Source organism: Micromonospora sp. DSM 45708 (assembly GCF_039566955.1).
GTDB lineage: Bacteria > Actinomycetota > Actinomycetes > Mycobacteriales > Micromonosporaceae > Micromonospora.
In genome coordinates this window covers 6272185-6328674 of the sequence record NZ_CP154796.1, presented here as the reverse complement: position 1 = coordinate 6328674, position 56490 = coordinate 6272185, and the positions used below count along the sequence as shown (strand labels likewise).

Below are 56490 nucleotides of genomic sequence, written 5' to 3'. Positions count from 1 at the left end.
CTGACCGACGGGGGATCGGCCCGGTCCGGGATCGTCTCCGGGCCGGGCCGGGCCGTCGACTGCCACGCCCGGAGGCACTCCTGCTCGATCCGCCGTTCCCGGCAAGCAGAGAGGGGGCCCGGGGCGCTGTCGGTTTGCGGTCACCACGACAGCCTGGCGCGGTCCGAAGCGGATTCGTACCCTGGTCCGGGACGTCTCGGTCGACGGTGGGGAGGGGTTCGCGCTGCTGTCGAACCGGAGCCTCGCCGACGTGCCGTCCGACCGCGTCGTCGCCCTGCCCGACGCGGACACCGACGCGCTGGCCATGCTGATCGCCCACGACCATCCGGACCTGGCCGCCGTGGTCCACCGTCCGGCCGTCCGACCCGCGATGCCGGCGGACGTCGTGCACGCCGCGCTGGACCGGCTCGAACAGGTCGCCGTCGAGCTGCTGCCGGCCTGGCTGCCCGAGATCGCGGACGGACTCCGCCCCGACACGTCCGGGCTGGCGGCGGTACGGGTCGCGGCCACCGCGCGGGCCCGCCGCGAGCGGTTTCCCGGCTCGTTCCTGCCCGACCTGGCCGTCTACGCGGTGACCGGTCGACGGGCCGCCACCATGCCGCTTCCGGTGCGTATCCGGGCAGCGGCGCTGGCCCGCCTCGTCGCCGGCGCGTTCGGTCGGCGGCGGGTGGTGCTGCTCGTCGAACCGGCCGGCGGCGACGGCGCGGTGGTCGCGGCCGGGGCCGCCTGGCTCGTGCAGCACGGCGGTCCGGCCGTCTGGCTGGTGGGGGCCGGCGCGGCCGGGCCGGACGAGCTGCCGGAGTTCCGGATCGCGCTGCCGCGCGCCCCACTTTCCGGTGGCCCGGCGGTGGGAAAGCCGCATCCGGGCAGCGACGTCGAGAAGCGGCTGGAGGCGGCGCTCGCCGCCGAGAGCTGGGCCGCCGGCCGCCGGTGGAACCAGAACTACCGGTCCCACGGTTTGGCCACGCCGGTGCGACTCGATCTACTGTGGCCGGACGAACGGTGCGTGGTGGAGATCGACGGGCCGGAGCACTGCCGTCCGGTCCACTTCGAGGCCGACCGGCAGCGCGACGTCCAGCTCCAACTGGACGGCTACGCGGTCCTGCGCTTCACGAACGCCCGGGTGATCCACGACGTCGGCGCCGTGGTCCAGCAGATCGGTACGTATCTGCGGGCCCGTCGCCGGGACATGGCGGAAGGACGGCATCATGGCCGGCGATGAGCTGACCGCATCCGAGAGCGCGATCCTCGTCGTGCTCATGGCCGAGGCGCGGGAGGTGTTGAACACCGAACTCCGCGACCGCTACCAGCTCGACGTACGCAAGCCGCAGCGGGACAAGCTCACCCGCCTGCACTACATCGCCAGCCGCCGGAGCGGATCGACGTACGCCCTCCAGCTCGACGACAAGGGCTGGGTACGCATGCAGACCGACCTCGACTTCACGCTGCGCGGCGCGTCCGCGCTCGGTGCCGCGCTGGCCGCCCTCCAGACCAACCTGCGCGAACGCGTCCTGGCGCGTAGTGGCTGCGCCACGCTGGCCGAGCTGTTCGCCCTGACCGACGTACGCGCTCCGGCGGCCGGGCCGGCCGGGTCGATGGAGGCGCGCGTCGTCAGCGCCTACCGGGCGCTCGCCGACGAGCCGGGGGCCTGGGTGAGCCTGCGCCGGCTGCGCCCGTTCTTCGCCGACGTGCCCCGGGAACACCTGGACGAGTCGCTGCGCCGGCTCAGCCGGAGCGACGGCGTGACCATCGCGCCGGAGTCGAACCAGAAGACGCTCACCGAGGCGGACATCGCGGCGGCGCTGCGACTCGGCGGGCAGGAGAACCACCTGCTGGCGATCGGCGTGTGATGGACGAGGCGGAACGGACCGCACTGGCCGCCCTGCGGTTCGACTGGGCGCCGGTGCCCGACGACGTGTGGCGACCGCTGCCCTTCCACGTGGACGGCCTGCACCTCCCGGTCGTCCGGGAGGTCCTCGCCGGCGTGGACGAGGCCGCGTCGAACCCGCACGGCAGCCCGCTCGGTCTGGTCGTCCGCGGTCAGCGGGGGTCCGGCAAGACCCACCTGCTGGGCGTGATCCGCGAGCAGGTGCAGCAGCGGGGTGGCTACTTCTTCCTGGTCGGCCTGCTCGACGCCGAGAGTTTCTGGGACGGGGTGCTCGCCGCGATGCTGGACGGCCTGGCCCGGCCGGTGCCCGGCAGTCCGGAAACGCAGCTCAAGCTGCTGCTGCGGCGGCTGTCGGCGCTCGTGGGCGCACCCCGGACGGCTCGACGGGCGGTGATGGGCGACACCGAACTCACCCGCGCCGCACTCGACGCGTTCCTGGAAGGGTTGGGCGACTTCGACCGGCACGCGGCCCGTACCTGCCAGGAGACGGCGCGGGCGCTCGCGCTGAGCGCCTCCGAGGACATCTCCCACCGCGACGTCGCGGAGAACTACTTCCTCTCCGGCGAGGAGATGGCGCCCGGTGAACGCGCGGCCTGGGGGATGCGCCGGGTGCCGCGCCCGGCCCAGCAGATCGTGCAGGACCTGTCCTGGCTGCTGGCGCTCACCGGCCCGTCCGTGGTGGCGATCGACCAGATCGACACGCTGATCGCCCAGTTGGCGATCCAGAGCGACCCGGCGGTGGTGGGCGCCGCGATGAGCCCGGAGCAGGCGCTGATGCTGGCCCGGATGGCGGACGGCCTGATGTCGCTGCGCCAGACGACGCGGCGCACGCTGACCGTGCTCGCCTGCATCCCGAACTCGTGGACCATCATCCGGTCCACCGCCGCCGACACCGTGGCCGACCGGTTCCGGGAGACGCCGATGCTGCGCCGCATCGACGACGCCGACCTGGGCCGGGCGATCATCGAGAAGCGGTTCACGCTGCGCTACCAGGGGGTCGGGTTCTCCCCGCCGTACCCCTCATGGCCGGTGTCCCCGCACGCCTTCGCCGGTGCCGGGTCGTTCACCCCGCGGCAGTTGCTGATCGAGATCGACGGGCACATCCGGGCCTGCCTCGCGGACGACGAGGTCCGGGAGATGACCGGCCTCGGCGAGCCGCCCGCCGCGCACCCCCGGGTGCCCCGGCCCACTCCGGCGACCGCCACCACCGAGGAGACGGAGCGCTACGACGCCCGCTTCGCCGAGCTGCGGGCGGCTGCCGATCTCGTCGCGCCGCGCGAGCGGACGTCGGAGGACCGGACGATGCCGGCACTGCTGACCGCCGGGCTCACCGCCTGGATCCTGGAACGGGGTGACGCCGGGGCGGCGTTCAGCGTCGATCCGCCGCCGAGTACGGACCCGCCGCTGCACGCCCGGCTGCGGCTGACGCTGAACGAGCACACCGAGGACCAGGTGCACTGGTGTTTCCGGGCGATCAGCGACAACCACCACGGCAACGCGGCGCTGGCTCGGCTGCGCAAGGCGTGCGTGGCGTCGGCTCTCGACACCGGGCTGGCGAAACGCAAACTGTTCCTGCTGCGTAACCGCGACTGGTCGACCAGCGCGGCCACCCGGAAGACGCTCGACGCGTGCCACGCCGCGGGCGGCCGGACGATCGGCCTGGACGACGAGGACCTGCGGACCCTCTCGGCGTTGCGGGTGATGCTCGCCGAAACCACCATGGACCTGCGGGGCTGGCTGGCGGAACGGCGACCGACCCGGGAGCTGACGTTCCTGCGGCAGGCGCTGGCGGACGTCGACGGCTGGACGGCGGCTGCCGGGCCGACCCCGGAACCCGCGTCGGCCGGGCAGGCGACCGGTCCGGCCCCGGTGACCGAGCCGGCACCACCCGAGCCGCCGGCGTCGGCGATCACCCCGTCCGAGGTCGGAACCGAGCCCTCGGCCGCGACCGAGCCGGCCTTCGTCGTCGGCCACGGGTACGACGACGGCACGCCGGTCCCGCTGGCCCTCGAAGCGCTCCGGAAGCACGCCACGATCTTCGCCGGCTCGGGGTCGGGGAAGACCGTGCTCATCCGTCGCATCGTGGAGGAGTGCGCCCTCGCCGGCGTCTCCGCCATCGTGCTCGACCCCAACAACGACCTCGCCCGGCTCGGTGAGTCATGGCCCGAGCCGCCCCCGGGGTGGCGGCCGGGCGACGCGGCCCGGGCGGCGGACTATCTGGCCCACACCGACGTGCTGGTCTGGACGCCGCGCCGCAGCTCGGGCCGCCCGCTGAGCTTTCAGCCGCTGCCCGACTTCACCAGCGTGCGCGACGATCCGGACGAGTTCGGCGAGGCCGTCGAGGCGGCCGTCGCGGCGCTCGCGCCACGCGCCCTGGTCACCGGCCGGGCCACCCGGGCGCACCTGGGGCTGGCGGTGCTGCGCAAGGCCGTCGAGCACTACGGCCGGCGCGGCGGGTCCCGGCTGAAGGGCCTCGTCGACACGTTGGCCGACCTGCCGGACGGGATCATCGACCTGGAGGACGCCGACAAGATCGGTCTCAGTCTCGCCCAGACGCTGACCGCCGCCATGGTGAACGACCCGCTCTTCGGCGGCGAGGGCACGCCGATGGACCCCGGTGTGCTGCTCACCCCCGCCGCCGGCAAGCGGGCCCGAGTCTCGGTCGTCAGCCTGGTGGGCCTGCCGTCCGACGACGTCCGCCAGAGCTTCGTCAACCAGCTCCAGATGGCGCTCTTCGCCTGGATCAAGAAGCACCCGGCCGGTGACCGGCCGCTGCTGGGGCTGCTCGTCATGGACGAGGCGCAGACGTTCGCCCCGTCCGGGGCGATGACCGCCTGCACCCAGAGCACGCTGGCGCTGGCCGCCCAGGCCCGGAAGTACGGGCTCGGGTTGATCTTCGCGACGCAGGCGCCGAAGGGGCTGCACAACCGCATCCCCGGCAACGCGGCGACCCAGTTGTACGGCCTGATGAACAGCCCGATCCAGATCGAGGCGGCGCGCGAGATGGCCCGGGCCAAGGGCGGGGACGTGCCGGACATCTCCCGTCTGACGGTGGGCGAGTTCTATCTCGCCGCCGAGGGCGCCGCGCCGCGGAAGATCCGGACGCCGCTGTCGTTGAGCCACCACCCGCGCAGCCCGCTCACCGTCGATGAGGTGCTGGATCGAGCTCGCGATCCACGGTGACCAAATTATCGCTGAGAGTCATGTGGCGGTGGTTGACTCCGCCGCTCGCGGAGGGTCCTTACCGCGTGACTTTATGCTCTATGGGCAGGTCAAGGTGCTGATCATTGATCTCCCCGAACATTGTGGACGCTGAGCTGTCTACATTCGCGCCCCGCCACGGATAGTAATTGGCGAACCGAAGGGGCCAAGGGGGAACGATGAACGAAGCGCTGGCGGAACCGCTCACCGGCTACCAGGTGATGGCCGTGACCGTAGCCGTCGCCGGAGTGGTGGGAGGCTTGGTGCGGGCCTGGGTGGCATACCGGGCGCGGTTACACGAGGAACGCGAGGCGACAACACGTACGACAGCCCGGGTGACCTGGCTGATCCGGCTCGCGGAGGCCGACCACGACCTGGTGCGGATCGTGGAGCGTGATCGCGACGGGCATCGCGAGGTGGAACTGGGCGGTCGCGACCTGCCGAAGTCCGACCCCACCCGGGAGGCGGCGTGAGCGACATCGAGGGGACCGCCGCCCGAACGCCGGATGCGGCCGGCAGTGCGGACGCGCGCAAGGCGGAGGGCGCTCGTCTGAAGGCCGAGCACGACCAGGAGTTCGCCGCCTTCGTCGAGGACTCCTACCACAGCGTGGAGCGGATTCTGCGATCGGTGTGGTGGGACCGCGAGCTGGTGGCGGATGCGCTGCACGACGCGTACCTGCGCGCGCGGGACAAGTGGCCCAACCTGCGGGAGCATGTCCGGCCGATCGGCTGGATCGTGTGCACGGCCCGGTTCCACATCTTGAAGGACCGTGAACGGCGTCAGCGGGAAGCCGCGGTGGCGCCGGAGGACCTGCCGCCGGCGCCGCACTCCGACATCGCGGACGAGTGGGAGGCGCAGGAGACGTTGCGGAGCTGGCTGCTCCAGCTTCCGGCCCGGCACGCCGAGGTGTTCCAGATGCACCGGGAGGGCTTCTCCAACCGGGAGATCTCCCGCATCCTCGGGCTGACCGAGAACAGCGTCCGCTGCTACAAGGCCGCTGCCAAGAGAGGTCTTGGTGAGCTGGCCGAGAAGGCCGGCTTCACCCGTTCGGACGGCCGCCGGCGTCAGGGGGAAAGCCGTGGATCTCGATGACATCCTGGCGTTGGCCCAGACCAGGCCCAGCCCGTTGGAACTGGCCCGCGCCCGCCGCGTCGCGCGCACCGTGCAGAGCCGCTACGACCTCTCGCTCACCGAGGGCTACGAGATCATGGTCGACACCGATCTCGTCGACCCGATGACCGGGGAGGTCGACGAGGCGGCCAGCGTGGCGCGCGTCGCCGAGCTGTCGAAGCTGGGCACGATCACCTGGACGGCCGCCCGACCCGGTCGCCCGGGACGGCTCTTCTGGTCGGACGACATGGCGATGATCTTCGGGCACGCGCCGGGAACATGGCGACTCACGCCCGAGACGCTCTTCGCATTCGTCCATCCGAGTGACGTCCGACGGGTCCGCGGGGCGGTCCGGGCGGTGTGGGAGCGGAGCGGCCCCGGCGAGGTCGGTTTCCGGGTGGTCCAGCCGGGGGGCCGCATCCGCCACGTGCACTGCCACCTCGAAATCCTCACCGCCGAGGACGGTCCGTCGGGGATCATCGCGACCGGGGAGGATGTCACCGCGCTGGAACTCGCCCGGCAGGAGCGTCGGCGGCTCGCGGTCCGCAGCCGGATGCTCAGCGCCGACCTGGCGGTGCCGGACGTCCTCACCGGACTGCCGACCCGCGATTTCGTGATCGACGAGGTCGACCGGGCGCGTCGCAAGACCGGCGGAGCGCTCGTCGTCGTGGCGACCGAGCCCGCCAACCGGCTGCCCGACCCGCTCACCGACGAGGACCGCGACCAGGTGACGGCGGAGGTCGCCCGCGTTCTCCGCACGGTCGTCGGGGAGAGGATGACCGGTGGACTGGTGGGCTCCGGCTCGTGGGGCGTGCTCCTCGCCCCGGCCGACGAGTATCCGGAGACCGCGGAGAGCCTGGCGGGCAGGATCGTCGACACGTTCCGGAACCACCTGTTCAGCGTGCGGCAGAAGCCGTTGCGGCTCAGCGTCTCGGCCGGGGTGGTGCACTTCGGCAGCGACGTGCCCGCCACCGGGTTCGACCTGCTCATCGACGGCGAGAACGCGGCCCGTGACGCGCGCCGGAACGGCACCGCCGTCGCCGTCCTCGACCAGCCGGTCGAGGAGAGGGAGCGGATGGAACGATGCCGCGACCGGATCCGTCGCGTGGTCTCGGCCGACAGGTTCGCCCTCTATGCGCAGCCCATCGTCGATCTCCAGCTCAACCAGGTCACCCGCCACGAGATTCTGCTGCGGGTGCGGAGCGACACCGGTGAGCCGGTCGCACCCTGGGCCTTTCTCGACATGGCCGAGCGGGTCGGGGAGATCCTCACGGTGGACAAGTGGGTCGTCGACCACGCCCTGGAGTTGATCGGCCGGGGCGCCCAGACCTCCCACTACCAGGTCAACATCTCCGGCAGGTCGCTCGCCGACCCGGGGCTGCTCGCCTTCGTGACCGGGGCGATCGACAGGCACGGCGTCAAGCCGGAGTGCCTGACGTTCGAGATCACCGAGACCGCCCTCATCGAGAACCGGAACGAGGCGCTGGCCTTCGCGACAGGGATCAGAGCAGCCGGCTGCCACCTGGCACTGGACGACTTCGGCACCGGCTACAGCACGCTCACCCATTTGAAACAACTCCCGGTGGACCTGGTCAAGATCGACGGGACGTTCATCGTCGACCTCTGCCGGTCGCCGGCCAGTCAGGCCCTGGTGTCCATGCTGGTCAAGCTCTGTGAAGCGCTCGGCATCCGGGTCGCCGCCGAGTACGTCCAGGACGAGCAGACCATCGAGCTGCTGCGGGACCTCGGGGTCGACTTCGCGCAGGGCTACCGGACCGGACGACCCGAGCCGATAACCGTCAGCCGGCAGGAGGCGCAGACGGTCGAACTGGAACTGCGGTTCCCGCCGCAGTGCACCGCGCTCGGCTGATCGTCGTCGGGCGCGGTGCGAGCCGCGGCCCGGGCCGGAGCGCCCCCGACGACCGAGCCACCGTCCCGGATCAGGGCGGACGCCTGCTCCTGGAGGTCGGCGGCGTCGGCCTCCGCGTCCCAGCCCGGCTCGGCGGTCGCGGTGACGTCGGTGCCGAGGCTCCGCACGGACTCCCCGCCACGACGGCGGTGCCGACTCGGGGACTGGAAGTTTCGGCGGTTGTGTCGGGCGGGGTGGTGGGGTCATTGACGTTGACCGATCAACATGTCGCGAGTATGTTGCGGTGGAGTTACCGGTAGCTTTCCGGAAGTTTCGGGGCCGGTGACCCGGACCGCGCACCACCGTCCCGGTGGTGTCCCCGCCAGGTGCGCGGTCCGTGCACACAGCCTTGCGCATCCTCGTCCGATATGCAGAGGAGTGTCATGAAACGTCTACTGAGGCGTGGCCCCTACCGCCTGCTGCTGGCCGCCACCGCCGGCTCGCTGGCCCTGGCCGGGGCCGCACTGTTCGTGCCCGGTCCGGCCCAGGCCGCCAGCACGCTGGGCGCCGCCGCCGCGCAGTCGGGCCGCTACTTCGGCACCGCCATCGCCGCGGGCCGGTTGAACGACTCGACGTACAGCACGATCGCGGCGCGTGAGTTCAACATGATCACGGCCGAGAACGAGATGAAGCCGGACGCGACGGAGCCGAACCAGAACCAGTTCAACTTCTCCGCCGGTGACCAGATCTACAACTGGGCCACCCAGCGTGGCCTGAAGGTGCGCGGTCACACGCTGGCCTGGCACGCCCAGCAGCCCGGCTGGATGCAGAACATGCAGGGCAGCACGCTGCGCAACGCGATGATCAACCACATCAACGGTGTGATGGCCCACTACAAGGGCAAGCTCGCCGCGTGGGACGTGGTGAACGAGGCGTTCAACGAGGACGGCAGCCGCCGCAACTCCAACCTCCAGGGCACCGGCAACGACTGGATCGAGGTGGCGTTCCGCACCGCGCGGGCGGCCGACCCGTCGGTCAAGCTCTGCTACAACGACTACAACATCGAGAACTGGTCGTACGGCAAGACGCAGGGCGTCTACCGGATGATCCAGGACTTCAAGTCCCGGGGAGTGCCGATCGACTGCGTCGGTCTCCAGACCCACTTCACCGGCGGCAGCTCGCTGCCGAGCAACTTCCAGACCACGCTGTCCAGCTTCGCCGCCCTCGGCGTCGACGTGGCGCTGACCGAGGTCGACGTCACCAACTCGTCGACCTCGCAGTACCAGGGTCTGACCCAGGCGTGCCTGAACGTGCCGCGGTGCATCGGCATCACCGTGTGGGGCGTGCGCGACAGCGACTCGTGGCGCTCCAACGAGAGCCCGCTGCTGTTCGACGGCGGCGGCAACAAGAAGGCCGCGTACACCTCGGTCCTGAACGCGCTCAACGCGGCCGGCCCCGGGCCGACCACCTCGCCGACCGCGACGCCGACCTCCGGGCCGACCACGCCGCCGCCGTCCGGCGGCGCCAGCCGGATCGTCGGCAGCCAGTCCGGCCGGTGCGTCGACGTGCCCAGCTCGTCGCAGACCAACGGCACCCGGGTCCAGCTCTACGACTGCCACGGCCAGACCAACCAGCAGTGGACGTACACCGGCAGCAAGCAACTGACCATCTACGGCGGCAGCCGCTGCCTCGACGCGGCCGGCTCCGGTAACGGCGCGGCGGTCCAGATCTACGCCTGCAACGGGCAGGCCAACCAGCAGTGGAACGTCAACTCCAACGGCTCCATCAGCGGCGTGCAGTCCGGCCGCTGCCTCGACGTCTGGGGCACCGCCAACGGCCAGCAGATCCAGCTCTACGACTGCAACGGCCAGGCCAACCAGCAGTTCCGGCTCGTCGCCAACTGACCGACAGGCGGTGGCTCACCGTTGCGACGGTGGGCCACCGCAGTCGTCGGCCAGGTCGTCGTCCTCGCAGGTGCGGCCGTGCGCCATCAGATCGCGGAAGTCCGCCATCTTGTGCCGCATCACCCGCAGGCCTTCGTCCAGCTCGGCGCGGCGGCGCCGTTCCGCGACGCTGGGCGCTGGAGTTCACTCCAGCGCGAGCTCCCGCCCAGCGGAGGTGCCGACTCGGGCCGCTACGCGAGGCGGTGGTCGAGGGCGGTGTGGCGGCGCCCGGCGCCGACGGTGCGGACGGCGGCGGCGAGGGCGCGGCGGGAGCCGACGAGGACGACGAGTTGCTTGGCGCGGGTGACGGCGGTGTAGAGCAGATTGCGTTGCAGCATCATCCAGGCGCTGGTGGTCAGCGGAATCACCACGGCCGGATACTCCGAGCCCTGGGAACGGTGGATCGTCATGGCGTACGCATGGCTGAGTTCGTCCAGCTCGTCGTAGTCGTACGCGATGCTCTCGTCCTCGTCGGTGCGGACGGTGAGGGTCTGGTCCTCGGGGGAGAGGGCGGTGACGATGCCGAGCGTGCCGTTGAAGACACCGGCCCGGCCCTTGTCGTAGTTGTTGCGGATCTGGGTGACCTTGTCGCCGACACGGAACACCCGACCGCCCATCCGCCGTTCCGGTTGCCCCTCGCGGGGCGGGGTGAGTTTCTGCTGCAACAGGTTGTTGAGCGCGCCGGCGCCGGCGGGGCCGCGGTGCATGGGGGTGAGCACCTGCACGTCGCGGCGGGCGTCGAGGCCGAACCTGGCCGGGATGCGGGTGCAGGCGACGTCGACGGTCAGGGCGGCGGTGGCGTCGGTGTCGTCGCTGGCGAAGAGGAAGAAGTCCGGCAGCCCCTGGACGACGGGTGGGCGGCCGGCGTTGATGCGGTGCGCGTTCGTGACGACGCCGGACTGGGCGGCCTGGCGGAAGATCTGCGTCAGCCGCACCCGGGGAATCGAGGGGGCGGCGAGCAGGTCGCGGAGCACCTCACCGGCGCCGACGGACGGAAGCTGGTCGACGTCACCGACGAGCAGCAGGTGCGCACCGGGCGGGATGGCCTTGACGAGCTTGTTGGCGAGAATGAGGTCGAGCATGCTCGCCTCGTCGACCACGAGCAGATCGACGTCGAGCGGGTTGTCGCGGTCGTAGGAGGCGTCACCGCCGGGGCGTAGCTGCAACAGCCGGTGCACGGTGGCGGCCGGATGGCCGGTGAGTTCGGCGAGGCGTTTCGCGGCCCGGCCGGTCGGCGCGACGAGCGTGACCTTCGCCTTCTTCGCGGCGGCCAGCTCGACGACCGAGCGTACGGTGAAGCTCTTGCCGCAGCCCGGACCGCCGGTGAGCACCGCGACCTTCGAGGTCAACGCGAGCCGGACGGCCTGCTCCTGTTCCTCGGCGAGGTCGTTGCCGGTGCGGGCCCGCAACCACTTCTGAGCCCGGTCCCAGTCGACGTCGTGGAAGTGGGGCAGCCGGTCGGCCCGGTCGCGCAGCAGCCGGGTCAGGGACCCGGCCAGCGACTGCTCGGCGCGGTGGAACGGCACCAGGTAGACCGCCGGCACCGGTGCCCCGTCTCCGGCGGGCAGTGTTTCGCGGACGACCCCCTCGTCGGCCACCAGGTCGTCGAGGCAGCGGACGACCAGGTCGGGGGGCACGTCCAGGATCTTCGTCGCGTCCGCGACCAGCTCCGGTTCGGGCAGGTAGCAGTGCCCGTCGTCGGTGGCCTCGGAGAGCGTGTACTGGAGGCCGGCCATCACGCGTTGCGGGCTGTCGTGCGGGATGCCCACGGACCGGGCGATGGTGTCGGCGGTCTTGAAACCGATGCCCCACACGTCCGCCGCCAGCCGGTACGGCTCCTTGGTCACCACGTCGACGGAGGCGTCGCCGTACTGCTTGTAGATCCGTACCGCCAGCGAGGTGGACACGCCGACGCCCTGGAGGAAGACCATCACCTCCTTGATGGCCTTCTGCTCCTCCCACGCGGCGGTGATCTTCGCCGTACGCTTCGGTCCCAGCCCCGCCACCTCGATCAGCCGGGCCGGCTCGTCCTCGATGACCCGTAACGTGTCCAGGCCGAAGTGCGCGACGATCCGCTCGGCGAACACCGGCCCGATACCCTTCACCAGGCCCGAACCGAGATAACGTTGAATGCCCTGGATCGTCGCGGGCAGCACGGTGGTGTACGACTCGACCTCGAACTGCCGGCCGTAGCGCGGGTGCGACGACCAGCGTCCGTGCAGGCGCAGGCTCTCACCGGGCTGCGCGCCGAGCAGTGCGCCGACCACTGTCAGCAGGTCACTGCCCCGCTCGGTGGCCACCCGGGCCACCGTGTAACCGGTCTCCTCGTTGACATAGGTCAGGCGCTCCAGGACCGCTTCCAGCGTGGCCAGCGGTGGACGGGGTGCGGCGGTCACGGTCACCATCCTGCCTCGACAGCGCGGCTCTCCCAGATCGGCTGCCGCGGCTCGTCGTTGTGCACGACGATGTCGGCGTGGTCGGTCGGGCGGACCGTGGCGAAGTAGAGCTGTTGGGCGGGGATGTACCGCTCCCGCCAGCGTCGTTCGACGTCGGCCCGGGACGACACCTGGCGCTCCCGGATCACGGCACGATCCACTGTCCTGTCGAGCGCGGTCGACACGAAGACGCGCAGGTCCCACCGGTCGAGCAGTTCGGGGCGCATCAGGAAGACACCGTCGAAGACCAGCACGGCGCCGGCGGGGGCGGTCGTGACCGGCGGGGACAGGACCGCATCCGTGGTGTGGTCGTATACCGCGGGTCGGAAGCGCCGGTCCCCGTCCGGACCGAGCGGGTCCAGCAGCACCCGGGTCAGTGATTCGTAGTCGTGGGTGTCGAAGTAGCAGCCCTCGGCCGAGTACTCGCCGCGCGGGTAGCGCCGCGCGCGGGGAAACAGGAAGTCGTCGATCGTCGCGCGGATGACGTCGCGGCCCCGCTCGCGCAGGACGGCGGCCAGCTCGTCGGCGAGGGTGGTCTTACCGGCGGCGGGCGGCCCGTCGACGGCGACCCGCGTCGGGTGGGCGACGGCAACGGACCCGACGGCCTCCGCCAGGTGGTCGAGCAACTCGTCACGGGTACCGTGCGCCACGTCCGGCCGCCGTCCTGTTCTTGCGAAGACGTCGTATCGGCCAACCTTATGCGAGTTGTGGTCGGTCGCCACGTGCGGACGGTACGTCCGGATCGGGGGTGAACCGGTGCCACGGCACGACCAGAACCCGTACGGCGAGAGCCGTCCGCGCAGGCCGGGCGGACCTCAACCCCCGGGCCGGTGATCGGGTAGCCTGATGGCCCAGCGGGGCCGTTAGCTCAATTGGCAGAGCTGAGGACTTTTAATCCTTAGGTTCTGGGTTCGAGTCCCAGGCGGCCCACTGGCACGTGTCCGCTCGGATTCGGCGAGCGTCGTGCGGAGCGCCCGCGTCGCGTTCGGCGTGGTGACGGCGTCGGCCGTCGTCCGGGTGAGCGCCTCGTGGCCCGTTAAGCCCGCCCGTGGCCCAGTGGCCGCCACCTTCGCGTTCACCGCTGCCGCCGTCTGCCCGTTCCCGCCCGCCGCGCGCCGTTCGGCAGCCGCGGTCACCTCGTCCACTGCTCCCGCGCGCCGCCGTGTCCGCGCGGTCCGGACCAGCTGGGCGGGCCGCCGGTGCGGCGGTTTCCGACCACCATCTGGCGCTCCCGACCGGCGGTGGCTCCCCATCGATCGATGACGCTGCAAGACAGCCTCTTGACCGGTACAGAAAACCTCGCTACTGTACCGGTATAGAAAGAAAGCAGCGCCGATCAGTCAGGGAGTCAGTCATGGAAATGCCCGCCGCCTTCGTCACCGCCGTCAACGCCGTCGACTACGAGTTCGCCAGCGCCCGCCCCAACGCCCCGGTCGTCCCGCACGTGGAGAAGCCGCAGCGCACCAGGTTCGTCCGCGAAGCTCTCGCCAGGCGCCTCACTCGCGCCGCCAAAGCGGTCAAGCTGGCCTGACCCCGGGCTTTGATAACCTGGTACCAGCCGGTAGACATCGGCGTCCGCCGACCCAGGTGGCGGGCGCCGGACCTGAAGACCGATCCGCCGTCAGGGCCCCTCGGCCCCTGACGGCGGACACAGTTGCAACGACTGGTGGTGGCGTGGCGTCCCGGGTGACACTGCAGACGATCGCTGACCGGGTCGGCGTGAGTCGGATGACCGTGTCGAACGCCTTCTCCAAGCCCGACCAGCTCTCCGCGGCGCTGCGCGAGCGGATCCTCACCGCCGCCCAGGAAGTGGGCTACGTCGGCCCCGATCCGGCGGCCCGGGCCCTGGCCAAGGGCACCACCGGCGCCGTCGGCATCGTGCTGACCTCCTCGCTCCGGTTCGCCTTCACCGACCTGGTCGCCACCAGCTTCCTCGGCGCGGTCGCGGAGGAACTCGGCCCGACCGGCCTGTCGCTCACCCTGCTGACGTCGTCCGACGACGGCGCGATCATTCCGGCGCGCGACGTGGCGATCGACGGTGCGGTGGTCTACTCGTGCGACCCCACGTCGACGGCCGTCCAGTTCCTCAACCGCCGCAAGCTGCCCCTGGTCTACGTCGACCAGGTGCCGGTCGACAAGATCCCCGCCGTCAACGTGGACGACCGCTCCGGTGCCCGGGCCGCCGCCCAGCACCTGATCGACCTGGGGCACCGGCGGATCGGCCTGCTCCTGTCCGGCCTGCACGGCACGCACGGTCTGGTCACCGCGGCCGACCTCACGGCCGAAGGCCACGCCTCCACGCAACGGATGCTCGGGTGGCGCGACGCGCTCGACGCGGCCGGCATCGATCCCCTGATGGCTCGACAGAGCGGCGCCGACCTGGAGCAGGCGAAGGCGGGCGCCCGACTGCTCCTGGACCGGCCCGACCGGCCCACCGCGCTGCTCTGCTTCTCCGACGCTGTCGCCTACGGCGCGCTCCGGTGCGCCGAGGATCTCGGCATCGACGTTCCCGGCGAGCTGTCGGTGGTCGGCTTCGACGACAACCCGCTCGCGGTGCAGATCCGGCCCACCCTGACCACCGTGCGTCAGGACGTGCAGGCCAAGGGGCGGCTCGCGGCGGCAGCGCTCAGCCGCGCGATCCAGGACAATCTCGCCGGCCGCCCGATCACCGCCGAACACATGCTGCTCCCCACCGAACTGGTCGTCCGGGACAGCACCGCCCCACCCGCAGCGCGCTGATCACTCCGCGATCCGCCCGCCACCGCGCCCACCGGCGTCCGCGTCCGCCGTCGTGCCTGCCCTGCCTGACCGGCGCACGTCACCGGACCGGACGACGCCGCGGGGGACGACGCTGTCACGTCGTCCCCCGCGGCGCCGGCACGCCCGTCTAACCCGTCACGGCCCCCACGGGCTCACGGATCAGCATCCGTCCGGCGGGCTCGACCGCCGGCACCCGACCGGCCCGACGGAGCCAGATCGGGCCGGCCAGGAGGAGCAGCAGGCCGGTCAGCGGGAACAACGCGGCGATCACCTGCTCCCAGCCCGCCAGCGCCATCGGCGCCGGCGGCGACTCCTGGATGCCCAGCAGCGAGAAGACCCGGACCGAGAAGACCGTCACCAGCCCGACCGTCAGCGCGGCCAGCGCGGCGGAGCGGTTCCGGTAGGCCTCGACCGCGAGCCAGACCAGCAGCGGGATCACGTACACCCAGTGGTGTTCCCAACTCACCGGCGAGACCAGCAGCCCGGTGATGGCGGCGGCGGAGAAGCCCAGGAAGTCCGAGCCGTTCCGGTGGACGTAGCGGGCCACCGCCAGCCCGACGACCGCCACGACCGCCAGCACCACCAGCCACCAGTGCGCGAACTGGGTGCTCGACACCCCCCGGGCCATGGCCCCGGAGAGCGACTGGTTCGGGGTGTCCCACACTCCACCGGCCCGCGACGAGTGCAGCACCAGGCCACCCCAGTACCGCGCCGCGTCCGCCGGCAGCAGGACGAAACCGAGGGCGACCGTGCCGAGGAAGGCCGCCGTGGCGGTGCCGGCCGCGCGCCACTGCCGGGTCACCACCAGGTACGCGATGAAGATCAACGGGGTGACCTTCAGCCCGGCCGCGATCCCGATGCCCAGTCCACGCCACCGGCCGGTGTAGCCGCGGAAGTCCAGCAGCACCAGCAGCAGGAGGAACATGTTGATCTGGCCGGCGATGAGCTGGATCCGTACCGGCAGCAGCCAGGTGGCCAGGAGGAGCACGACCAGGGTCAGCACGGCCCGGGTACGCGGGGTGCGGACTCCGGCGATGCCCAGCGAGAGCCAGGCGACCGCGCCCAGGGCGATCAGCGACAGCGTGTTCCACACCAGGCTCGCCGCACCGATCGGCAACAGGGACAGCGGTACGAAGAAGAGGATCGCGGTCAGCGGCGGGTAGAGGTAGGGCATCGGCCCGTACATCGGGTTCTGGATCGCCACGTCGTAGAGCGACGTGCCGTGCCGCACCGCCTCGCCGCTGGCCAGGTAGACCTTGAGGTCCACCGTCCACCGCAGCGCCCAGTACGGGTCGCGGGTGAAGATCGCCTCGGCGATCACGGCCAGCGCGAGCGCCGCGATCACCACGGCCGCGATCGTGCCGATGTTGAGCCGTCGGCTCGATGGCAGTGATTCGATCTCTGTCGTCCGCATGGGTCAACTCCTGTCTGTCACGAAGGGAAGGTGGGGCGCACGCCCGGCCAGGACCGGCGGGAGTGGACGCGGCCCGATCAGCAGTTCGTCGTGGCCGGCGAGGCGCAGCTCCGCGCCGGTCGCGCCGAGACGGTCCAGCACCCCGAGCGCGTCGAGTTCGTCGCATCCGTTGAGCAGAAGGCTGACCTGCTCGTCCGCCACGTCGACCTCGTCGGTCGGGCGCAGCGCGCCGACCGGCACCGGCCCCCGCTCGGGAAACCTGACCAGGGTGGCGATGTCCGGGCGGGCCGACCGGCGGCGGGTCGGTCCGGACCGGGCCGTCCGGATCTGGTGCTCGACCACGCCGGCGAGCAGGGCGGCCGTCCGGTCCCAGGTGAACCGGGCGGCCCAGGCCCGGCACGCTTCGGCGAACCCGCGGGCGACCTCGTCGTCGGTCAACGCGACGAGTTGGCCGACGAGCGCCTCCGACAGCCGGTCGGCCGAACCGACGATCTCGCCGGTGCGGCCCTGCCGTACGAAGCCCCGGGCACCGGCGGTGGCCAGCGCCACCCCCGGCACGCCGTACGCGGCGGCGTCGAGCAGCCGGGAGGCGCGTCCCTCACGTGTCCCGGTGCAGGCGGTCAACCAGGCGCGACGCCACCACCGGTCCCGCAGCTCCGGGACGAGCGGGCCGTGCAGGGTCACCGAGGACGCCAACCGTCGGGCCTCCACCAGCCGGCGCAGCCGCGCGAGGTCCGGGCCGTCGCCGAGGATCTCGACCCGCAGGTCCGGCAGTGCGGCCACGACCGCCGGCAACGCGTCGAGCAGGACATCGAGCCCTTCCTGCGGGACCAGTTCGGCCTCGACCACGACGGTCGGGACCGGTGCGCGGGCTGTGCCGCCGTCCGGAGCGGGCGTCGTCGTGCCGGGCGGCACCACGAAGATCGGCCCCCGGAGGCCGAGCCGGCGGCGCAGGTCGTGCCGCGCCGACGGCGACAGCGCCACGGTCACCCGGTCCGTCCGGCTCCACCGGCCCACCGCGCCGGCCAGGAGCTGACCCGAGCGGGTGCCGGCGTGGCGGTCGGTCCGGTGCGCCACCTCGACCACGGGGACGGAAGGGCCGACGACCAGCGGCAGGGCGCCGATCGGCCCGCCGGCGGCCAGGACCACGTCGAAGCGGTCCCCGTCCCGCATCGCACGCGCCACCGCGCCCAACGGTCGGGTGGCACGCAGCACCCGTACCCCGGCGATCGTCTCCTGGGCGGGACGGCCCGGCAGCCGGGGCGCGGCCCAGGTGACCCGCGTGCCGTCCGCCGCCCAGCGTCGGGTGACCTCGTGCAGGTAGCGCTCGGTGGCAGCGGTGCCCGGCTGACGCGGGTCGCGTCCGCCGACCACCAGCACCCGGCGGTCCGCCGGGCGTGGCCGGTACGGGCTCATCGCACACCCGCCCCGGCCGTGCCGAGCAGGTCCGCCCGGTAGAGGCGGAACAGGTCGGCGAAGGCTGCCCGGCCGTCCCGCAGCGGGCGGAACGTGGAGCGCTCGTCGTCGGTCCAGACGACCGGGACCTCGGTGATCCGGCCCCCGGCCCGACGGATCTGACGCAGCAGTTCCACGTCGAAGGCGAAGCCGCTGACGTGGCAGCGGCGCAGGGCCCGCTGGACGGCCGGTCGGTCGAAGAGCTTGAACCCGCACTGGGTGTCGTACACCCCGGGAACGAGCTGCCTCGCCAGCGCCCGGAACACCGAACCGCCCAGCCGGCGGGCGACCGGCTGCGGACAGGCCAGTTCGGCTCCCGGGGCGTGCCGGGACGCGATGGCCGCCGCGGCGCCCGCCTCCAACGCGTCGACCGCCCGGGTCAGGGTCGGCACCGGCGTGGAGAGGTCGGCGTCGATGAAACCGACGAAGCGCGCCCGGCTGCCGGCGATTCCGCGCCCGACCGCCGCGCCCTTGCCCGGCCGGGAACATCCGACCACCACCACCTCGGTTTCCCAGTTGCCGGCCTCCACGACGGTGGCGGTGTCATCGGTGCTTCCGTTGTCCACCACCACCACCCGGGACCGCCAGCGTTGACCGGCCAGGAACGTGGTCACCTCGGCGAGCGTGGCCGGCAGTCGGGCGGCCTCGTTGAACGCCGGCACGACCAGCTCCAGGTCGACCGTGTCCCGCCGGGCGGCGGCGTGCACGGTGGCCGTGGCCGTATCCACCCGGCCCATCACGCACCTCCCCGAACCGTCGCATCGGCCACCAGCGACCCGCGGGCGGTGGCGTACCGGCTGGCGAAGAGCTTGGGGTGGGCGGAGCGGATGCCACCGACGACCATGTCGTACGGGACGTCGTCGAACTCGCCGTGCTCGCGGAGGAACTCCATGTGCCGGCGACCCTCGTCGTCGTAGGGGTGGTACATCGAGTCGGTGAGTCCGTCGAACTCCAACGGTTTGATCTTGTAGAGCCGGCAGAGCATCCGGTTGAAGACCGGGGTGGCCCGGACCCACCGACCCTCCAGGTACACCGTCGTCAGACTGTGGAAGGTGAAGACGTTGCCGCCCATCAGCTCCTCGAGCTGCGGGGAGGCGAGGTGGTTGCGGACATCGCCGTAGTAGATCCGGCTCGGGACGCCGACCGCCCGTAGCGCGGCGGCGTACGCGATGGACTTGTGGACGCAGAAGCCGGTGCCCCTGGTGATCGTCGAGCTGGCCCGGAGGCCGTGCCGGGACAGGTCCGCCCCGTACACCTCGTAGTGGATGCCGTCGCGGACGGCGTAGTAGAGGGCCACCGCCCGCTCGGTCGGCGTGGCCTCCGGCGCGTCGGGCAGGTGCCGGGCGACGAAGTCGCGCACGACATCGGAATCGTGGTCGAGGAACTCGGTGGAGGTGAGCAGAGGGGCGTGGGTGAGGGCGGTCGACATGGGGTGGTCCTCCAGGGATGTGGACGGAAGGGGTGGTGCCGGGAATCAGAGGCCGAGCATCCGGGCGATCCGCTGGCGCTGGACGTCGGAGGTGCCGGAATAGATGGTTCCGGCGACGGCGTTACGGAGGTCCTTCTCCAGGCCGTACTCGCTGGTGTAGCCGTAGCCACCGAAGACCTGGACGGCGGCGAGCGCGACGGCGACGTTGCTCTCGCTGGCGATCAGCTTGCTGGCCGCGATGTCGACGGTGACGTTCTCGCCGTCGACGTGGCGTCGCCCGGTGTCGTACAGCCACCTGCGGGCGTTCTCCACCGCGATGTGCATGTCGACGATCCGGTTCGACACCGACTGGAAGGAGCCGATCGGCTGACCGAACTGCACCCGGGACCGGGCGTACTCGATCGAGCGCTCCAGCCGGTGCTGCATCTCGCCCACATTGATCACGAAGGAGCAGAGGATCTCCCACTTCATGACGTGATCCATGATCAGGAAGCCGGCGCCGGGCGAACCGATCACGTTCGTCGCCGGGACCCGGCAGTCGTCGAAGAACAGCTCCGAGAACGGCGAGGTGGTCAGGCCCATCTTCGACACCGGTGGCCCGACCACCAGGCCCGGCGTGTCCCGCTCCACCAGGAACGCGGTCAGCGCCGCCGGGCTGCCCCGCTTACCGGTCAGGGCGTAGACCACGATCACGTCGGCGATCGGGCCGTTGGTGACGAACGCCTTGCTGCCGTTGAGTACGTAGTGGTCGCCGTCGCGCACCGCTGTCGTCCGCATGGCCATCACGTCGGAGCCACCCGACGGCTCGGTGATCGCGTGCGCCCCGATCACGGAACCGTCGCTGACCTGCGGCAGATAGCGCTGCTTGAGCTCGGCGGACCCGAACCGTTGCAGCGGAACGCCGGTGCTGACGATGTGGGTCGAGACGGAGAAGCTGAACCCGCCGTCGCGGCAGGCGTACCCCAGCCCCTCCAGGACGTACATGGTGGTGAGCAGGTCCTGGCCCAACCCGCCCCACCGCTCGTCGAACGGCAGCCCGAGCAGGCCGGTCTCCCGGATCAGCTTCCAGGCCGCGACGCCGAACTCCCGGTCGGCGTCCCGGTCCAGGTGCCCGTCGCCCGCGGCGGCGCCCAGCTCCTCAGCCAGGCCACGCAGCTCACGCTGGTCATCGGTCCAGTTGGGCATGTCGTCACCGCCCCTCGGTGGCGCCGGAGGCGGTCCGCTCGCGACGCGCCCGCAGCACGTTGCGGTCGACCTTCCCGGTCGACGTCCGGGGTAGCGCGTCGTCGACCAGCACGAACACGCCGGGGATGGCCGTCCGGGGCAGCGCCGCCGCGCAGTGCAGGCGCAGATGCAGCCCGTTGACGTCCGAGGCCGCGCGGGGACGGACCACCGCGTGCAGGACGTTGCCCGCCTCGGCGTCCGGCACGGCGAGCACCGCCGCCTCCAGCACCTCCGGGTGGGTCAGCATCACCTGCTCCACCTCCTTCAGGTTGGTCCGGACGCCGCGCACCTTGACCTGGTCGTCGTTGCGGCCGGCCAGCAGGAACAGCCCGGCGGCGTCCCGCCGGACGAGGTCGCCGGTGCGGAACCAGCCGTCCCGCCAGCGGGCGGCGTTCGGCCCTGCGTCCAGGTAGCCCCGGGCCCGGAACGGGGTGCGCACCATGAGCTCACCCACGCCGGCGCCGGTCATCTCCGCGCCCTCGGCGTCCACCACGGACACCTCGACCCCGTCGATGGGCCGGCCGATCGGTATTCCGCCGAGCGCCGCCACCTCGGCCGGCTCCACCCGGTGCAGGAAGCTGTCGTTGGTCTCGGTGCAGCCGTAGACGTTCCACAACCGCGCGTGGGGGAAGGCCCGCCCGATCCGGTCCAGCAGCGGCGGCGGCACGGCGTCCCCGGTGAGCAGCACGTCGCGTACCCCCGGGAACCGGCCACCGGCGTCGGTGACCAGCCGGAAGAACAGCGGGACGGCCTGCACCACCGTGGGGCTCTCCTCCCGGCAGAACTCCGCCAGCCAGGGGCCGTCGACCGCCCGGTCCGGGTCCACCATCACCACGCAGGCGCCGGTCGCCAGCGCGGTCCACACGTCCAGCAGGCACAGGTCGAAGTTCAGCGGCGCGTAGTTGAGGACCCGGGCGTCGGGCCCGATGTCGAAGGCCCCGGCCGCCCAGGTCAGGAACGCGTCCACCCCTTCCGGGGCGAGTTCGACCACCTTCGGCGTACCTGTCGAACCGGAGGTGGTCAGCAACAACCCGGCCCCGGGCAGGGCCCGACCGGCCGCCCCGCTGGGCCGGACCGTCACGCCGTCGGCGGTGGCGCCGAGGATGTCGGCGCAGCCGACCGCGGCGCAGACGCCGGCCAGCGACTCCGGGCCCAGCGAAGCGGAGGGCAGCAGCACCCGACGGTCCAGCTCGAACGCGGCGATCAGCAGCGCGACGGTCTCCGGCGACTTGACCGCCGGGACGCACAGCGGCACCTCGGCGTCGAGTCGTAGCTGGTCGACCGCGACGCGGGCGTCGCGGACCAGGTCCGCCAGCCGGCGGTAACTGATCTGCTCCCCGGCCCAGGACAGGGCCGGTGCGTCGGGCCGGTCGTGGACCTGTCGGTAGAAGGCGGTACAGAACGATGTGGTGGGCACGATCTCTCCTGTCGTTCGTCGTCGCGTCGGCGCCCACGGGACGGGCCGCCGAACGGGTGGGATCAGGTGCCGGCGTCGACCAGTCGGCCGCCGCCCGGCACGGGCCGGTCCAGACCGGCGACGGTGAGCAGTCGATGCAGGCACGCCTGGTTCGAGGTGACCACCGGGACACCCAGGCCGGCCTCCAACCGGGCCACCGCGTCCCACGAGCGGAATCCGCTCCCGGGAATCAGCACGCTGTCCGCGTCGGCCGGGAAACGGGCGGCCACCTGCCGGCAGACCTCGTCCGGGTCGACCGCCCAGCGGCCACCCCGGTCGAAGATGCGGTGTCGTTCCACCGCGTTCCATCCGGTGTCGAGGCGGTAGTGCAGCAGTCCGGCCACCTCGAACCCCGCCGCGGTGAGATACCGCCGCGCCGCGGCGAAGGTCGGGTCGGTGAACCACGGCGGCACCAGCACCAGCGGCCGGCGTACGCCCAACTCGGCCAGCCCGGCCCGGATCGCCTCCCCGGCGGTGTAGACCGGGGTCCCGGCCGCCAGTTCGGAGGCGGCGGCGGAGAATCCGGCGTCGAACTCCAGGCCGCCGAAGAAGCTCGCCGACGCGAAGCAGAGGCAGATCGCGGTCAGGTCCATCTGGCCGAGCTGGACCAGACCCCGCCGGACGTCCGGCTGGGCGATGAGACGCTGCCAGCTCTCCGAGGTGTACTCCGCGCCGGTGCTCGTCGGGCTCTCGAAACGCGCGGCGTGCACGGTCACCCCGGCCGGTGCCCGGCCCCACAGCTCCGCCTCCACTACCGGGTCGTTGTGCACCACCAGCACACCGAGCTGGGCGGCCCAGGCCGAGGCCCTCATCGCAGGCTCTCCCCGGTCTGGGGGACCAGCCGGTGCACCGGCTGACCGTCGGTCCCGGCGTCGTACCCGTCGTCCGCGACCACCCGGTCGTCCGCGGCCCGGGCAGCGTCTCCGGCGTTCCGGGCGGGCAGCCCGAAGAAGGCCAGGACCGCGCCCGCGCCCGCCGCCAGGGCGGTGGTGAGGAACGCGGCACCGAAACTCCGCGCGTCCGGGTCGGGGCCGAGCACCAGGACCAGCACGGCGATCCCGAGCGCGCCGGCCATGTACTGGGAGGTGGTCATCAGGGCGCTTCCGACCCCCTGGTGGCGGTCGGCCACGTCGGCGGTCCCGGCGATGAACATCGACACGTACGTGACCCCGTGCGCGAAGCCGGTGATCAGCAGGCCGGGGAGCAGGTGCAGCAGGTAGTTCTCGCCGTGCACCTGGGTCGCCAGCAGCAGCAGGCCGGCGGCGTTGCCGACGAACGCCAGGGTCAGCGCCATCCGGACGCCGAGCGCGGAGACGATCCGGGCGGCGACGGAGTTGGCCACGGCGATCGCCACCGCCATCGGCAGGAACGCCATGCCGGCCGCGATCGGGCCGTACCCGCGTAGCTGCTGGAGGAGCAGGGTCAGCACGAAGAACTGGTTGCCGACGCTGGCCATGTAGAGAGCGGTCGACCCGCACCCCACCAGGAGCGAGCGGGTCCGCCGCAGCAGCGGGTCCACCAGCGGTTGGGCGCTGCTCCGCTCCCAGATGACGAGCCCGCCCAGCAGCACGGCGGCGAGCACGAACAGGGCAACCGTGCCGCCGGACGTCCAGCCGTCGCTGGAGGCCCAGGTCAGCGCCAGGGTGATGGAGAGCACCGTGCCGGTGCAGAGGATCGCGCTGGGCACGTTCAACTGGTTGTGCCCGAGCGTCTGCCGCAGTCGGGGCAGCAGGCGGGGCGCGGCCAGCGCACAGATCACGGCCAGTGGCAGGTTGATCAGGAAGACCCAGCGCCAGGAGACGGTGCTCAGCAACCCCCCGATCACCACCCCGGCGGCCAGACCGGACGCGCCGACCGTGCCCCAGACACCGAGCGCCCGGTTACGGGCCGGGCCGGCGGTGAACGAGGTGTTGATCAGCGCGATGACCGCCGGTTGGAGCGCCGCCGCAGCCACGCCCTGGACCGCGCGGGCCCCCAGCAGCAGCGCCGGCGCGGTGGCGAGACCACCGGCGAGCGCGGCCAGCCCGAAGGCCGCCATCGCGGCGATGAAGAGATTCCGGGAGCCGAACCGGTCGCAGGCCCGGCCCCCGACGATCAGGAAACCGGCGAAGAAGACCGCGTATCCGCTCACCACCCACTGGATGGCGCTCTCGCTCAGGTCGAAGTCGGCGCCGATGCGGGGCAGGGCGATGTAGACGATGGAGTAGTCGAGGGCGATCAGGAACTGGGCGATCGCCAGGATGGCGAGGGTGCCGGCGGCGGACGTCGGCCTGCCGGTCGCGGCACGGGTACGGGCAGCGGTGGGCATCAGATCACCTTTGGTAGCGGTCGAACGGGACTGGTGTCGGAGGTGAGCAGCAGCGCCGGGCCGAGCGTGGCCGGGCCGGTGAAGACGGCGCGGGCGCCGGCGAGAAGGAGTTCGACCCGGCTGGCCACCCCGGTGGTCACCCCGAACGGGACCATGCCGGCCGCGTTGGCCATCCGGACGTCGTCCACCGCGTCGCCGACGACGACGCACCGGGCGGGCGGCACCCCGAGCGCGTCCGCCGCCAGCAGCGCGAGGTCAGCGTGCGGCTTGCCGCGTTCGGCCATCCCGTGACAGGACAGGCAGTCGAACGCGTCCAGCAGACCGGTGGCGGTCAGCAGCTCGATCGCGCTGGGCCGTACCTTGCTGGTGACCACCGCCAACGGGTGACCGCGGGCGCGCAGGGCGGTCAGCAACTCCGGCACGCCGGGGAAGACCAGACCGGCCGCGTTCGGGACGACCGTCTCGGTGAACAGTTCCCGCGCCCGGTCCACGGCCCGCAGCACCTCGGGATCGTCGGCCGGTCGGGCCAGCAGGCCCGCCAGGGAGGCGGCCAGCGGGCGGCCGATGGTACGGCGTACCTGCTCGTCGGTGGCGGTCCGGCCGTGCTCGGCGACGACCGCGTGCAGCACGTCGGCCATCCCGGCCGGGGTGTCGACCAGGGTCCCGTCGACGTCGAAGAGGATCGCGGTGGTCACTGCTGCTCCCGCAGCGCGACGGCGACCTCGGCGGCGAGGGCGCTGGTGGAGAGCAGCACCGACCGGTTCGCCGCGGCGGTACGGCCGTTCGTCGCCGCCGAGACCCGGGAGAGGATGTACGGCGTCATCGCCGGCCCCTGCACCCCGGCCGCCTCCGCCTCGGCCTGCGCCTGGCGGACCAGCACGTAGATCTCGTCCGAGGGAAGCGCGTCCAGGTCGTCGATCGGGTGGGTCACCAGGAACGAGCTGTCGTTGCCGACCGCCCAGTGCAGCCGGACCGCCCTGGACAGTTCGGCGAGGTCGTCCATCCGGCGGGGATTCCGGACTCCGCTGGAGATGCTGTAGTAGGCCGGGAAGTCGTCGCAGCGGTAGCCGACGACCGGCACCCCGAGCGTCTCCAGGTATTCCATCGTCAGCGCCGGATTCAGCAGGGACTTCGCCCCGGCGCAGACCACCGTGACCCGGCGTCGCGTGAACTCGACCAGGTCCGCGGAGATGTCGAAGCTCCGTTCGGCGCCGAAGTGCACGCCGCCGATACCGGCCACCGCGAACACCTCGACACCGACGTGCGCGGCGGCGACCAGGGTGGCCGAGACGGTGGTCCCGCCATGTCCGCCGCCGGCGAGGACCGGCCCGATGTCACGGGTGCCGACCTTGGGTATGTCGGGGGTGCTGGCGAAGATCTCGACCTGCTCCTCGGACATCCCGACCACGAACCGGCCGTCGACGATGCCGGTCCGGGCCGGAACGGCGCCGCCCGCCCGGATCGCCTTGTCCATGTCGAGCGCGGTTTCCAGGTTGAGCGGCCAGCTCAGGCCGTGGACGACGCCGGACGATTCGAGGGCGACCACGGGCCGGCCGGCGGCCAGCGCGTCGGCGACCTCCGCCGAGAGCGTGAAGTTCTCGTTCATCTGTGCTCCTTGGTGACTCGTGCTGCTGCTGTGGTGGGGGCGGGCGGGTAGCCGCGCCTCCGGGACCGGGGGGAGTCCCGGAGGCGCGGCGGCTAGTACTCCGAGAAGCCGTCCGCGTCGAGGTTGTGCCGCTCGTCGCCGCGCAGCGGCGGGTTGAACACGCTGATCAGCTCCATGTCCTGCTCGGGATCAGCGATGAGGAAGTGCTCGTCGTGCTGGTCGAGTGCGTAGAGGACGCCGGGCTCGATCTCGTAGGTGACACCGTCGGAGATCACCTGGCCGCGGCCGGAGATGCAGTAGCAGGCCTCGAGGTGGTTGCGGTACTGCAACGGCGACTTCGAGCCGGCCGAGACCACCGTGTGGGCGACGGCGAAGCCCATGTTGTCCTTCGCCACGAGCAGCCGGAAGCTCGTGCCGTTACCCCAGTCGACGGCCGGCGCGGCGGACCTGGTCTTGACGATCATCTTCGTTTCCTCCCTGGATTCGTTGCTTTCTCGCGGTGCGACGGCACCCGCGGTGGCAGGCGCCGAGGGGTTCTCAGACCGGGCTGTGTGCGTTCTGGACGAAAGCGGCGATCGAGGTGACCGAACTGAACTGGGTGGGCGAGATGTCCAACTCGTCCACGGGGATGCCGTATCGGTCCCCCACCCAGGCGATGAGGCGCAGCAGCCCCAGGCTGTTGACGATCCCGGTGTCCAGCAGATCGACGTCGTCCCCGAGCAGTCCGGCGGGGATGTCGGGGGCGAAGCTGGTGACGACGAAGCTGCGGATCTCGTCCTCGTAGGACATGGCGTTCCTTTCGTCGGTGCCGCCGGCGGGAGCCGGATCGGCGATGGTGGGTTGTCGTGGTCACCGCGGCGGTCGCGGCGGTGACCGGTCCTGGTCGCCGCGGCGGATCTGGGAGCGGCGAAGGTCTACGGGTGGTCAGCAGAGTCCCGGCACGGCGTTGCTCAACAGCTCGACGAGCAGGACCTGCTCCGGGTCGGTGCGCCCGACGTGTTCGGCGAGCACCACCTCCCGCAGGTCTCCCACCAGCCGGTAGCTGGGCTGGTGACCACGGCGCGGTTGCGCCGGCCGGGCGAGACCGTGCTCGGCGGCCCGCGCCAGCAGGGACATGTCGTCGACGAAGACCGGGCCGACCTGCCCGGCCAGTTGCGGCGGCAGGTCCCGGCCCGACGCGTTGACCAGCAGCGCGCCCCGGGCCAGGCGCACCTCTCCGTCCCACAGGGGGAGCCCGCCGCCGTCGACGGGGCCGGTGAGGACCACCAGGTTCGCCCCGAACGCGGACCGCTCGGGCGTGGCGGCCCGGACCACCACGATGCCGGCCAACTCCAGCTCGTCGATCACCGACGGGTCGATGTGCGACCGGAACGGAAGCGCCCCGGCGTCGGCGCCCTTCGCCGGCGGCGGCGCGTCGGTCAGGCACACCGCGACGTGACTGATGGGGGGGACGTGCCGGGCGAGGATCAGGGTGTGCGTCTGGACGGTGAGCCTGGGGCCGATGACCGCCGCCGTGATCACCGCGGAATCCAGCAGGTACCGGGCGGCCAGGGCGGTCAGCAGCGCCGACCAGTACGCGGGCGAGGACGGGCACCCGGCTCCGCTGCGGTGGTCGGCCGGCAGCAGGGACCGATCTCCGGTCATCAGCTGTTCGGTCACCACGTCGACCGGGTCCGGCATGTGCTCGCCCCGTACGTGTGCGGTGCACGGGCCGGGAATCAGGCTCTCCATCGGATGTCCCTCCGGTGGTCGTCTCGTTTGCGAGCCCACCGTGCGAGCCGGTCCTATCGGACGGCTTTCCAACGGCTATCGGCCCGTGCCCGACGACGAACAGCGATCGGAGGTCGAGGCGATAGCGCCGGCCGGTCTGGTGTGAGCAGAAAGCAACCCAGCGCCGCACCCGGAGGAACCAAGATGCTCGTCACCCGCTCGTTCGTCCCCACCGCCGTCAGGTCCGTTCTCGCCCTCGCCGCCCTCGCGGTGACCCTCGGCGTCGCAACGGTGAGCGCCGACGCGGCGACCTCCGGAGTGCCGGTCGCCGTGGGGGACTGCCCCCTGGACACGCACTGGAGCCCCGAACTCGGCGTCTGCGTGGCCGACACGCACTGGTGAACCACGCCCGAACGCCACCGGTCCCGGCGACACCCTGGAAGGGGTGCCGCCGGGACCGGTGGCGTTCGGTGGTGCGGGATGCGACGGAAGCGCCGACCGTCGGCCGGCGAAGCGAACTCAGCTCCCGGCCGGGACCATCGGACGGGCCGTACGGGAGGCCGACGCCTCCGCCTGGGCCAGCAACGAGGCGGCCCGGTCGTACCACATGGTCGAGCCGAGCTGCTGGAACAGGTCGCACGCCGTGCGGAGATGCTCCGTGCCGGCCGGGGCGCGGCCGGTGGCGAGGGCGATCTTGCCCAGGAAGTACTGCGACTTCGCCTCGACCAGCCGCTCCCCGAGGCGCCGGGACCGGTTCAGGGTGTGGGTCAGGATCTTGGCGGCGTTGTCCGGTCGCCCCTCCTGGTACCGGAGCATGCCCAGGCCGTAGAGGGCATGGGTCTCGCCGATCCGGTCGCCGAGGTCCCGGACGATGCGGAGGGCCTGGTACAGGGCCCGTCGCGACAGGGCGATCTGCTCGGTGGCGAGGTACACCTCGGCGAACCGGTACAGCACCTGTGCCTCCACCCGCAGGCAGCCGGTCTCCCGGCAGATGTCCAGAGCCTGGCCGAGCAGATCGAGCGCCCCCTCGTGGTCGCCGGCATCGATCCGGTGACGTGCCAGGCTGCGCATGATGTGCGCCTCGCCCACGCGGTCGCCGACGCTGCGCATGATCTTCAACGAACGGGCGTACTTGTCCAGCATCGACGCGGTGTCGCCACGCAGGCTGTCCACGTGCGCGGCGTTTCGCAGCACCAGGCCGGCGCCGTGCTCCATCCCCTCCTCGGTGAAGATCTCCATCGCGATGGTGAAACAGGTGTCGGCCTCGGCGAGCCGGGCCTGGAACATGTGCAGCGTGCCCATCGAATAGCGCATGGCCGCCATGCCGATGCGGTTGCCGGCCAGTTCGGCGCAGGCGTAGGCCGTGGTGGCGCACGCCCGCCAGTCGTCGAAGTAACCCTTGGACTCGAACAGGCTGACCGCGCTCAACGCGAGATCCCAGCAGAGTTCGTCCAGACCGGCGTCGGCGGACTGCCGGACGGCGGCGACCAGTGCCCGTCGCTCCGTCTCCCACCAGTCGACCGGGTCACCGATGTACGCCGCGGCCTGGGCGGGGTCGGGACTCCATCGGTCCGCCGTGCCGTGCAGGGTCGTGTAGTTGCCTCCGTAGTCGCTGCGGTGTGCCTGCTCGGCGAGGCCCAACCAGCCGCTCAACACCCGGGTCAACGCCGCCGTACGCTCCGCCTCGGTCTCCGTCCCGCTCAGCTTCTCGGCCGCGAAGACCCGGATCAGGTCGTGCAGCCGGTAGCGGGGCGCCGCGTCGGGGTACTGGACGATGTCGACGAGCTGGGCGTCCACCAGACCCTCCAGGATGTCCTCGGCCTGGAAGACGCTGCTGTCCAGCAGCGCCGCCGCCGTCCAGCTCGGGAAGTCGGGGGCCTGCATCACGGCGCAGAGCCGGAACAGCCGCTGGCCCGCGGCGTCGAGCGTCCGGTAGGCCAACTCGATGTTGGAGCGCAGTTCGAGTCCGTGGTGGGTGAACTCGTCCAGCCGGTTCGCCTCGTCCTGGAGTCGGAGGATCAGCCCGCCCAGGCGCCAGTGCGGGCGTGAGGCCAGCCGCGCGCCGGCGATCCGCAGCGCGAGCGGCAGGCCGCCGCAGAGCTCCGCCAGCTCCGAGGCGTGCTGCCGTTCGGCGGCGATCCGCTTCGGCCCGATCATCGCGGTCAACATCTCGACCGACTGGGCGAAGTCGAAGACGTCGAGGTCGACCTGTCGGGCGCCGGGCAGGCCGGTGAGGCGTACCCGACTGGTGATCAACACCGCGCAGGACGAACTTCCCGGCAGGAGCGGGAGCACCTGAAGATCGGACGGCAGGCCGTCGAGGACCAGGAGCAGCCGCTTGCCGGAGAGCATGCTCCGGTAGAGCTCACCCCGTTCCTCGACGTCCTCCGGGATGGCCGATCCGGTGGCGCCGAGTGCGCGCAGGAACCGGGCCAGCAGTTCGGCGATCGGGTCCTGTCGGTCCCTCGACCGCAGGTCGGCATAGAGCTGACCGTCGGGATAGCGGTCGCTGAGTTCGTGGGCGCTGCGAATGGCGAGGCTGGATTTTCCCACCCCGTCCTTGCCGGAGATCACCACGATCGGCATGCCCTGCGGCTCGCGAACGCCGTCCGGCTCGCGGACCAGCAGATCGCGAATCCGATCGAGTTCCCCGTCCCGCCCGACGAAGTCACCGATGCTGGCGGGCAGTTGTCGCGGCAGGACGGTCATCGCGCTGCGCGGCGACGCGGGGGTCGGTTTCGACGGCGACGGCGTCACCGGCACCACCGGTCGCTCGTCGGCGGGGCCGAGCAGTTGGTCGCGTTGCAGGATGGCCCGTTCCAGGCGTTGGAACTCCTCACTGGGGTCGAGGCCGAGTTCCTCGCTGAGCACCTGCCTCGCCGTCCGGGCCGCCTTGAGCGCGTCGATCTGTCGCCCGTTGCGGTACAGCGCGAGCATGAGCGCACAGTGCAGGCGCTCGCGGTGCGGGTGCTCCCCGACCAGGCTCTGCAACTCGTTGATGACCTTCTGGTGCGCGCCGAGTTCGAGATCGAGTTGGATGCGCTCCTCGATCGCCGCGATCCGCTGGTCGGCCAGCACGATGGCGGCCCGTTGGACCGTCGTGCTCGGTATCCCGGCGAGGGCGTCACCACGCCAGAGCGACAGTGCGGTGCGCAGGGTGGCGGAGGCCTCGGCCTTGGCGCCCGCATCCGCCTGTCGTCGCGCGTCGCGGACCAACGCGGTGAACCGGAACACGTCCACGTCCGCGTTGTCCAGCTCGAGCAGGTAGCCGGGCGGGCGGGTGCTGATCGCACCGGGCCGTGAGATGGCGTCGAGGAGACGACGCAGGGCGGAGATGCAGATCTGGATCTGGCCCCGGGCGGTGCTCGGCGGGTCTTCACCCCACACCGCGTCGATGAGCTGATCCATAGGAACCACGCGATTGTTGTTGAGGCCCAACATCGCCAGCACGATCCGCTGACGTGTTCCGCCCAGGTTCACCGATCGTTCACCATCGACCATCTCTATCGGACCGAGAAGTCGTAGACTCATCCGGTGTCTCCCCGTTCGCTCTCCGTGATCGGTAACCTACGATACGCTGCGCTCAAGCCCTCTGGCATCCACCGATGCAAATACCTTTACTGTCCTACATTGCAGGAAAAACGTGGTCTTGGTGCGACGCGAGTGGAGGGCTCGCGCGGTGGGGCGGCCATAACGGGGCTCGCCCGGGGCTGCTGTCGGTAATCGCGGGGGCTCTCCGGCGTGGAGCCGGTGGAACCATTGGGCGCCAGGTTCGACGCGAAGCGCCAATCATCTGACAACGGCGAGCTGATCGCGGCGCCGGATCGCCGGGCCGTGTCCGGGCCGGCGACCCGCGCCGGCGCGCCGGGCACCGCCCGTCGCGCGTGCGCGACCGGTTCCCCCGTCCGCCGGGTGGCCGCCCGAGCGGCGTTGACCTGCCGCTGAGTCGCGTACGTCGATCGACCGCCTCCTGTTGTGCACTCGCGGGAACGGGTCTAACCTCCGTTGCTTAAACCGGTTTAGTAGTACGCCCGACGAGGGAGGTGCCGGTGACCCGGCCAGGTCGACCGACGATCCGCGATGTCGCCCGCGCGGCCGGCGTATCGAAGGGCCTGGTGTCCTTCGCGCTCAACGGCCGGCCGGGGGTGGCTGACGAGACGCGGGAGCGGATCCTCACCGCCGCCCGCGCCCTCGGCTGGGAGCCGAGCCACCGGGCCCGCGCCCTGTCCGCCTCGCGGGCGTTCGCGGTCGGTCTGGTGATCGCCCGCCCGCCCGAGCTGCTCGGCGCGGACCCGTTCTTCCCCGCCTTCATCGCCGGGGTGGAGCGGACCCTGTCCGACCGGGGTCAGGCGCTCGTCCTCCAGGTGGTGCCCGAGTCGGCCGAGGAGGCCGGCTACCGGAAGTTGGCCGCCGACGGCCGGGTGGACGGGGTCTTCCTGCTCGACCTGCGGGTGGACGACCCACGCCTCGCCCTGCTGGAACAGCTCGGGCTGCCGGCCGTGACGATCGCCAGGCCGATGGTGCCGAGCCGCTGGCCGGCGCTGCTGATCGACGACCGGCCGGGCATCGCCGCGGCGGTCGACCACCTGGTCGAGCTGGGACACCGCCGGATCGGGCACGTCGCCGGGCCGGACCACTTCCTGCACGGCCGGGTCCGGCGGCTGGCCTGGGAACGGGCGCTGGCGGACGCCGGCCTGCCCGCCGACCTGTGCGAGCTGTCGGACTTCTCGGCGGCCGGCGGCGCGCAGGCCACCCGCGCGATGCTCGACCGGGCCGAGCGGCCGACCGCGATCGTGTACGCCAACGACCTGATGGCCATCGCCGGGCTCGCGGTGGCCCGGGAACTCGGCGTCGACGTGCCCGGGCAGCTCTCGGTGACCGGGTTCGACGACGCGGAGCTGGCCGGCTACGTCAGCCCACCGCTGACCACCGTGCGTACCGACCCGTTCGAGTGGGGTCGGGCCGCCGCGCACGTCCTGCTCGAACTCATCGACGGCGAGCCCGTGGCCGACGTGGCGACGCCGCCCGCGCAGCTCGTTCTCCGCGCCTCCACCGCACCACCACCGGCGCCACCCGTCCAGCGGCGCCGTCCCCCCGCACCGTCCCGATCGGAGCAGACATGAAACGCACCCTTCCGGCCCTGCTGCTGACCGCCGCCCTCGTCGTCACCGCGGGGTGCGACGGCAGCGGCGGTGGCGGCGACGCCGCCGAGGCCAACGCCGCCCGCGGGCCGATCGACATCTGGCTCTCCAACAACCAGGAGGAACTGGCCTGGGGCAAGGCGATGGTCGAGGCGTGGAACGCGCAGCACGCCGACCAGAAGATCACCGCCCAGGAGATCCCGGCGGGCACCAGCTCGGAGGAGGTGATCGGGGCCGCCATCACCGCCGGCAACGCGCCCTGCCTGATCTTCAACACCGCGCCGGCGGCCGTGCCGCAGTTCCAGAAGCAGGGCGGACTGGTCGCCCTGGACTCGTTCGACGGCGGCGCCGCCTACATCAACGAGCGCACCGGCGGGACGGCGGAGCAGTACAAGTCGCCGGACGGCAAGTTCTACCAGCTGCCGTGGAAGTCCAACCCGGTGATGATCTTCTACAACAAGACGGTCTTCGCCAAGGCCGGCCTCGACCCGGAGCGGCCCCCGCTGGCGACGTACGACGAGTTCCTCACCACCGCCCGGAAGATCAAGTCCTCGGGTGCCGCGCCGGCCGCCATCTACCCGGCCCCGACCAGCGAGTTCTTCCAGTCCTGGTTCGACTTCTACCCGCTGTTCGCGGCCGAGACCGGCGGCAAGCAGCTCGTCGACCAGGGCAAGGCCCAGTTCGACTCGCCGGAGGGCCAGCGGGTCGCGGAGTTCTGGAAGACGCTCTACGCCGAGGGCCTCGCCCCGAAGGAGAAGTACAACGGCGACTCGTTCGCCGACGGCAAGGCCGCCATGGCCATCGTCGGCCCGTGGGCGATCTCGGTGTACGGCAGCAAGGTGAAGTGGGGCGCGGTGCCGGTGCCGACGTCCACCGCCAAGCCGGCCGACCAGATCCGCACCTTCAGCGACGCGAAGAACGTGGCCATGTACTCCGCCTGCAAGAACCGCGCCACCGCCTGGGACGTGATGCGCTTCGCCACCAGCAAGGAGCAGGACGGCGCGCTGCTCGCCAAGACCGGCCAGATGCCGCTGCGCACCGACCTGGCCGCCGCCTACCCGGACCACTTCGCCAAGAACCCGGCCTACCAGGCCTTCGCCGACCAGGCGGCCCGGACGGTCGAGGTGCCGAACGTGCCGAACTCGGTGGCCGTCTGGCAGGCGTTCCGCGACGCGTACTCCGAGTCGGTGATCTTCGGTAAGAAGCCGGTGCCCGACGCCCTCGGCGCCGCCGCGGACAAGGTCGACCAACTCGCCACCGGCTCCTGATGTCCACCGCCCACACCGCGGCGGCCCCCGCCCCCGGGGCCGCCGCGCGAAGCCCGGGACCGGCCGGCCGGGGCCGGATGGCGACCGTGCTGGGCCGCCACCCGGTGGGCATGGTGCTGGCCGCGCCGTACGCCGTGTTCATCGCCGTGGTGTTCGCCTACCCGCTGGGGTTCGCGATCTGGATGAGCTTCCACGACTACTTCTTCGCCGCGCCCGGCGCGGTGGTGGACCGGCCCTTCGTCGGGCTGGACAACTACCGGGCGGTGCTCGCCGACCCGGCGGTCCGCCAGTCGTTCGGCAACATCGGGATCTTCCTGGTCATCAACGTGCCGCTGACCACCGTGCTGGCGCTGCTGCTGGCGGTCGCGCTGAACCGGGTGGTGCACGCCCGGACGTTCCTGCGGGTCGCGTTCTACGTGCCGTACGTGACCGCCAGCGTCGCGGTGGTCGGCGTGTGGCTGTTCCTGTTCAACGCCGACGGCCTGGTCAACTCCGCACTCGGCCCGCTGGCGCCCGACCCGTCCTGGCTGGTCAACGCCGGGCTGGCGATGCCGGTCATCGCGGTGTTCGTGGTCTGGAAGCAGCTCGGCTTCTTCATCCTGCTCTACCTCGCCGCGCTCCAGAACGTGCCGAAGGAGCTGTACGAGTCGGCGTCGGTCGACGGCGCGGGATGGTGGCGGCGGTTCCGCTCGGTGACCGTGCCGGCGGTCCGCCCGGCGACCGCGCTGGTGGTCATCCTGGCCACCATCACCGGCGCCAACCTGTTCACCGAGCCCTACCTGCTCACCGGCGGAGGCGGCCCGAACGGGGCGTCCGCCTCGCCGGTGCTGGTGATGTACCAGCGCGGCATCCAGCAGGGCCAGCCGGACGTGGCCGCCGCCATCGGCGTGCTGCTGGTGATCGGGGTGCTGATCATCTCGTTGGTCAACCGCCGGCTGATCGAGAGGGACTGACGTGACACCGACCTCCACCGCCCGGTGGCCGGGGCTGCTCCGCCACGTGGTGCTGTTCGCCGGGGCCCTGCTGTTCCTCTTCCCCTTCTACTACATGCTGATCGGCAGCCTCCAGGCCGAACCGGACACCTCGGTCGCCGGGGCGTTCCCCACCTCCGGGCTCACCCTGGACAACTACCGGGACATCAACTCCCGCGTCGACCTGCTCGGCTCGCTGATCAACTCGGGCGTCTTCACCGGCGGCGTCATCCTCGGCACCGTGGTCTTCGGGGTGCTCGCCGGCTACGCGCTGGCCCGGCTGCGGTTCCGGGGCCGGGGCACGCTGTTCGCGCTGGTGCTGCTGGTCCAGGTGATCCCCTTCCAGCTCCTGCTGATCCCGCTCTACGTGCTGATCGTGCGCGGGTACGGGCTGGCCGACTCCTACCTCGGGATGATCCTGCCGTTCGCCATCAACACCACCGCGGTCTTCGTCTTCCGGCAGTTCTTCCTGCAACTGCCGGACGAGCTGTTCGCCGCCGCCCGGATCGACGGCGCCGGGGAACTGCGCCTGCTCTGGTCGGTGGCGTTGCCGCTGGTCCGCCCCGCGCTGCTGACCGCGGTGCTGCTCACCTTCATCGGGCCGTGGAACGAGTTCCTCTGGCCGTTCCTGATCACCAAGCAGGCGGACATGCAGCCGCTGGCGGTCTCCCTGGCCAACTACCTCAGCAACGTGGCGGCCCGCGCCGCCAACCCGTACGGCGCGGTGCTGGCCGGCGCCTGTGTGCTCGCCGCGCCGGCCGTCGGCCTCTTCGTGGCCTTCCAACGACACTTCATCTCCACCGACATCGGTTCCGGTGTGAAAGGTTGACATGCCTGTCTCGACCACTGTCCCGTACACGCTGACCCGGCTGGGCGTGCTGATGGCGCCCGACCCGGCCGAACCCTTCGAGGCCGCCGGCGTGCTCAACCCGGCGAGCGGCCGTACCCCGGACGGCCGGCTGCACCTGCTGCCCCGGCTGGTCGCCGCCGGCAACGTGTCCCGCGTCGGGCTCGCCGAGGTCGAACTGCGCGACGGCGTACCGGTCGGCGTGCGCCGGCACGGCGTCGTGCTGGCCCCGGACGAGGGCTGGGAACGCGGCCTCAACAACGCCGGGGTGGAGGACCCGCGCACCACCTGGGTGCCGGACCTCGGCCAGCACCTGATGACGTACGTGGCGTACGGGCCGCTCGGCCCCCGCCTCGCGCTGGCCGTCTCCACCGACCTGCGCTCCTGGCGGCGGCTCGGCCCGGTGCAGTTCGCCTACCAGCCCGACCTGGACACCGACCTCAACCTGTTCCCCAACAAGGACGCGGTGTTCTTCCCCGAACCGGTGCCCGGCCCGGACGGCCGGCCCTGCTACGCCATGTTGCACCGGCCGATGTGGGACCTCGGCTGGTTCCGCCCCGGCGAGGGGGTGCACCTGCCGGCCGGCACCACCGACGAGCGGCCCGGCATCTGGATCTCGTACGTGCCGGCGGACGAGGTGCACGCCGACGTCACCGCGCTGGCCCGCCCCCGGCACCACCGGTGCGTGGCCCTGTCCGAGTTCCCCTACGAGGAGCTGAAGATCGGTGCCGGCCCGCCGCCGCTGCGGGTGCCGGAGGGCTGGCTGCTGCTCCACCACGGGGTGACCGGCCACGTCCCCAGCGGCTGGGACCCGACCACCCAACGCGTCGAGTACGCGGCCGGGGCGATGCTGCTCGACCCGGCCGACCCGGCCCGGGTGCTGGCCCGCACCGCCGAGCCCATCCTCGTGCCGGACACCGAGGACGAGAAGGCCGGCACCGTGCCCAACGTCGTCTTCCCCACCGCGATCGAGGAGGTCGACGGGGTGCGGTTCGTCTTCTACGGAATGGCGGACACGAAGATCGGCGTCGCCCGGCTCGACCACACCCCCTGACGCCCCGAGGAGACCACCATGAAACGCCGATCCCTCCTGCTGGGCGGCGGCCTCGCGCTGACCGCACCCCTGCTGGCGCCGGCCGCCGCCGGGGCCGCCCCCGCCGACCCGTTGACGAACCTGTCCCACCTGGACTACCTGGGGGACCGGGTCACCCCGCCCGCGCAGGCCGGGCACACCACGTACCGGCTCGCCGACACGCCGGCGGTCGGGGTGCTGTGGACCTACGCCGAGCCGACCCCGGACGGCCCCTTCCGGCGGGTCGGCGGCGGGACGTACGACCCGGCGACGGACACCTGGGGGCAGGGCGCCTACAACGCCGACGACATCGCCCGCGCCGCCGTGGTCTACCTGCGGCACTGGCGGTCCACCGGCGCCACCACCAGCCGCGACGCCTCGTACGCGCTGCTGCGGGGGCTGACCTACCTCCAGACCGCCACCGGGCCGGACGCCGGGAACGTGGTGCTCTGGATGCAACCCGACGGCACGCTGAACCCGAGCGCCGAGCCGGTCGAACTGCCCGACCCGTCCGACAGCGGCCCGTCGTACTGGCTGGCCCGCACCGTCTGGGCGCTGGGCGAGGGGTACGCCGCCTGGCGCGACGCCGACCCCGGGTTCGCGTCGTTCCTGCGGGAGCGCCTCGACCTCGCGATCGGCGCGTTGGAACGCCAGGTGCTCGTCCGGTACGGCACCTGGCAGGCCGTCGACGGCGAACGGACGCCCGGCTGGCTGATCGCCGACGGCGCGGACGCCACCGCGGAGGCCGTGCTGGGGCTGGCCGCGTACGTGCGGGCCGGTGGCGACGCCGGGGCGCGGCGGGCACTCAGCCGGTTCGCCGAGGGCATCGCCGCGCTGGCCGACGGGGACGTCCGGGAATGGCCGTTCGGCGCGGTACGCCCCTGGGCGCTGTCCCGGTCGGTGTGGCACGCCTGGGGCTCGCAGATGCCCGCCGCGCTGGCCGTCGCCGCACGGGTGCTCGACGACCGGCGGCTGCTGCCGGCGGCGGTGGCCGACGCGACGGTCTTCACACCGTGGCTGCTCACCTCCGGCGGCCCGGACAACGGGCGGCAACCGACGCCGACGGACCGGTCGCAGATCGCCTACGGCGTGGACTCCCGCGTGCAGTCGCTGCTCGCCGTCGCCGACACCACCGGGCGCGACGGGTTCCGGCAGCTCGCCGGCATGACGGCCGCCTGGTACTTCGGCGCCAACGCGGCCGGCGTGCCCGGCTACGACCCCGCGACCGGGCGCACCGTCGACGGCATCGCCGGCGACGGGACGGTCAACCGCAACGGCGGCGCCGAGTCGACCATCCACGGCCTGCTCAGCATGCTGGCGCTGGACGCCCACCCCGAGGTGGCCGCGCTGGCCCGGCAGGGCCGGATCGTGACGCGGGTCGGCGGGACCGTGGTGGAGGCCGAGCAGGCCACGCTGACCGGCGGCGCGGAGGTGGTCACTCCCGACTCGGCGTGGACCGGCGAATCCGCGTTCAGCGGCGCGTACGCCCTGCTGCCGGCCGGCGCCACCGCCCGCTGGCGGTTGCCGGCGGCGGACCAGCCGCGGCTGGTGCTGCCGGTGGTCGAGCTGCGGCCCGGCAGCCGGACCGTCACCCGGTGGTCCGCCTCCACCGCCGGCCGGGAACGGACCGTGGGCACCGTCCGGCACGGGCGGGTCGGCGCCCAGGGGACCTCGCCGTCGCCCGGCGCGCTGCTGCCGGTGACGCCGAGCGGGCCGGCGGAGGTGCCGGCCGACGCCGTCGACCTGGTCGCCGTCTCGACCGGCGGCGACGCCGTGGTCGACGCGGTCCTGCTCGAACCGCTCGTCTCCCGGTACGTGATCGCCGGCACCGGGTCCACGACGGCGCTGCTGCGCAGCGCCGCCCGTACGCTCCGGACCGTCACGGTCACCGTCCCCGGCCCGGGAACGGCGTGCGTCGAGACGTACGACGCGCGGGGTGTACGGCGGTCCCGGACGCAGGCCCGGGGCGGCACGGTGACGGCGGTGGTGCTGCCCGGCGGCTTCACAGTCGTCCGGCGGTGACACCCGCGTACCCGGGCGGCCTCCCGCCCGGGTACGCACGCCCCGGAGCGGTTGCTGTCCGGTCCAGCGGGTACCGCACCGACCATGCGCATCGTGATCGTGGGGGCCACCGGCAACGTGGGAACCGCCGTACTCCGCCGGCTGCGGCGGGAGTCGGCGGCGGAACTGGTCGGCGTGGCCCGCCGGCTGCCCGGGCCGGACGCCGGTGAGCCGTACGACGACGTCCAGTGGCACTCCTGCGACATCGGCGCGCCCGGCGCGGCCGACGAACTGGTGCGGATCTTCGCCGGGGCGCGGGCGGTCGTGCACCTGGCCTGGCAGATCCAGCCCAGCCACGACCGGCGCACGCTCCACCGGACCAACGTCGGCGGCAGCCGCGCGGTGATCGAGGCCACCGTCCGGGCCGGCGTGCCCGCCCTGGTGTACGCCTCGTCCGTCGGCACCTACGCGCCCGGCCCGAAGGACCAGCCGGTCAGTGAGAACTGGCCGGCGACCGGCGTGCCGACGTCGTCGTACAGCCGGGACAAGGCGGAGGTGGAGGCGCTGCTGGACGGCATGCGGCGGGAGCACCCGGAGCTACGGGTGGTCCGGTTGCGGCCGGGCCTGATCTTCCAGCGCGACGCCGGCACCGAGATCAGCCGCTACTTCCTCGGCCCGCTGGTGCCGGTGCGGCTGCTGCGCTACGGCCGGATCCCGCTGGTGCCGTCGCACAAGCGGCTCCGGATGCAGGCGGTGCACGCCGACGACGTGGCCGACGCGTACGCCCGGGCGGTCCTCGGCGACGCGCGCGGCGCGTTCAACGTGGCGACCGACCCGGTGCTGACGCCGGCGCTGGTGGCGCGGCACTTCCACGGCTGGACCGTGCCGGTGGCGGTGCCGGTGCTGCGCGCCGCGGCGGCGGTGACCTGGCGGGCCCGGCTGCAACCCGTCGACACCGGCTGGGTCGACCTGGCGTTGAACGTCCCGCTGATGTCCACCGAGCGGGCCGAGGCCGACCTCGGCTGGACGCCCGCGGTCGACACGGTGGCCGCCCTGAAGGACCTGATCGCCGGCATGGCCACCAGGTCGGGCACGAACTCCCCACCCCTGTCGACGGACCCCACGCTCCCCGGCCGCCCCGTCGCCCTGACCAAGGGCCACCTCCCCGGCCACCCCAACCCCTACTGACCCCGCCCCTGCCTCGCCCCGCCCCTGCCTCGCCCCCCGGCCCCCGCCTCGGTGATCAAGGAGTTGGCGTCACCACAGAGATCACCTGAGGCACAAACTCCTTGATCACGCCGGCCGGGCCGCCCCCCGGGCCGGCCGGGTGCCCGTCACCGCCGAGGGGAAGGCCGCCAACTACATGATCGTCGATGCTGGGGCGGGGCGGGGCGGGGCGGGGCGGGGCGGGGTGGGTCAGGAGAGGGAGGAGGAGGTTGTGGTCGGGGGGCGGGCGCCCAGGAAGAAGATGCCGGGGAAGCCCTTCGTCTCGAAACCCTTGCTGGAGTTGCGGCGCAGGGTCGAGCTGGTGATCGACAGGGTGCCGGTGCGGTTGTTGCTGACGAAGAAGATGGCGCCGCCGCCCTCGTTCGCGGTGTTGCGTTCGACGATCGTGCCGGCGAGCTTCACCGTGAACTCGTTGCCGTCGCAGTAGATCGCGCCGCCGCTGCCACCTCCCGGCGTGCCGCCCCGGGCCGGGTTCGCGCCGGTGCCGACCGCCTGGTTGTCGCGGAAGACGCTGTTCAACACCGTCCAGGAGACGCCGATGCTGCTCAGCGCCGCGCCGTTTGAGCACACCCCGCCGGTGAAGGTGCTGCCCACCACGTACACCGGTTTGTTCTCGAACTGGCTGAGCACCCGCAGCGCGGCGCCGCCCAGGTCCGGGCCGGTACGGTCGCAGCGGTTGTCGACGAACCGCGAGTTGACCACCTTGACCCGGCCGCCGCGGACGAAGATCGCACCACCGCCGCCGCCCTCGGTCTTCTCGCCTGTCGAGTTGCCGCCGGTGAACGTCAGGTTCTGCACGGTGAGCTGCGGGTGGTCCTGGTTCTGGCAGTGCGAGGTGGTGAAGCCCTGCGCCGGGTCGCAGGTGTTCATGTAGAGGATCCGCCGGCTGCCGCCGCCGCTCAGCGTGACCTTGCCGCCGCCGTCCAGCACGATGCGCGGGCCGTGCGCGTTCACCACCTTGGCGGTGGCCTTCATGGTGATGGTCACCGGCGCCGGGCCGCAGTCGAACGTGATGACGCCGCCGGCGGCGACCGCCTTCACCACCGCCGCCGAGGTGCAGCTCGCCGGCGTGCCGGTGCCGACGGTACGGGTCGGCCGCGACGTGTCCACGGCCCGCGCCTCGGCCGGCACGGTCGCCCGCCCGGCGGGGTTGCCGGCACGGAACGCGACAGCGGCCGGGCTGGGACTCGGCTTGGCGCTGCCGAGGCCGGCGCGGGCGCTCGACGGGGCCGCCGGGGCGTCGGCCGCCGGGGCGTCGGGTGTGCCGGCCGGGGCGCCGGTGGCGGCGGTCGGGGCGGTCCGGTCGGACGGGTCACCGCCGCACCCGGGCAGCGTGACGGTGGCCAGGGCGAGGACGAGCAGGGAGACAGCGGACTTCACGCGCACCCGCCCGATGCTAGAAGGGCGCACCGCCCCGGCACGACTCCACCGACGATCCTTAACCCGCCGCTAAGCCGCGCCCGCCGCGTGACCCGCGCCGCCGCGTGAGCGCGGAACGGCGAGGCCGTCGTCAGGCGTGGGAGAGCGCGAACGCGACCAGGAAGCCGAGCACCGTGATCAGGCCGACCAGCAGGTGGGCGTCCTCGAACGCCTCCGGGACCATGGTGTCGGTGATCATCGCCAGGATCGCGCCGGCGGCGAGCGCGGTGATGGCGGCCAGCACCTCCGGCGGGGCGCCGCCGAGCAGCGTGTACCCGGCCAGCGACGCGGCGCCGGAGATCAGCGCGATGGCCGCCCAGAGCCCGAACACGTAGCGCCGGGTCCGCCCGGCCTGCCGCATGCCGGCCGCGCTGGACAGCCCCTCCGGCACGTTGCTGAGGAAGACCGCGAGCACCGTGACCAGGCTGACCGGGCCGCCGGCCAGCAGGCTCGCGCCGATCACCACCGATTCCGGTACGCCGTCGAGCAGCGCGCCGACCGCGATGGCGTTACCCGAACCGGGCTGCTCCTGCTCGGAGGGCTGCTCGTCGCCGGAGCGCTTGCGGTGCCGCGCCCCGTGCCGGGCCAGCAGCACGTTCGCCCCGGTGTAGGTGAGCGCGCCGGCCGCCGCGCCGATCGCCACCGGCAGCAGGCCGCCCTGCTCGTGCGCCTCCTCGATCAGCTCGAACGAGACGGCGGAGAGCAGCACGCCCGCCCCGAACGCCATCACCGACGCGGTGGTCCGGCGTGGCACCCGCACGAAGAACCCGACGGCCGCCCCGATCAACAGGGCGGAACCGGCCAGCAGACCCCAGAATCCCGCTTCCAACCACTCCGGCACGCGCAGGACCCTACCCCCGGCCCGGCGGCGTCAACCCGATCAGAAGTCGGCGAACAGGTACGGCAGTTCACGCGGGAAGAGTCGGCGCAGCTCGGAGGCGGCGTCCACCGGCACCTCGCCCAGCCCGCGTACCGCCACCTCGGCCGGGTCGAGCACCCCGTACGCCAGGGCGGACAGCCCGGCGGCGGTGAGCCGGGCGGCCGGCACGGTGCCCTCGGCGGCGCTGTCGGCGGGCAGCACGGCCAGCTTGCCGGTGGTGCCGTCGAGCAGGTGCCGGCCGGCGAGCCAGCGGTCGCCGACCAGCTCGACGAGCACCCGGCCGACCCCGACCGGCTGGTCGGCCAGTGCCTCCAGGCTGAGCAGCCGGGCCATCGGCGCGGTCGGGTCGGGCCGGGCCACCTGCGCCTCGACGCGTACGTCCAGGTCGGTGAGCCACAGCTCGGGCAGCTCGTCGGGCGGCAGTTGGACGCTGACCCGGGCCACCTGGTCGACGTGCCGGGCGAAGAACTGGAGCAGCGACGCCCGGGCGTACGGGTCGTCGAAGAGCAGGTCGTCGGCGATGAGCGTGCCGCCGTGGTCGTCGATCCGGTAGGTCACCGCGCCGACCGTCTCACCGTGTCGCACCACGCTGAGCAGCCAACGGTCGTCCCGTTCGCGCAGCCCGACCGCGCGGAAGTCGGGGAAGGCCGCGAAGCCGTGCCGCTCGCGTAGGCACCGGTCGGTGTAGTCGCGCCAGCGCGGGTAGCCCGTGCCGATCCGCTCCCAGACCAGCTCGTCGGGCAGTTCGGCGCGGAGCAGCGGCGCCAGGTCCGCGGGGGCGAACACCGCGGTACGCCGCCGGGGCAGCCCGACGTAGCCGAAGCGCTCGTAGAACGAGGCGCGGAACGGGTGCAACGCGCTGAGCTGGTGCCCGTCGTCCCGCATCCCGTCGATGAGCTGGTGCATCAGCGTCCGGACGTGTCCGCGCCGGCGGGCCAGCGGATGGGTGGCCACCCCGGCGACGCCGGCCATCGGCAGCACCGCGCCGCGCAGGTTCTGCCGCATCGGGATCGCCGAGGCCGCGGCCGTGGTGACGCCGTCCTCCTCGACCACCAGTGTGGTGTTCCCCGCGTTGTACGGCAGGTAGGCCCGGAACTCGTCGGTCCGGCCCGGTGTCATCGGCGACGCCTCGAACGCGTATGCCTGGAGCGGGAAGCTGGTGGTCAGGCGGTCCTCGACGGTCAGCCGGCGAATGTGCATCCGTTCATCCCAACGTGCCCGCCCCGGGGTCGCAACCCGAATCGGTCGTCGGTCAGGCCTCGGTGACGTCGGAGATGACCACTGTGACGTTGTCCGGCGCGCCGGCCTGGTGGGCCAGCTTCACCAACTGCTCGCCGCACTGCTGCCGGTCGCCGTAGGTGGCGAGCGCGGCGGCGATGGCGGCGTCCTCCACGTAGTCGGAGAGGCCGTCGCTGCACAGCAGCAGCCGGTCGCCGGAAAAGACGGTGAGCGCCCCCACCGCCGGCGGAGCGTCCTGGCCCTGCACCGCGCGGGTGACCAGGGAGCGCTGCGGGTGGTGCCGGGCCTGGTCGCGGGAGAGCGCGCCCTGGTCGACCAGCGCCTGCACGAACGTGTCGTCGCGGGTGAGCTGGGTCAGCTCGTGATCGCGCAGCAGGTAGCAGCGGGAGTCGCCGACCTGGGCGAGCACCAGCCGGTCGCCGGCCAGCAGCGCGGCGGTCAGCGTCGTGCCCATGCCGTCGCGGGCCGGGTCCACCGTGATGGCCGCCCGGATCCGCTGGTTGGCGGTGCTGACCACGGCGCGCAGCGCGTCGGCCGCCTCGTCGGCGCCGGTGGGCGGCGTCAGCTCGTCCAGGATCCGGATGACGATCTCGCTGGCCACCTCGCCGGCCGGGAGGCCGCCCATGCCGTCGGCCACCGCCACCAGGCGGTCACCGGCGAGGGCGGAGTCCTCGTTGTTGGTCCGGACGAGGCCGACGTCGTTGAGGATGGCCGAGCGGAGGATGAGCGTCATGGGGACAAGCTTGCCAAGAAGACCGGCTCCGCGTCTCTACGCGCTGCCGGGTCGGTGGAAAGAAATGTCACCGACTTGCATCCCGGGTATCCGTCAACTGTCCTTCCCGGATGAACGCGGATAGCGCAGCAGCAGGCTGGCCCGGACCTGCTCGTCGCCCACCGCGGCGTAGCTGTGCGGCACGTCGGAGGTCCAGCGCAGGTACTCTCCCGGGCCACCGGTGAGCGGGGCGTCCGCCGGGCCGGCGCGCAGCACGCCCGAGAAGACGGTCACGTGTTCGGTGACGCCGGCCTGGTGGGCGGGGGAGAGCTGCGCGGGCCCCGGGCTGACCCGCATCCGGTACAGCTCGTATGTCGCGTCGCGGTCGTGGAACACCTCCAGCAGCGTGGCGCCGACCGCGGCCCCGCGTACGGTCGGCGTCTGCTCGGGGGCGGAGAGCACGGCGGTCAGCGGCACACCGAGCTGCGCGGTGATCGCGTACAGCGTCTCCAGGGTGGGGTTGCGGACGCCGTTCTCCAGGCCGGAGAGCGTGGCCTTGCCGACGCCGGCCAGCCGGGCGAGCGTGGAGAGTGAGATCCCCCGTTCCATCCGGAGGGCGCGGATCCGTGGGCCGACGTCCATGGGGCTATCCTGCAACACGATGCTGTTCCGTAAACGGAACACTGGGGGAGGAAGCATGGCCGGTCGACTCCAACCCGTGCTGGCCGGCGTGGTGACCGCCCTGGTCGGCTTCGCCAGCTCGTTCACCGTCGTGCTGGCCGGGCTGCGCGCGGTCGGCGCCGACCCGGTCCAGGCCGCCTCCGGCCTGCTCACGCTCTGCGTGGCCAGCGGTTGCTGCGCCGTCTGGCTCGGCCTGCGGCACCGGCTGCCGCTCGCCATCGCCTGGTCCACGCCGGGCGCGGCGCTGCTGGTCGCCACCGGGCCGGTCCCGGGCGGCTGGCCCGCCGCCGTGGGCGCCTTCCTGCTCACCGGCCTGCTGATCATCGCCGCCGGACTGATCCCGGCTCTCGGCCGCGCGGTCGCGGCGATCCCCGGCCCGGTCGCCTCCGCCATGCTCGCCGGCGTGCTGCTGCCGCTCTGCACCGCGCCGGTGCGCGCGCTGGTGGAGGTGCCCCGGCTGGCCGGTCCGGTGGTGCTCGTCTGGCTGCTGCTGCACCGCTTCGCGCGCCGCTGGGCGGTGCCCGGCGCGCTCGCGGTGGCCGTGATGGCGATCGCGCTGACCACCTCCGGCCCGGCCCGGCTGGACCTCGCCCCGGTCGTCACGCTGACCGCGCCGGCCTGGACGCTGCCCGCCGTCGTCGGGCTGGCGCTACCGCTGTTCCTGGTCACCATGGCCGCGCAGAACGTGCCCGGCACCGCCGTGCTCGCCGGCTACGGCTACCGGGCGCCGCTGGGCTCCGCGCTACGGGTCACCGGGCTCGCCACCGCGCTCGGCGCGTCGGCCGGCGGCCACGCGGTGAACCTGGCCGCGATCACCGCCGCACTCGCCGCCGGCCCGGACGCCCACCCCGACCCGGACCGGCGCTGGATCGCCTCGATCACCGCCGGGATCGGCATGGCGCTGCTCGGCCTCGGCGCCGGCGCGGCGACCACCCTGGTGCTGCTCTCCCCGCCGGTGCTGGTCGAGGCGGTGGCCGGGCTGGCGCTGCTCGCCGCGCTGGCCGGCGCGGTGTCGGCGGCGGTCGCCCGGCCGGAGACCCGGGAGGCCGCCGTGGTCACGTTCGTGGTCACCGCGTCCGGGGTCAGCCTGCTCGGGATCGGCGGCGCGTTCTGGGGCCTGGTCGCCGGCTGCCTGATGCTGCTGCTCTTCCGCCGCCGCCCGGCCGTCGCCCCGCCACCGGCTGCCGCGCCACCGGCCGATCCCGACGGACGTCCCGAAGTCGGCCCGGATCTGGCGGCGTCACACCGGCAGGGCTGACCACCCGGCCGGTTCGCACCGGAAGGGCTCGGCCGTGTCCCGGCTCCGGCCGCGTCCTGGCTCCGGCCGCGTCCTGGCTCCGGCCGCGTCCTGGCTCCGGCCGTGTCCTGGCTCTGGCCGTGTCCTGGCTCTGGCCGTGTCCTGGCTCTGGCCGTGTCCTGGCTCTGGCCGTGTCCTGGCTCTGGCCGTGTCCTGGCTCTGGCCGTGTCCTGGCTCTGGCCGTGTCCTGGCTCTGGCCGTGTCCTGGCTCCGGCCGCGTGTCCCGGCGCTGGCTTCGCCTGCGCCGGACTCGTCGACCGCCGGCCACGAGCCCTGCTTCCCGACGTGCTGAGGGTGCCCGAAGCGCCTAGGAACTTGATGGCGTGAACGGTTCACCGGTCGTGAGCCATCTACGCCATCAAGTTCGTAGCAGCCCACGAGCACGTGTTCCGGACCGTGCGGAACGGGCCTCGGGTGAGCCGGCCCACGCCGCCGCATCGCGGCCACTCCGACACCGACCGTGCACTGGGCCGTGACGCTAGCGGCACCTCGCGAGGAGATGTCGGCTACTCCGCGGCGGGCAGCTCCGCGGCCGGAACGGAGAGACGGACCGCGCCGTCGGCCACGGCCGCGATCCGGTCGGCCAGCACGTAGACCGCGCCGGCGTCGGCCGGCCCGGTGGAGACCTTGAGGTAGCCCTCGCGCAGCAGCCGGGCGGCCAGGTCGGCGGGCACGTCCGGCTCGTCGACGGCGGCCGACTCGATCAGCTCGTCGAGGCTGCTGCCCGGGTCGACCGGAGCGGGTGCCTCCACGGTCACCGCGGCCGGGTCACCGCGCTGGACGAGATCGACGGTGCCCACCTCGACGCCGGTGGAGTCGACCACCCGCATGCCGGTGGTGATCCGGGAGACGGTGTCCTGCTGCTGGCTCATACCGGAGCGGTTCCCGGGGCGCGCGGGCGCTAAACGGCGGGAGCCCAGCCGTCCGGCGGACGGGGGGACAGCTCGCGCCAGGTGTCCGGCCCGTCGAGCAGCGCACGGACCGTCTCCTCGGCCTCCTCGACGCTGGCGTGCTCGTAGAAGCGGGAGACGCCCTCGGCGCCACCGGCGCGCTGCTCCACGTGCCAGCGGTCGCCGTCCACCCGGAGGAAGACGTCCCGCCGGGCGAGCCGGCCCCATTTCCCGTTCCACCAGTGCTTACGCTGCTCCATGGCCGGACTCTATCGAACATGTGTTCGATTCGGGTCGGCCCCCGCGGAATCTCCGCGGGGGCCGATGAGCTATGGCGTCAGCGCGGGGCCGGCGGCTCCTGCCGGCGGCCGAGCACGTCGTCAAGCGCGCCGCGCTGGGCGGGCGTGCCGTGTCCGCCGGCGAGCAGCGCGTCCCGGATCTCGGTGAGCAGCTTCACCTCTTCGCTCGGCGCCGACGGCGGCGGCTCCTCGCCGCGCTTGCGCCGCTCGGCGAGCCGGTTCATCGGGTAGACGACCAGGAAGTACAGCGCCGCCGCGGTGAGCACGAATGTGATCAACGCGTTGATGAACGCCACCCAGTCGAACGGGATGCCCCGGAAGCTCGGGGTCGAGCCGGTGAGCCCGTTCTTGTTGCCGGTGATCAGCACGATGAACACGCGTACCAGTGGTTCCAGGAACGACTTGGTCAGCTGCGTGACCACGCCGGTGAACGCGGCACCGATGACGACGCCGACCGCCAGGTCGACGACGTTGCCGCGCATGATGAAGTCCTTGAAGCCCTTGAGCATCCGTTCTCCCGCATTGTCCGAGTCTCCGTCGGGCACAACCTATGCCCCGGGCGGCCCCTCGAGAAAAGCACCGGCCTCGATCGCTGCCCGCGCCGGGTCGCCGGCCCGGATCGCCGCCACCAGCCGACCGTGGTCGACGTACCGCTCGGCGGTCAGCGCCGGGCCCATCGCGTGCGCGACGGTGCGGCGCAGCGCGGCGCCGACGGAGGCGTACAGCTCGGCGAGCATGGCGTTGTGCGCGGCGGCCACCACCGCCGTGTGCAGCGCGGCGTCGGCCTCGACGAACCCGTCCACCCGGCCGGAGCGCCACGCGGCCTCCCGGGCGTCGAGCGCGGCGTCGAGCGCCGCCAGGTCCTCGGGGGTACGCCGCAGCGCGGCGAGCCGGGCGGCCTCCACCTCGAACGCGCGCCGGACCTCGATCACCTCGGTCATCCGGTCGTCGGTGAGCCGGCGGGCCACCACCGGGGCCAGCTCGTCGGTCGACACCACGTAGGTGCCGGAGCCCTGCCGGCACTCGAGCACGCCGGCGTGCACGAGCGCGCGGACCGCCTCGCGGACCGTGTTGCGCCCCACGCCGAGCGCGGCCACGAGTTGGGGCTCGGTGGGGATGCGCGCGCCCACCGGCCACTCGCCGCCCAGGATGCGTGCCCGGAGCTGCTCGATCGTTCGGCGGACCCGGTGACCGCGCGGTGGCACGGCGACGGAATCCACGACGGGTGTCACCGGTTACACCTGCTGCCGAAATTCATCCCATGATTGTAGGTTCGAGGTCATGACGCCGCCACCCCCGCCCACCGCGCCCACCACCGACGTCACCCCCGGGCCGGCGCCGGCGGCCACCCCGGCCCCTCCTGTGATCACCCCGACGCCTCCGGCGATCACCCCGGCGCGCGGCGGCCTGCTGGTGCTGGTCGGGATGCTGCTGGTCGCGCTGAACCTGCGGGCCGCGGTGACCAGCCTCGGCGCGCTGCTCGACGAGATCCGCGTCGGGCTGGGACTCTCCGGCGCCATGGCCGGCGTGGTCACCACACTGCCCACCGTCGCGTTCGCCGGGCTCGGCGCGCTCACCCCGTGGCTGGTCCGCCGCTGGGCGGCACCCCGGGTGCTGGTGCTGGCCATGGTCGCGCTCACCGTCGGGCAGGTGCTGCGCGCGGTCACCGGCTCGGCAGCCGTCTTCGTGCTCACCAGCGCGCTCGCGCTGGCCGGCATCGCGGTCGCGAACATCCTGCTGCCGATGCTGGTCAAGCAGCACTTCCCGCACCGGACCGGGCTGGTCACCGGGGCGTACACGATGGCGCTGACGGTGGGCACGACGGTGGCCGCCGCCTCCGCGGTGCCGGTGGCCCACGCCTTCGGCTCCTGGCGGGCCGGGCTCGGCGTCTGGGCCGGGCTGGCCGCACTGGCCGTGATCCCGTGGGTGCCGCTGGCGCTGCGGGCGCGCGCCGCGCGCCGGGCCGCCGACCGGGCCGCGACCCCGGCGGCGGTCGTCGCGGCCCCGGCGCGGGTACGGCCCGGCCGGACCCGGCTCGGCTGGGCCATGGCGGTCTACTTCGGGGCGCAGTCGCTCAGCGGGTACGCGATCATGGGCTGGCTGGCCCAGCTCTTCCGGGACGCCGGCTACCGGCCCGAGGCGGCCGGCCTACTGCTCGCCGGCGTGACGGCGCTGGGCGTGCCGGTGGCGCTGATGATGCCCACGCTGGCCGGGCGGCTGGCCACGCTGCGCCCACTGGTGCTGTCGCTGACCGCGTTCTCCGCCGCCGCGTACGTCGGACTGGCGCTCGCGCCGCGCGGCCTGGCGCCGCTGTGGGTGCTGCTGCTCGCGCTCGGCCAGGGCGCGTTCCCGCTCATCCTGACCACGATCGGGCTGCGCGCCCGGACCGCCGAGGGCACCGTCGCGCTCTCCGCCTTCGCGCAGAGCACCGGGTACGTCATCGCCGCACTCGGCCCGCTGCTGGTCGGCATCCTCTACGGTGCGACCGGCGGCTGGACCGCCCCGATCGGCTTCCTGCTGGTGGCACTCGCCGTGCAGACGACCGCGGGCATGGTGATCGCCCGTCCCCGCTACATCGAGGACGAGCGCTGAGCGGGGTCGGTCAGGAGGAGGCCGGGGTGGGGTCGCCCGCGACGGCTTCGTCCACCGTCGGGTAGGTGTGCAGCACCTCGACCAGGCCGCTGACCTCAAGGATGCGCAGCACGCCGCGCTGCGGGGCGGCCAGCCGGACCACGCCGCCGGCCTCGTCGCAGCTGTTCTTGGCGCGGACGAACACCGACAGCCCGGTCGAGTCGCAGAACGACACCTCGGCCAGGTCGAACACGAGGCGGCTGCGCCCCTTGTCGAGCAGGTCGGTGATCTGGTCCTGGAGCTGCGGTGCGGTGGCCATGTCCAGCTCGCCCGCGACCGACACCACGACCACGTCGCCGCGCTGTTCCGTGTGCACCGTCAGGGACATTCGTCGACCTCCTGTGTTCGGTGGAACGGTATCCCACTATGACCGCGCCGCGCAGAACGGGAGCCGCGCAGGTGCTGTCGATCATTTCTTTGTCCCGTGGCAAGTAGTGCGGAAACCCCCGGTGATAGAGTCCGCCCGTCCAGATCTGGGAGGTCAACGTGGCATTGAGCGCAGCACAGGGCGGCCGGCTGGCCGAGCTGCTGAGTCAGCACGCAGATCGGTTGACCAACCGCTGGATCGAAATCGTCGCCAGCTCGTTACGCGGTCGACTGAGCCGGGCCGAGCTGGCCCGGCAGGTGCAGGAGTTGCACCGGGCGGTGGCCGACGCCGGCCGGCAGGGCATCGGCGACCTGGCCGACGAGCACGGCGGGGAGCTGCGGGCGGTGCTCGCCGAGCTCTCCACCAGCCGCGCCCGCCAGGGGTTCAGCGCCACCGAGACCGCGATCAGCGTGTTCGCGATCAAGGACGCCCTGCTGGAGCTGATGGAGCAGGAGCGGGGCGACGAGACTCTCCGCGACTTCGTCGCGTTCTCCGCGCTGATCGACCAGATGGGGCTGTTCACCTTCGAGACGTTCGTCCGGGCCCGGGAGAGCCTGATCGCCGACCAGGCGGAGCAGTTGCTGGAGCTCTCCACGCCGGTGGTCAAGCTCTGGGAGGGCGTGGTCGCCGTCCCGCTGGTCGGCACGCTCGACTCGGCCCGTGCCCAGGTGGTGATGGAGCGCCTGCTCCAGACGCTCGTCGACACCGGGTCGCCGTACGCGATCATCGACATCACCGGCGTGCCGGCGGTGGACACCCAGGTCGCCCAGCACATCCTCAAGACCGTGGTGGCCGCCCGGCTGATGGGTGCCGACTGCATCATCTCCGGCATCCGGCCGCAGATCGCCCAGACGATCGTCGCGCTCGGCATCGAGTTCGGCGACATCGCCACCAAGGCGAGCCTGGCCGACGCGCTCCGCCACGTCCTGCGCCTGACCGGCGTCGAGACCGCCGCGCGCCGCGCCCGCCGGGAGGCGTGATGGAGCGGGTGCCGATCCTCAAGATCGGCGACATCCTGCTGGTCTCCATCCAGGTCGACATGTCCGACCAGACGGCCATCCAGCTCCAGGAGGACCTGGCGGAGCGGATCGTCGCCACCGGGTGCCACGGCGTCATCATCGACATCACGGCGCTGGACATCGTCGACTCCTTCGTCGGCCGGATGCTCTCCACCATCGCGTCCATCTCCAAGGTGCTGGACGCCGAGACCGTGGTGGTCGGGATGCGTCCCGCGGTCGCCATCACGCTGGTCGAGCTGGGGCTGTCGCTCAACGGCATCCGGACCGCGCTGAACGTCGAGCGTGGCATGGAACTGATCGCGGCGAGCCGCGCCGACGACTGGGACGCGGCGCTCGTCGACGACGAGGACACCGAGACGACGGCGACGCCATGACCGCCGGCCTCGACCTGGGGACGCCGGCGACGCAGGCGATCCGTAGCGACGAGGACGTGGTGCGGGTCCGGCAGCTGGTGCGTACCACCGCCGTCGCGGTCCGGCTCTCCCTGGTCGACCAGACCAAGCTGGTCACCGCCGCCAGCGAGCTGGCCCGCAACACGCTGATCTACGGTGGCGGGGGCAGCGCCGAGGTGACCACCGTCTCCGACGGCCGACGACGCGGCGTCCGCATCGTCTTCGCCGACCACGGGCCGGGCATCCCCGACCTCGACCTGGCCCTCACCGACGGCTACACCACCGGCGGCGGGCTGGGCCTCGGCCTCAGCGGCGCCCGTCGGCTCGTCGACGACTTCGACATCCGGACCGCCGTCGGCGACGGTACGCAGATCACCATCACCAAGTGGTCTCGATGAGCATCGACGTGGTCCCCGACCACGGCGTGTGGTTCCGGGTCGACAACGGCGCGACCGCCGGCGGCGTACGCCGGGTGGCCGAGCGGCTCGGGCGGCAGCTCGGGCTCAGCGCGGAGCGCATCGCTGACCTGGCCATCGTCACCGCCGAGATCACCAGCAACCTGGTCAAGCACGCCCGCGAGGGCGCCCTGCTGCTCCGTCCGGCGCGTCGGGACGGGCGGGCCGGGGTGGAGTTGGTGGCCATCGACTCCGGTCCGGGCATGGCCGATCTCACGGTCTCCTCGGCCGACGGGCACTCCACGGTCGGCACGCTCGGCATCGGCCTCGGCGCGATCGCCCGGCAGTCGAGCCGGTTCGACGCCTACTCGCGGCCCGGTGGGGGCACGGTCCTGTGCGCCCAGGTCTGGGACGGACCGCCGCCGGCGCCGGACTGGGCCGGCGGGCTGGCCCGGCCGATCACCGGCGAGCAGGACAGCGGCGACGGGTACGCGGTTCGGTTGGTCGAGGGCCGGCGACAGGTGCTGGTCTGTGACGGGTTGGGGCACGGCCCGCTGGCCGCCGCCGCCACCGGCGCCGCGGTCGCCGCGTTCCGCTCGGCGCCGGCCGGCCCGCCGGACATCGTGGTGCGGCACCTGCACGCCGCCATCTCGCACACCCGTGGCGCGGCGCTCGCGGTGGCCGAGCCCGACGCCGAGACCGGGCAACTGCACTACGCCGGCCTGGGCAACATCGCCGCCATGATCGTGATCATCGGCGAGCGGCGGCGCGGCCTGGTGTCGTTGCCGGGCATCGCCGGGCACCAGCGCCCCACGGTACGTGGCTACGACTACCCGTTCCCGCCCGGCGCGACGCTGGTGATGCACAGCGACGGCGTGGTGGACCGCTGGGATCTGGACGACTATCCCGGGCTGGTCGCCCGGCCGCCGCTGCTGGCCGCCGCCGCGTTGCTCCGCGACGCCGGGATCCGCCGTGACGACGCCTGTGTCTTGGTCGCCCGGGCGGCGGCATGAGCGAGGGCCGTGAGCGCATGCCCGGCCAGCACGGCATGAGCGAACGGCTCCTGCACCTGGCGCTCCGGGTCGAGCAGGACATCTTCCTGGTCCGGCAGCGCGGCCGGGAGGTGGCCGCGGCGATCGGGCTGGAGCACCAGGACCAGGTCCGGATCGCCACCGCGCTCAGCGAGGTGGCGCGGGAGTTGCTGCACGGCGTGGACGGCGCCGACGTCACGTTCTCCGTCGACCGGGACGTCACGGCCGGTCGGACGGAGCTGCGGGTGGACCTGTCACCGGTCCGTCCGTTTCCCGGCGGCCGGTACGAGCCGCGGTCCGGCGCGGTCGCGCGTCTCGTGGACTCGTTGCGGGTGATGTCGGTCGAGGGCGTTACCGTCGTGAGGATGTCCCGACGAGTACCGCACCACGCCGAGGAGCTGACACCGGAACGCGCCGACCAGCTCCGCGCCGAGCTGGCGGAGCGCGCTCCGGGCTCCGCGCTGGACGAGCTGGCCGCACAGAACGCCCAGCTCATCGCCGCGCTCGACGAGGTGCGCTCGCAGCGGGACGAGCTGGCGGTGCTCAACGCCGAGCTCCAGGAGACCAACCATGGCGTGATGGCGCTCTACAACCAGCTCACCGAGGAGCTGGAGGAGACCAACCGCGGCGTGGTGGCGCTCTACGCCGAGCTGGACGAGAAGTCCGCCCAGTTGCGGGCCGCCAGCGAGTCGAAGAGCCGGTTCCTGGCCAACGTCAGTCACGAGCTGCGTGCCCCGGTCACCGCGATCATCGGCCTGGGGCGGCTGCTGGCCGACTCCGCGTCCGATCCGCTGACCGGCGAGCAGGCCCGGCAGGTGGGGCTGATCCGGTCCTCCGCGGGCGACCTGCTGGCCCTGGTGAACGAGCTGCTCGATCTGGCGAAGGCCGAGTCCGGGCGGATCGAGCCGGACTGGTCCGAGGTGGACCTGCGCGCGGTGTTCGGGCAGTTGCGCGGCACGCTGCGGGCGTTGGCCACCCGACCCGGGGTGGAGCTGGTGGTCGAGGAGCCGCCGGCCCCGGCGACCGTCCGCTCGGACGAGGTGCTGCTCGCCCAGGTGCTGCGCAATCTGATGCACAACGGCCTGAAGTTCACCGAGCGGGGCGAGGTGCGGCTGCGCGCCGAGCGCCGCGACGAGGTGTGGTCGCTCACGGTCACGGACACCGGCGTCGGCATCCCGCCCGAGTTGCACGAACGGATCTTCGAGGAGTTCTACCAGGTGCCGGGTACGACCCGGGTCGGCGGCACCGGGCTCGGCCTGCCGTACGCCCGGCGGCTGGTCACCCTGCTCGGCGGCACACTGGAGCTGACCAGCGAACCGGGCCGGGGCAGCAGGTTCACCGTGGTCCTGCCCGTGGGCGGAGCGTGACGGTGGACGGCGGGCCGGCGACGGTGCTGGTGGTCGACGACAGCGGCCCGAAGCGCTACCTGCTGGTGAACTGGCTCACCCGGGCCGGCTTCTCGACCGTCGAGGCCGAGAACGGCACGGCGGCGCTGGAGCGGGTGGCCCGGGAGCCGGTCGACCTGGTGGTGCTCGACGTGCGGCTGCCCGACATGAGCGGCTTCGAGGTCTGTGAGCGGATCAAGGAGGCGCACCCGTCCGTCCCGGTCATCCACGTCTCCGCGCACGCGGTGGACGTGGTCGACCGGGCGCAGGGGCTCACCCGGGGCGCGGACGCGTACCTGGCCGAGCCGATCGAGCCGGAGGAGTTGGTCGCCACCGCGCACGCGGTGCTGCGTTACTACCAGGCCCGGCGGCGGGCCGAGCAGCTCGCCGAGCGGTTGGCCGCGCTGGCCGACGCCACGGTGGAGATGCACGCGTCGCCGAACTTCGTCCGGCTGCTGGAGGCCGCCGCGTCGGGCGCCGCGCGGATCTTCCGGTCGCCGGCGGCCGTGGTCGCCGAGACGTTCGACGGGGACTGCCTGGCGGGCGTGGCCGCCGACCCGCACACGCCGGCGAGGATCGTGCCGTGGGCGGTGGACGACACGGGCGTGCCGATCGGCACCCGGGTGCGGGTGGACCAGCCGGGCAACTGGCCGTTGACCGACTGGCCGGAGGGGGACACGGTGACCGTGGCCGCCGCGCGGCTGCGGGAGGACCGGGCCCCGCTCTACGTGGTGGTGCCGACGGCCACCCAGACCGTGCGGACGCCGGTGCTGGTGCAGCTCGCGCAGGCCGTGGCGTCGGCGGTGGAGGCCCAGCGCTCCTTCGACGAGGAACATCGGATCGCGGTGACGCTCCAGCGCAGCCTGCTGCCTCGGCGGTTGCCCGAGGTGGCCGGCCTGGACCTGGCTGTCCGCTACGAGCCGGCGAGCGCGCAGACCGAGGTGGGCGGGGACTTCTACGAGCTGGTGATGCTCGACGGGCACCTGTTGGTGGCGATCGGCGACGTGGCCGGGCACTCGCTGCACGCCGCCACCGTGATGGCCGAGCTGCGGCACGCGGTCCGGGCGTACGCGGTCGAGGGGCATCAGCCCGGCGTGATCCTGGACCGGGTCAACGAGCTGATGCGGACGCTGCTGCCGACCGAGCTGGCCACCATCTGCGTGCTGTTGCTCCACCCGGGCACCGGGCTGATCCGGATGGCCAGCGCCGGGCATCTGCCGGCGCTGCTGAGCCGGGACGGGCGGGTCGAGTTCGTCTCGCAGTCCGCGGCGCTGCTCGGCGTGCGGGCACCCCGCCCGCCCGACCTGGAGTTCGTGCTGCCGGCCGGGGCCACGCTCGTCCTCTACACCGACGGGTTGATCGAGCGCCGGGACGCCACCATCGACGACGGGATGGCGGCGCTCGGCGTGGTGGCCACCCGGGTGGACGACGATCTCGACCAGTTCTGTCAGCGGCTGCTGATCGAGTTGGCCCCGCCGGAGATCCACGACGATGTCGCCGTGGTGGCGGTCCGGCGCCGGTGACATCGATCGTTCAC

Annotated in this window: 52 protein-coding genes and 1 tRNA gene (1 of these 53 only partly in view); 27 read left to right on the top strand and 26 right to left on the bottom strand. The window is 72.6% G+C overall.

The annotated features are described in order from the left end of the window. The 8 genes from VKK44_RS27580 to VKK44_RS27545 all read left to right on the top strand — a co-directional run. Positions 1 to 4 carry the final stretch of a carboxymuconolactone decarboxylase family protein gene (locus tag VKK44_RS27580; RefSeq protein ID WP_343444096.1) on the top strand. 482 nt of this gene lie to the left of the window's left edge, so the window shows 4 of its 486 coding nt (coding positions 483-486); its start codon lies off the left edge, out of view; it ends in the stop codon at positions 2 to 4. Positions 5 to 250: 246 nt separating this feature from the next. Continuing rightward, complete coding sequence (locus tag VKK44_RS27575; RefSeq protein WP_343444095.1) at positions 251 to 1222, top strand: endonuclease domain-containing protein; 972 nt, start codon at positions 251 to 253, stop codon at positions 1220 to 1222. After that, positions 1209 to 1850 (top strand): hypothetical protein, encoded by a 642-nt coding sequence (locus tag VKK44_RS27570; RefSeq protein WP_343444094.1) that lies wholly within the window; start codon positions 1209 to 1211, stop codon positions 1848 to 1850. The genes VKK44_RS27575 and VKK44_RS27570 overlap by 14 nt, the downstream gene beginning before the upstream one ends. Then, positions 1850 to 5071: a helicase HerA domain-containing protein gene (locus VKK44_RS27565; RefSeq protein ID WP_343444093.1), complete on the top strand. Its 3222-nt coding sequence runs from the start codon at positions 1850 to 1852 to the stop codon at positions 5069 to 5071. Before VKK44_RS27570 ends, VKK44_RS27565 begins: the two co-directional genes overlap by 1 nt. A 197-nt stretch (positions 5072 to 5268) precedes the next feature. Then, positions 5269 to 5562, top strand: coding sequence for a hypothetical protein (locus tag VKK44_RS27560; protein WP_343444092.1), 294 nt, complete (start codon positions 5269 to 5271; stop codon positions 5560 to 5562). Beyond that, positions 5559 to 6182, top strand: a complete 624-nt coding sequence (locus VKK44_RS27555) for an RNA polymerase sigma factor (RefSeq protein WP_343444091.1) — start codon at positions 5559 to 5561, stop codon at positions 6180 to 6182. Before VKK44_RS27560 ends, VKK44_RS27555 begins: the two co-directional genes overlap by 4 nt. After that, positions 6169 to 8070, top strand: coding sequence for an EAL domain-containing protein (locus VKK44_RS27550; protein WP_343444090.1), 1902 nt, complete (start codon positions 6169 to 6171; stop codon positions 8068 to 8070). Before VKK44_RS27555 ends, VKK44_RS27550 begins: the two co-directional genes overlap by 14 nt. Positions 8071 to 8492: 422 nt before the next feature. Continuing rightward, complete coding sequence (locus VKK44_RS27545) at positions 8493 to 9953, top strand: endo-1,4-beta-xylanase (RefSeq protein ID WP_343444089.1); 1461 nt, start codon at positions 8493 to 8495, stop codon at positions 9951 to 9953. 230 nt (positions 9954 to 10183) lie between these two features. Here the strand turns inward: VKK44_RS27545 and recD2 are convergent, their stop codons facing one another. Then, positions 10184 to 12397 carry an SF1B family DNA helicase RecD2 gene (recD2, locus tag VKK44_RS27540; RefSeq protein ID WP_343444088.1) on the bottom strand — a complete coding sequence of 738 codons (2214 nt, stop codon included), beginning with the start codon at positions 12395 to 12397 and terminating at the stop codon, positions 10184 to 10186. Then, positions 12391 to 13077: a nucleoside/nucleotide kinase family protein gene (locus VKK44_RS27535; protein ID WP_343444087.1), complete on the bottom strand. Its 687-nt coding sequence runs from the start codon at positions 13075 to 13077 to the stop codon at positions 12391 to 12393. Before VKK44_RS27535 ends, recD2 begins: the two co-directional genes overlap by 7 nt. A 207-nt stretch (positions 13078 to 13284) precedes the next feature. Between VKK44_RS27535 and VKK44_RS27530 the strand changes: the two genes are divergently transcribed. The 3 genes from VKK44_RS27530 to VKK44_RS27520 all read left to right on the top strand — a co-directional run bounded on the left by VKK44_RS27530 (position 13285) and on the right by VKK44_RS27520 (position 15166). Then, positions 13285 to 13357, top strand: a tRNA-Lys gene (locus tag VKK44_RS27530). 424 nt (positions 13358 to 13781) lie between these two features. Continuing rightward, positions 13782 to 13958, top strand: coding sequence for a hypothetical protein (locus VKK44_RS27525; protein ID WP_343444086.1), 177 nt, complete (start codon positions 13782 to 13784; stop codon positions 13956 to 13958). Between the two features lie 197 nt (positions 13959 to 14155). Further along, positions 14156 to 15166 carry a LacI family DNA-binding transcriptional regulator gene (locus VKK44_RS27520; RefSeq protein ID WP_343444085.1) on the top strand — a complete coding sequence of 337 codons (1011 nt, stop codon included), beginning with the start codon at positions 14156 to 14158 and terminating at the stop codon, positions 15164 to 15166. Positions 15167 to 15314: 148 nt separating this feature from the next. On the opposite strand, the gene VKK44_RS27515 is transcribed toward VKK44_RS27520, so the two are convergent. From VKK44_RS27515 to VKK44_RS27455, 13 genes are all read right to left on the bottom strand, one after another. Further along, positions 15315 to 16601 carry a glycosyltransferase 87 family protein gene (locus tag VKK44_RS27515; RefSeq protein ID WP_343444084.1) on the bottom strand — a complete coding sequence of 429 codons (1287 nt, stop codon included), beginning with the start codon at positions 16599 to 16601 and terminating at the stop codon, positions 15315 to 15317. 3 nt (positions 16602 to 16604) lie between these two features. After that, positions 16605 to 18017 (bottom strand): glycosyltransferase family 4 protein, encoded by a 1413-nt coding sequence (locus tag VKK44_RS27510; protein ID WP_343444083.1) that lies wholly within the window; start codon positions 18015 to 18017, stop codon positions 16605 to 16607. Next, the gene (locus VKK44_RS27505; RefSeq protein ID WP_343444082.1) at positions 18014 to 18793 is read right to left on the bottom strand and encodes a glycosyltransferase; all 780 of its coding nucleotides are present in this window, start codon (positions 18791 to 18793) and stop codon (positions 18014 to 18016) included. The genes VKK44_RS27510 and VKK44_RS27505 overlap by 4 nt, the downstream gene beginning before the upstream one ends. After that, a complete protein-coding gene (locus VKK44_RS27500) occupies positions 18793 to 19485 on the bottom strand; it encodes a transglutaminase-like domain-containing protein (protein ID WP_343444081.1) in 693 nt (230 codons plus the stop codon). The genes VKK44_RS27505 and VKK44_RS27500 overlap by 1 nt, the downstream gene beginning before the upstream one ends. Before the next feature lie 45 nt (positions 19486 to 19530). Further along, on the bottom strand, positions 19531 to 20670 hold the full coding sequence (locus VKK44_RS27495) for an acyl-CoA dehydrogenase family protein (RefSeq protein WP_343444080.1): 1140 nt from the start codon (positions 20668 to 20670) through the stop codon (positions 19531 to 19533). A 4-nt stretch (positions 20671 to 20674) separates the two neighbouring features. Further along, on the bottom strand, positions 20675 to 22126 hold the full coding sequence (locus VKK44_RS27490; RefSeq protein WP_343444079.1) for an AMP-binding protein: 1452 nt from the start codon (positions 22124 to 22126) through the stop codon (positions 20675 to 20677). 62 nt (positions 22127 to 22188) lie between these two features. Further along, positions 22189 to 22977: a maleate cis-trans isomerase family protein gene (locus VKK44_RS27485; protein ID WP_343444078.1), complete on the bottom strand. Its 789-nt coding sequence runs from the start codon at positions 22975 to 22977 to the stop codon at positions 22189 to 22191. Continuing rightward, positions 22974 to 24473, bottom strand: coding sequence for an MFS transporter (locus VKK44_RS27480; RefSeq protein ID WP_343444077.1), 1500 nt, complete (start codon positions 24471 to 24473; stop codon positions 22974 to 22976). Before VKK44_RS27480 ends, VKK44_RS27485 begins: the two co-directional genes overlap by 4 nt. After that, entirely contained in the window at positions 24473 to 25168 is a 696-nt protein-coding gene (locus VKK44_RS27475) for an HAD family hydrolase (RefSeq protein ID WP_343444076.1), read from the bottom strand. The genes VKK44_RS27480 and VKK44_RS27475 overlap by 1 nt, the downstream gene beginning before the upstream one ends. Continuing rightward, the gene (locus VKK44_RS27470) at positions 25165 to 26079 is read right to left on the bottom strand and encodes a pseudouridine-5'-phosphate glycosidase (protein WP_343444075.1); all 915 of its coding nucleotides are present in this window, start codon (positions 26077 to 26079) and stop codon (positions 25165 to 25167) included. The genes VKK44_RS27475 and VKK44_RS27470 overlap by 4 nt, the downstream gene beginning before the upstream one ends. A gap of 92 nt (positions 26080 to 26171) precedes the next feature. Continuing rightward, entirely contained in the window at positions 26172 to 26543 is a 372-nt protein-coding gene (locus VKK44_RS27465) for an ectoine synthase (protein ID WP_343444074.1), read from the bottom strand. A 73-nt stretch (positions 26544 to 26616) separates the two neighbouring features. Next, positions 26617 to 26868 carry a phosphopantetheine-binding protein gene (locus tag VKK44_RS27460; protein ID WP_343444073.1) on the bottom strand — a complete coding sequence of 84 codons (252 nt, stop codon included), beginning with the start codon at positions 26866 to 26868 and terminating at the stop codon, positions 26617 to 26619. 135 nt (positions 26869 to 27003) lie between these two features. Next, positions 27004 to 27810 carry a hypothetical protein gene (locus VKK44_RS27455; RefSeq protein WP_343444072.1) on the bottom strand — a complete coding sequence of 269 codons (807 nt, stop codon included), beginning with the start codon at positions 27808 to 27810 and terminating at the stop codon, positions 27004 to 27006. Positions 27811 to 27993: 183 nt separating this feature from the next. Here VKK44_RS27455 and VKK44_RS27450 point away from each other — a divergent pair, with 183 nt between their 5' ends. Beyond that, positions 27994 to 28191, top strand: a complete 198-nt coding sequence (locus VKK44_RS27450) for a hypothetical protein (RefSeq protein WP_343444071.1) — start codon at positions 27994 to 27996, stop codon at positions 28189 to 28191. Positions 28192 to 28308: 117 nt separating this feature from the next. Here the strand turns inward: VKK44_RS27450 and VKK44_RS27445 are convergent, their stop codons facing one another. Continuing rightward, positions 28309 to 31197: an AfsR/SARP family transcriptional regulator gene (locus tag VKK44_RS27445; protein ID WP_343444070.1), complete on the bottom strand. Its 2889-nt coding sequence runs from the start codon at positions 31195 to 31197 to the stop codon at positions 28309 to 28311. Positions 31198 to 31904: 707 nt separating this feature from the next. On the opposite strand from VKK44_RS27445, the gene VKK44_RS27440 reads away from it, so the two are divergent. From VKK44_RS27440 to VKK44_RS27410, 7 genes are all read left to right on the top strand, one after another. Continuing rightward, positions 31905 to 32912, top strand: coding sequence for a LacI family DNA-binding transcriptional regulator (locus VKK44_RS27440; protein WP_343444069.1), 1008 nt, complete (start codon positions 31905 to 31907; stop codon positions 32910 to 32912). Continuing rightward, positions 32909 to 34198: an extracellular solute-binding protein gene (locus VKK44_RS27435; RefSeq protein WP_343444068.1), complete on the top strand. Its 1290-nt coding sequence runs from the start codon at positions 32909 to 32911 to the stop codon at positions 34196 to 34198. Before VKK44_RS27440 ends, VKK44_RS27435 begins: the two co-directional genes overlap by 4 nt. Continuing rightward, on the top strand, positions 34198 to 35151 hold the full coding sequence (locus VKK44_RS27430; RefSeq protein ID WP_343444067.1) for a carbohydrate ABC transporter permease: 954 nt from the start codon (positions 34198 to 34200) through the stop codon (positions 35149 to 35151). The genes VKK44_RS27435 and VKK44_RS27430 overlap by 1 nt, the downstream gene beginning before the upstream one ends. Position 35152: 1 nt before the next feature. Next, a complete protein-coding gene (locus VKK44_RS27425; protein WP_343444066.1) occupies positions 35153 to 35998 on the top strand; it encodes a carbohydrate ABC transporter permease in 846 nt (281 codons plus the stop codon). Between the two features lies 1 nt (position 35999). Continuing rightward, positions 36000 to 37070 (top strand): glycoside hydrolase family 130 protein, encoded by a 1071-nt coding sequence (locus VKK44_RS27420; protein WP_343444065.1) that lies wholly within the window; start codon positions 36000 to 36002, stop codon positions 37068 to 37070. An 18-nt stretch (positions 37071 to 37088) separates the two neighbouring features. Then, the gene (locus VKK44_RS27415; protein ID WP_343444064.1) at positions 37089 to 39110 is read left to right on the top strand and encodes a hypothetical protein; all 2022 of its coding nucleotides are present in this window, start codon (positions 37089 to 37091) and stop codon (positions 39108 to 39110) included. Between the two features lie 84 nt (positions 39111 to 39194). Further along, positions 39195 to 40277, top strand: a complete 1083-nt coding sequence (locus VKK44_RS27410) for an NAD-dependent epimerase/dehydratase family protein (RefSeq protein WP_343444063.1) — start codon at positions 39195 to 39197, stop codon at positions 40275 to 40277. Between the two features lie 228 nt (positions 40278 to 40505). On the opposite strand, the gene VKK44_RS27405 is transcribed toward VKK44_RS27410, so the two are convergent. The 5 genes from VKK44_RS27405 to VKK44_RS27385 all read right to left on the bottom strand — a co-directional run bounded on the left by VKK44_RS27405 (position 40506) and on the right by VKK44_RS27385 (position 45208). Next, positions 40506 to 41696, bottom strand: a complete 1191-nt coding sequence (locus tag VKK44_RS27405; protein ID WP_458351693.1) for a hypothetical protein — start codon at positions 41694 to 41696, stop codon at positions 40506 to 40508. A 130-nt stretch (positions 41697 to 41826) separates the two neighbouring features. After that, on the bottom strand, positions 41827 to 42576 hold the full coding sequence (locus tag VKK44_RS27400; protein WP_343444061.1) for a ZIP family metal transporter: 750 nt from the start codon (positions 42574 to 42576) through the stop codon (positions 41827 to 41829). A 39-nt stretch (positions 42577 to 42615) separates the two neighbouring features. Then, positions 42616 to 43815, bottom strand: a complete 1200-nt coding sequence (locus VKK44_RS27395; RefSeq protein WP_343444060.1) for a GNAT family N-acetyltransferase — start codon at positions 43813 to 43815, stop codon at positions 42616 to 42618. Positions 43816 to 43867: 52 nt separating this feature from the next. Further along, a complete protein-coding gene (locus VKK44_RS27390) occupies positions 43868 to 44587 on the bottom strand; it encodes a PP2C family protein-serine/threonine phosphatase (RefSeq protein ID WP_343444059.1) in 720 nt (239 codons plus the stop codon). A gap of 93 nt (positions 44588 to 44680) precedes the next feature. Next, complete coding sequence (locus VKK44_RS27385) at positions 44681 to 45208, bottom strand: helix-turn-helix domain-containing protein (protein ID WP_343444058.1); 528 nt, start codon at positions 45206 to 45208, stop codon at positions 44681 to 44683. A 55-nt stretch (positions 45209 to 45263) separates the two neighbouring features. Here VKK44_RS27385 and VKK44_RS27380 point away from each other — a divergent pair, with 55 nt between their 5' ends. Then, on the top strand, positions 45264 to 46505 hold the full coding sequence (locus tag VKK44_RS27380) for a benzoate/H(+) symporter BenE family transporter (protein ID WP_343444057.1): 1242 nt from the start codon (positions 45264 to 45266) through the stop codon (positions 46503 to 46505). Positions 46506 to 47050: 545 nt separating this feature from the next. Here the strand turns inward: VKK44_RS27380 and VKK44_RS27375 are convergent. The 4 genes from VKK44_RS27375 to VKK44_RS27360 form a co-directional block, all read right to left on the bottom strand. Further along, a complete protein-coding gene (locus tag VKK44_RS27375; RefSeq protein ID WP_343444056.1) occupies positions 47051 to 47416 on the bottom strand; it encodes a hypothetical protein in 366 nt (121 codons plus the stop codon). A 29-nt stretch (positions 47417 to 47445) separates the two neighbouring features. Further along, on the bottom strand, positions 47446 to 47694 hold the full coding sequence (locus VKK44_RS27370) for a hypothetical protein (RefSeq protein WP_343444055.1): 249 nt from the start codon (positions 47692 to 47694) through the stop codon (positions 47446 to 47448). Positions 47695 to 47771: 77 nt separating this feature from the next. Beyond that, positions 47772 to 48242 carry a large conductance mechanosensitive channel protein MscL gene (mscL, locus tag VKK44_RS27365; protein WP_343444054.1) on the bottom strand — a complete coding sequence of 157 codons (471 nt, stop codon included), beginning with the start codon at positions 48240 to 48242 and terminating at the stop codon, positions 47772 to 47774. 39 nt (positions 48243 to 48281) lie between these two features. Continuing rightward, positions 48282 to 48965, bottom strand: coding sequence for a FadR/GntR family transcriptional regulator (locus VKK44_RS27360; protein ID WP_343444053.1), 684 nt, complete (start codon positions 48963 to 48965; stop codon positions 48282 to 48284). A 49-nt stretch (positions 48966 to 49014) separates the two neighbouring features. On the opposite strand from VKK44_RS27360, the gene VKK44_RS27355 reads away from it, so the two are divergent. Next, a complete protein-coding gene (locus tag VKK44_RS27355; RefSeq protein WP_343444052.1) occupies positions 49015 to 50325 on the top strand; it encodes an MFS transporter in 1311 nt (436 codons plus the stop codon). A 10-nt stretch (positions 50326 to 50335) separates the two neighbouring features. Here the strand turns inward: VKK44_RS27355 and VKK44_RS27350 are convergent, their stop codons facing one another. Beyond that, complete coding sequence (locus VKK44_RS27350; protein ID WP_067310147.1) at positions 50336 to 50692, bottom strand: STAS domain-containing protein; 357 nt, start codon at positions 50690 to 50692, stop codon at positions 50336 to 50338. Positions 50693 to 50850: 158 nt separating this feature from the next. On the opposite strand from VKK44_RS27350, the gene VKK44_RS27345 reads away from it, so the two are divergent. The 6 genes from VKK44_RS27345 to VKK44_RS27320 are packed head-to-tail and all read left to right on the top strand — an operon-like array spanning position 50851 to position 56476. Further along, positions 50851 to 51711: an STAS domain-containing protein gene (locus tag VKK44_RS27345; RefSeq protein ID WP_343444051.1), complete on the top strand. Its 861-nt coding sequence runs from the start codon at positions 50851 to 50853 to the stop codon at positions 51709 to 51711. Further along, positions 51711 to 52124 (top strand): STAS domain-containing protein, encoded by a 414-nt coding sequence (locus tag VKK44_RS27340; protein WP_281943728.1) that lies wholly within the window; start codon positions 51711 to 51713, stop codon positions 52122 to 52124. The genes VKK44_RS27345 and VKK44_RS27340 overlap by 1 nt, the downstream gene beginning before the upstream one ends. Further along, complete coding sequence (locus VKK44_RS27335) at positions 52121 to 52540, top strand: ATP-binding protein (protein ID WP_343444050.1); 420 nt, start codon at positions 52121 to 52123, stop codon at positions 52538 to 52540. The genes VKK44_RS27340 and VKK44_RS27335 overlap by 4 nt, the downstream gene beginning before the upstream one ends. Next, complete coding sequence (locus tag VKK44_RS27330) at positions 52537 to 53550, top strand: SpoIIE family protein phosphatase (protein ID WP_343444049.1); 1014 nt, start codon at positions 52537 to 52539, stop codon at positions 53548 to 53550. The genes VKK44_RS27335 and VKK44_RS27330 overlap by 4 nt, the downstream gene beginning before the upstream one ends. A gap of 35 nt (positions 53551 to 53585) precedes the next feature. Next, the gene (locus VKK44_RS27325) at positions 53586 to 54935 is read left to right on the top strand and encodes a sensor histidine kinase (protein ID WP_343447916.1); all 1350 of its coding nucleotides are present in this window, start codon (positions 53586 to 53588) and stop codon (positions 54933 to 54935) included. A 2-nt stretch (positions 54936 to 54937) separates the two neighbouring features. Next, positions 54938 to 56476 carry a SpoIIE family protein phosphatase gene (locus tag VKK44_RS27320; protein ID WP_343444048.1) on the top strand — a complete coding sequence of 513 codons (1539 nt, stop codon included), beginning with the start codon at positions 54938 to 54940 and terminating at the stop codon, positions 56474 to 56476. Positions 56477 to 56490 lie beyond the last annotated feature (14 nt).

Bases quoted from the DNA above. Each gene is read 5' to 3' on its own strand.
- VKK44_RS27570 (WP_343444094.1), top strand. From the start codon at position 1,209: ATGGCCGGCGATGAGCTGACCGCATCCGAGAGCGCGATCCTCGTCGTG.
- VKK44_RS27565 (WP_343444093.1), top strand. From the start codon at position 1,850: ATGGACGAGGCGGAACGGACCGCACTGGCCGCCCTGCGGTTCGACTGG.
- VKK44_RS27560 (WP_343444092.1), top strand. From the start codon at position 5,269: ATGAACGAAGCGCTGGCGGAACCGCTCACCGGCTACCAGGTGATGGCC.
- VKK44_RS27545 (WP_343444089.1), top strand. From the start codon at position 8,493: ATGAAACGTCTACTGAGGCGTGGCCCCTACCGCCTGCTGCTGGCCGCC.
- recD2 (WP_343444088.1), bottom strand. From the start codon at position 12,397: ATGGTGACCGTGACCGCCGCACCCCGTCCACCGCTGGCCACGCTGGAA.
- VKK44_RS27525 (WP_343444086.1), top strand. From the start codon at position 13,782: ATGGAAATGCCCGCCGCCTTCGTCACCGCCGTCAACGCCGTCGACTAC.
- VKK44_RS27520 (WP_343444085.1), top strand. From the start codon at position 14,156: ATGACCGTGTCGAACGCCTTCTCCAAGCCCGACCAGCTCTCCGCGGCG.
- VKK44_RS27515 (WP_343444084.1), bottom strand. From the start codon at position 16,601: ATGCGGACGACAGAGATCGAATCACTGCCATCGAGCCGACGGCTCAAC.
- VKK44_RS27510 (WP_343444083.1), bottom strand. From the start codon at position 18,017: ATGAGCCCGTACCGGCCACGCCCGGCGGACCGCCGGGTGCTGGTGGTC.
- VKK44_RS27505 (WP_343444082.1), bottom strand. From the start codon at position 18,793: ATGGGCCGGGTGGATACGGCCACGGCCACCGTGCACGCCGCCGCCCGG.
- VKK44_RS27500 (WP_343444081.1), bottom strand. From the start codon at position 19,485: ATGTCGACCGCCCTCACCCACGCCCCTCTGCTCACCTCCACCGAGTTC.
- VKK44_RS27495 (WP_343444080.1), bottom strand. From the start codon at position 20,670: ATGCCCAACTGGACCGATGACCAGCGTGAGCTGCGTGGCCTGGCTGAG.
- VKK44_RS27485 (WP_343444078.1), bottom strand. From the start codon at position 22,977: ATGAGGGCCTCGGCCTGGGCCGCCCAGCTCGGTGTGCTGGTGGTGCAC.
- VKK44_RS27480 (WP_343444077.1), bottom strand. From the start codon at position 24,473: ATGCCCACCGCTGCCCGTACCCGTGCCGCGACCGGCAGGCCGACGTCC.
- VKK44_RS27470 (WP_343444075.1), bottom strand. From the start codon at position 26,079: ATGAACGAGAACTTCACGCTCTCGGCGGAGGTCGCCGACGCGCTGGCC.
- VKK44_RS27465 (WP_343444074.1), bottom strand. From the start codon at position 26,543: ATGATCGTCAAGACCAGGTCCGCCGCGCCGGCCGTCGACTGGGGTAAC.
- VKK44_RS27460 (WP_343444073.1), bottom strand. From the start codon at position 26,868: ATGTCCTACGAGGACGAGATCCGCAGCTTCGTCGTCACCAGCTTCGCC.
- VKK44_RS27455 (WP_343444072.1), bottom strand. From the start codon at position 27,810: ATGGAGAGCCTGATTCCCGGCCCGTGCACCGCACACGTACGGGGCGAG.
- VKK44_RS27450 (WP_343444071.1), top strand. From the start codon at position 27,994: ATGCTCGTCACCCGCTCGTTCGTCCCCACCGCCGTCAGGTCCGTTCTC.
- VKK44_RS27445 (WP_343444070.1), bottom strand. From the start codon at position 31,197: ATGGATCAGCTCATCGACGCGGTGTGGGGTGAAGACCCGCCGAGCACC.
- VKK44_RS27435 (WP_343444068.1), top strand. From the start codon at position 32,909: ATGAAACGCACCCTTCCGGCCCTGCTGCTGACCGCCGCCCTCGTCGTC.
- VKK44_RS27430 (WP_343444067.1), top strand. From the start codon at position 34,198: ATGTCCACCGCCCACACCGCGGCGGCCCCCGCCCCCGGGGCCGCCGCG.
- VKK44_RS27420 (WP_343444065.1), top strand. From the start codon at position 36,000: ATGCCTGTCTCGACCACTGTCCCGTACACGCTGACCCGGCTGGGCGTG.
- VKK44_RS27415 (WP_343444064.1), top strand. From the start codon at position 37,089: ATGAAACGCCGATCCCTCCTGCTGGGCGGCGGCCTCGCGCTGACCGCA.
- VKK44_RS27410 (WP_343444063.1), top strand. From the start codon at position 39,195: ATGCGCATCGTGATCGTGGGGGCCACCGGCAACGTGGGAACCGCCGTA.
- VKK44_RS27395 (WP_343444060.1), bottom strand. From the start codon at position 43,815: ATGCACATTCGCCGGCTGACCGTCGAGGACCGCCTGACCACCAGCTTC.
- VKK44_RS27390 (WP_343444059.1), bottom strand. From the start codon at position 44,587: ATGACGCTCATCCTCCGCTCGGCCATCCTCAACGACGTCGGCCTCGTC.
- VKK44_RS27385 (WP_343444058.1), bottom strand. From the start codon at position 45,208: ATGGACGTCGGCCCACGGATCCGCGCCCTCCGGATGGAACGGGGGATC.
- VKK44_RS27380 (WP_343444057.1), top strand. From the start codon at position 45,264: ATGGCCGGTCGACTCCAACCCGTGCTGGCCGGCGTGGTGACCGCCCTG.
- VKK44_RS27375 (WP_343444056.1), bottom strand. From the start codon at position 47,416: ATGAGCCAGCAGCAGGACACCGTCTCCCGGATCACCACCGGCATGCGG.
- VKK44_RS27370 (WP_343444055.1), bottom strand. From the start codon at position 47,694: ATGGAGCAGCGTAAGCACTGGTGGAACGGGAAATGGGGCCGGCTCGCC.
- mscL (WP_343444054.1), bottom strand. From the start codon at position 48,242: ATGCTCAAGGGCTTCAAGGACTTCATCATGCGCGGCAACGTCGTCGAC.
- VKK44_RS27355 (WP_343444052.1), top strand. From the start codon at position 49,015: ATGACGCCGCCACCCCCGCCCACCGCGCCCACCACCGACGTCACCCCC.
- VKK44_RS27350 (WP_067310147.1), bottom strand. From the start codon at position 50,692: ATGTCCCTGACGGTGCACACGGAACAGCGCGGCGACGTGGTCGTGGTG.
- VKK44_RS27340 (WP_281943728.1), top strand. From the start codon at position 51,711: ATGGAGCGGGTGCCGATCCTCAAGATCGGCGACATCCTGCTGGTCTCC.
- VKK44_RS27335 (WP_343444050.1), top strand. From the start codon at position 52,121: ATGACCGCCGGCCTCGACCTGGGGACGCCGGCGACGCAGGCGATCCGT.
- VKK44_RS27330 (WP_343444049.1), top strand. From the start codon at position 52,537: ATGAGCATCGACGTGGTCCCCGACCACGGCGTGTGGTTCCGGGTCGAC.
- VKK44_RS27325 (WP_343447916.1), top strand. From the start codon at position 53,586: ATGAGCGAACGGCTCCTGCACCTGGCGCTCCGGGTCGAGCAGGACATC.